Here is a 54,526-nt window from a genome sequence, read left to right as displayed (position 1 = left end):
ACTTCGTGGCGCTGCTCGCCCCGCAGATCGCCCGCCGGACCACCCGCACCGCCCAGATCCCGCTGCTGTGCTCGGCGCTGACGGGCGCGCTGGTCGTCATCGCCGCCGACCTGCTGGGCCGGCGGCTCTTCTCCCCCACCGAACTGCCGGTGGGCGTCCTCACGGCGGCGGTCGGCGCCCCGTACCTGATCTGGCTGATCATGCGCAGCCGCGGAGTAGGAGGCAGGTCGTGACCAGGCTGGCGGCGCGGGAGCTGACCCTCGCGTACGAGGAGCGGACCGTCGTCCACGAGCTGGACCTGGCGGTCCCGGACGGCCGGGTCACCGTCATCGTCGGCCCCAACGCGTGCGGCAAGTCCACGACGCTGCGGGCCCTCGGACGGCTCCTCAAGCCCGCGGGCGGCGCCGTCCTGCTCGACGGCCAGGAGCTCGCGAAGATCCCCACCAAGAAGATCGCCCAGTCCATCGGCCTGCTCCCGCAGACCCCCGTCGCGCCCGAGGCGATCACCGTCGGCGACCTCGTCGCCCGCGGCCGGCAGCCGCACCAGGCGTGGTGGAAGCAGTGGTCGGCGGAGGACGAGCGGGCCGTCGTCGACGCGATGGAGCGCACCGACGTCGCCGCCCTCGCCGAGCGCTCGGTGGACGAGCTGTCCGGCGGGCAGCGGCAGCGCGTGTGGATCGCGATGGCCCTCGCCCAGGAGACCGACCTCCTGCTGCTCGACGAGCCCACCACCTACCTGGACATCTCCCACCAGGTCGAGGTCCTGGACCTGGTCCGGCGCCTCAACCGCGTCCGAGGCCGCACCGTCGTCCTGGTCCTCCACGACCTCAACCAGGCCGCCCGCTACGCCGACCACTTGGTCGCGATGAAGGCGGGCCGCGTGGTCGCGGAGGGCCCGCCGTCCGAGATCGTCACGGCCGAGCTCGTACGCGAGGTCTTCGGCCTGGACTCGGTCGTCGTCCCGGACCCGGTGACGGGCTCCCCGCTGGTCGTCCCGGGGGCGCCGTGGAGCGGGACGGAGACGGAGAGCGGGACGGAGGGCGGGACGGGCAGCGGGACCAGGACGGAGAGCGGGACGGAGGACGGGACAGGCAGCGGGACCAGGACGGAGAGCGGGACCGGGGCGGAGCCCGCCGAGGCGGCTGCCGGGGCGCCGGACCCGGTCTAGGGCCTGTCGGCACGCTCCCGTCGTCGCCCGGAGGGCAGGCGGGAGGGTGCCGGCCTGTCGGCGGGCCCCGTCAGCGGCGGGAGCGCCACAGGAGGTACAGGCCCGAGGCGACGGCGGCCGCGCGGAGCGTCCAGGGCCAGGTGTCCGCCAGGGCCGCGCCCAGCGCCTCGTTCCCCGCCGCCACCGGGTCGCCCCAGCGGCCCGCGATCCGGCCCCACAGCCAGACCGCGCCCCCGGTGGCGGCCAGGCCCGGCAGGACCAGCGCGGCGGCCCGGCGCTCGCGGGAGAAGTAGGCCAACGCCCAGCCTCCGGCCACCGCCAGCAGCCAGCCGCCCGCCGCGCCCGCCAGCAGCAGCAGCGCGGCGGCCAGCGGGAGCGGGCTGCCCAGGCGGAAGGAGACGCGGCGCCGGAGACCCGATCCGGCCTCCCCGTCCCCCTCGGCCCCGGCCGCCCCGCGCCCCCCGGCCCGCTCGACCCCGTCGTGCGCGTCGACCCCGTCGTACCGGCCGTCCCCGTCGTACCGGTCGTCCCCCTCGTACCCGTCGTCCCCCTCGTCCCCGTCGTCCCCGTCGTCCTCCCCCGGCTTCGGCGGGCGCAGCAGCTCCGGGATCTCCACCCCGCCGTAGAAGCCGGGCACGCCCGTGACCCCGCCCGTCTCCGGGGACCCCATGCCGTCCGGGTCGTCCGGGCCGCCCATGCCTCCGGTGGCATCCGTACGCCACCAGTCCGCCGGGCGCGGCGCCGGAACGGCCGCGTCCGGTGCCGTGGGCGGCGCCTTGGACGGTGCCTTGGGCGGTGTGTTGGGCGGTACCTTGCGCGGTGTGCCGGCCGATGCCTTGGACGGTGCCTTGCGCGGTGTCTTGGGCGGTGCCGCGCCCGGCGACGCGCCCGGCCCGGTCCGGCCGTCACTCGGCGCGCCGCCCACCACCTCGTCCGGCGTACCCAGGTCGCGGAGGATGCCCGGCACCGGCTCCCCCTTCACCGCGCGGCGCCGTTCGATCTCGTCGCGCAGGCCCGTGACCAGCTCACGGCGCTCGGCCGGCGGCAGCCGCCGCTGCTGGGCCAGGTCGCCTACGCGGCTCAGATAGTCGAAGACCAACCGGTCGTTCTCGATCCCCACGGCACGACGGTAGCGCCTGCGCAGGGGCTAACGTGGTGCGGATGGGGATCGGTGAGCGGGACCGGGAGGCGCACGTGCCCGAGGCAACAGCAGTCGGCGCGGCGCCGCGCACCCTCGCGGAGGCGCTGCGCGCCGGGGGCGACGAGGGGCTCGCGGCGCTGCTGCGCGCCCGCCCGGACCTGCTCTCGCCGGTGCCGAACGACCTGACGCAACTGGCCACCCGGGCCGGCACCCGAGGTTCCGTCGTCCGCGCCCTCGAACGGCTCGACCGCTTCGCGCTCCAGACGGCGGAGGCGCTGGCCGTGGCGCCGGACCCCGCCCCGTACCCCGTGCTCCTCGCCCTGCTCACCGGCGACGGCGGCGACCCCGCGATCGAGGCGGCGCTGCCCCGCGCGGTCACCGAGCTGCGCGGACAGGCCCTGATCTGGGGCGACGACGAGCGGCTGCGGCTGGTGCGGACCGCCCGCGAACTGCTCGCCCCCTCGGCCCAGCACCCCTCCCCGACCGGGCTCGGCCCGACCGTCTCCGAGGCGACCGCCGGCATGTCGCCGGGGCGGCTCCAGGAGATCATCGCGACCGCCGGGCTGCCCGGCACGCACGACCCGGTGTCCGCCGTCGCCGCCCTCACCGGTCTCTTCACCGACCGCACGCGGATGGCGGCGCTGCTCGACACCGCGCCGCCGGACGCGCTCACCGTCCTCGACCGGCTCGTCTGGGGCCCGCCGTACGGCGAGGTGACGGCCAATCCGACCCCGCCGGTGCGCTGGCTCCGCGACCGGGGACTGCTGCTGCCGGTGTCCACCCGGACCGTGGTGCTGCCCCGGGAGGCCGCCCTGCACCTGCGCGGCGGGCGCGCGCACCGCGCGCCGGAGCCGGTGGCTCCGGTGGTGGCGACGGTCCGCGAGTACCGTCCCCAGGTCGTGGACAGCGCGGCGGCCGGCCAGGCGTACACGGCGCTGGCCACCGCCGAGGAGCTGCTGAAGTCCTGGGACCAGGGCGGCCCCCAGGTGCTGCGGGCCGGCGGGCTCGCCGTCCGCGACCTCAAGCGCACCGCCGCCGCCCTCGACACCACCGAACAGCTCGCCGCCTTCTGGCTGGAGCTGCTGTACGGGGCCGGGCTGCTCGCCTCCGACGGCGAGGCCGACGAGCGGTACGCGCCGACACCCGGCTACGACGACTGGCTCGACCTGCCGCCCGCCGAGCGCTGGGCCCGGCTCGTCGTCCCCTGGCTGTCCGCCACCCGCACCTCCGGCCTGGCCGGCACCCTCGACGGCAAGGGCCGCGCCCTGTCCGCCTTCGGCCCCGGGCTCGACCGCGCCGCCGCCCCCGAGGTGCGCCACCGGGTCCTCGGGCTGCTCGCGACCCTCCCGCCGGGCTCCGCCGCCGACCGCGCCTCGGTGCTGGCCCGGCTGCGCTGGGACCGGCCGCTGCGGGGCGGCACCGGCGGCCCCGGCACCGAGCCCGCGGCGACGGACGAGGGCGGCGGCACCCCCGCCGACCTGCGCGCCCGGATCGCCGGCTGGACCCTCGACGAGGCCGAACTCCTCGGCGTCACCGGCCGCGGCGCGCTCGCCTCGCCCGCCCGCGCGCTGCTCAACCTGCCGCTCGCCGAGGCCGCGCCCGAGAGCGCGCACCCCGGCGCCTGCGAACCGGCCGTCGCCGCCTCGCGGGCCGCGACGCTGCTGGCGCCGCTGCTGCCCGAGGCCGTCGACCACGTGCTGCTCCAGGCCGACCTGACGGCCGTCGCCCCGGGGCCGCTGCGCCGGCCGCTCGCGGACACCCTGTCGGTCCTCGCCGACGTCGAGTCCAAGGGCGGCGCGACCGTCTACCGCTTCACACCCGGCTCCGTGCGGCGCGCCCTCGACGCCGGGCGCACCGCCTCCGACCTGCACGACTTCCTGACCTCGCACTCCCGCACGCCGGTGCCGCAGCCGCTGTCGTACCTGATCGACGACGTGGCCCGGAAGCACGGGCACCTGCGGGTCGGGGCCGCCTCGGCGTACGTGCGCTGCGACGACGACACGGTGCTCGGCGAGATCCTCGCGGACCGGCGCTCCGCCCCGCTGCGGCTGCGGCGGCTCGCGCCGACCGTCCTCGCGGCGCAGGCCGATCCGGCGGCGCTGCTCGACGGGCTGCGGTCGCTGGGCTACGCCCCGGCGGCCGAGTCCGCCGAGGGCACGGTCCTGATCACCCGCGCCGACGCCTACCGCACCCCGCCGCGCACCGCCCCGGCCCCCGTCCCGGACGGCCCGCCCGCCCCGGACGCCACGCTGCTCACGGCGGCGGTCCGGGCGATCCGGGCGGGTGACCGGGCCGCGACGGTGGTCCGCAAGGACCCGGGCGCCCCGCTCGCGGCGGGCGAACTGCCCCGCACCTCGGCCGCCGAGACGCTGGCCACGGTGCAGGCGGCGGCGATGACCGGCTCGGCGGTGTGGATCGGCTACGTCAACGCGGAGGGCGCCGCCAGCCAGCGGGTCATCGCCCCGGTCCGCGTCGAGGGCGGCTTCGTGACCGGCTACGACCACACGGCCGACGAGGTCCGCACGTATCCGCTGCACCGGATCACGGGTGTGGCGGAGCTGGCGGAGGGCGAGGAGTAGGACCCCGGGGGCCCGGCTCTCAGGTCAACCGGCCGACGGCGCCCAGCAGTTCCGGGGTCAGCCCCGTCAGGGTCGCGCGGACCGTCCGGCCGGGGGCCGGCGGGATCGGCTCGACGGACGGGACGGCGAGCACCGGGCAGCCCGCCGCCTCCGCCGAGGCGACGCCCGTGGGGGTGTCCTCGACGGCCACGCAGTGCGCGGGGTCCACGCCGAGGGCGCGGGCCGCGGCGAGGTACGGATCCGGCTCGGGCTTGGTGCGGGGCGTGTCGTCGGCGGTGACGGAGACGGCGAACTCCGGTGCGCCGAGCGCCCCGAGGGCGTCCAGGACGAGGTCGGCGACGGTCCGGGGCGAGGCCGTGACCAGGGCGGTCGGCACGCCGTCGCGGGCGAGCGCGGCCAGCAGGGCGAGGGCGCCGGGGCGGGGCTCGACCCCGGCCCGTACCCGTGCGGCGAACTCCCGGTGCAGGGCGGCGGCGAGGGGGCCGGCGGCCGCGCCGTCCGGGCCCGCGAGCCAGGCGGCGGTGTGCTCGACGGGGCGGCCGAGGACCTCGGGCCGGTCGGTGTCGGTCAGCGGGCGGCCCGCGACCTGCTCCACCGCCTCCCACCACAGGCCCTCGGTGTCGACGAGCGTGCCGTCCATGTCGAACAGGACGGCGCGCGGGGGGAGTTCGGTGGTCACACTGATCACTTTCTCTGCTGCGTTACGGGGTCGGGAGCGGCCCGCGCCACCGGTCCAGTTGTCGCGCGGGCCGCGGTCTCAGGGGGTGGCGCGGGCGGCGACGAGCACCGGGCGGTCGCGCGGGGTGACCGTGACGGCGTCGCCGGCGGCGAGCGCGGCGGCCTCGTGGGTCGGCAGGTCCGCCTTGACCTCGGTGGCGTCGGCGAGCCGGACGGTGAGCCGGGTGGTGGCGCCGAGGAAGGAGGTGGCGAGGATCCGGGCCGAGCGGGCGCCTTCGGTGGTGACGGTGAGGTCCTCGGGGCGCACGAGCACGTCGACGTCCGTCGCCGAGGGCGCCTCGCCGTCGACGGGGAGGCGGCGGCCGAGCACCTCGACGACGGCGCCGTCCAGGCGGCCGGGGATCCGGCTCATGGTGCCGACGAACTCGGCGACGAAGGCGGTGGCGGGACGCCCGTACAGCTCGGCGGGGGCGGCGCACTGTTCGAGGCGGCCGGCCCGCATGACGGCGACCCGGTCGGCCATGGACAGCGCCTCCTCCTGGTCGTGCGTCACGAAGAGCGTGGTGATGCCGAGTTCGGACTGGATGCGGCGGATCTCCTCGCGCAGGGTCAGCCGCACCTTGGCGTCGAGCGCGGACAGCGGCTCGTCGAGCAGCAGGACGCGGGGGCGCAGGGCGAGGGCGCGGGCGAGGGCAACGCGCTGCTGCTGGCCGCCGGAGAGCTGGTGCGGGTAGCGCCCGCCCTTGTCGCCAAGGCCGACGAGGTCGAGGAGTTCGGCTGCCTGGGCCCGTCGTTCGGCCTTGCCGGCGCCGCGCATCCGGGGGCCGAAGGCGACGTTGTCGACGCAGTCGAGGTGGGGGAAGAGGCTGTACGACTGGAAGACCATGCCCGCGTCGCGCCGGTGGGCGGGGACGTGGGTGAGGTCCTGCCCGTCGACGAGGACGGCGCCGGAGTCGGGGGTCTCGAAGCCGGCGAGCATCCGCAGGGCGGTGGTCTTGCCGCAGCCGGAGGGGCCGAGCAGGGCGAGCAGTTCGCCGGGGCGGACGGTGAGGTCGAGCCCGTCGAGCGCGGTGGTGGGCCCGAACCGCCGTCGCAGGCCCCGGAATTCGACGGTGGCGGCGCCGGTGGCGGTGCTGGGGGTGGTCGTGGCGGTCATGGCGGTCATGGCGGTCATCCCTTGGCGGTACGGGGGCGGCGGCGGGTGCCGGGGGTCCGGCCGCCGGCTCCGGCGAGGGCCAGCAGCAGCACCCAGGTGACGAGGAGGCTGAGCACGGAGACGGCCACGGACATCTGGGCCTGGGAGCCGGAGATGTTGACGATCCAGACGGCGAAGGGCCGGAAGCCGAGGAGCTGGGCGACGGTGTACTCGCCGAGGACCAGGGCCAGGGTGAGGAAGGCGGCGTTCATCAGGGCGCCGCGCAGGTTGGGCAGCACGGCGGTGACGAGGGCCCGGACGGGGCCGGCGCCGCAGCTGCGGGCGGCCTCGACGAGGGTGCGGACGTCGACGGCGCGCAGCCCGGCGTCGAGGGCGCGGTAGGTGAAGGGCAGCGCCATCACGACGTACGCGAGGACCAGGACGACGGGGAAGTCCGGGTTCTGGAGGGCGACGAAGGTCTGGAAGAGGGGGGTCCGGGAGAGGTGTTCGGGGCCCCACTTCAGGACGGTGCCGAGGCCGGCGACGAAGGCGATCGGCGGGACGACCAGCGGCAGCGAGCAGACGGTCTCGACGAGCGGGCGCAGCCGGGGCGCGCCGAGCCGCAGGGCGACCAGGGCGGGCACCATGAGCAGCAGGACGACGGCGATGGTGACGGCGGCGAGGCCGAGGGAGAGCAGCAGGCTGGTGGTGAAGCCCTCGGTGCCGACGATCTTCGTGTAGGCGTCGAGGGTGAGGCCCTGGCCGGGGACGTCGACGGTGAAGACGACGGAGGCGGCGAGCGGCACGAGGAAGTACAGCCCGGCGAGGCCGAGGACCCAGGGGCGCCAGCGGGAGCGCGGGCTCCGGGGGCTCCGGGCGGCGGCGGGGGTCAGGCGAGCCATCGGGAGCTCCGGCGTTGCAGGGGCAGGTAGACGGCCATGACGAGTCCGGCGACGACGACCATGTCGAGGCTGAGGGCGAGCGCCACGTTCTCCTGGCCGACGAGGACGTTGCCGGAGAGGGCGTCGGAGATCTGGAGGGTGACGAGCGGGACGGCGCTGCCGACCATCGCGGCGGCCGTGGCGTACGCGGCGAAGGCGCTGCCGAAGAGCAGCGTGAACCCGCCGAGCAGGCTGGGCGCGAGGACGGGCAGGGCGACGTGCCGCCAGTACTGGAGGGCGGTGGCGCCGTTGCTGCGGGCGGCCTCGCGCCACTGGACGCGCAGTCCGTCGAGGGCGGGGGTGATGGTGAGGACCATGAGCGGGATGAGGAAGTAGAGGTAGACGAGGACGAGGCCCCAGAAGCTGTAGAGGCTCCAGCCGTGGTCGGCGAGGCCGAGGTGGCGGGTGAGGACGCCCGCGTTGCCGAGGGTGGCGACGAAGGCGAAGGCGAGCGGGACGCCGCCGAAGTTGGCGAGCACGCCGGAGGCGGTGAGCACGGCCTCGCGCAGGGCGCGGGAGCGGGAGGTCACGACGGCCTGGGCGAGCGGGAGTCCGAGCAGCGCGGCGAGGACGGCGGCGGTGGCGGAGAGCTTGACGCTGCCGAGCAGGGCGGTCAGGTAGGCGCCCTGGAGGGAGGTGGCGAGGTTCCCCGTGCCGTACGAGGCGGGGCCGCCGTCCGGGTCGTCGACGGTGAACGCGCCGCCGAGCATGGCGAGCGCGGGGACGCCGAAGGCGAGCGCGGTGAAGGCGAGCAGCGGGAGGACGGCGAGCCAGGCGGGGGCGCGGCGGCGGCGCGGCCGGGTCCCGGGGCCGGTGAGGGTGCCCGTCATCCGGAGACGGCCTTGCCCCAGCCCTGCGCGAGGGTCGTCTTGGCCTTGGCCTGCTGGGCCTCGGTCGGGAAGGAGGGGACGCCGGAGACGGCGGGCAGCTTGAGCGCGGCCTGGGTGTCGAGGGTGCCGGCCTTCTCCAGGGCGGGCATCAGGACGGGCCGGGCGAAGCCCTTGAGCCAGAGGTTCTGGCCCTCGGCGCTGTAGAGGTACTCCTGCCACAGGCGGGCGGCGGCCGGGTGCGGGGCGTCCTTGTTGACGGCCTGCGAGTAGTACATGGCGTAGCGGCCGTCGGTGGGGACGGCGACCTTCCAGTCGAGGCCCTTGGCCTTGAACTCCTCGGCGTAGCCGGCGTTGAGGTAGTCCCAGTCGATGCTGATGGGCGTCTCGCCCTTCTCGACGGTGGCCGGGGTGGACTCGACGGGGGTGTAGTTGCCGTTCTTCTTCAGCGCGGCGAAGAAGTCGAGGCCGGGCTGGATGTCGTCGAAGGAGCCGCCCTGGGCGAGGGCCGCCGCGTAGACGCCGCCGAAGGCCGAACCGGACTTGGTGGGGTTGCCGTTGAGGGCGACCTGGCCCTTGTACTCGGGCTTGAGGAGGTCCTTGAAGGTGGTGGGGCAGTTCTTGACCCGCTTGGCGTCGCAGCCGATGGAGACGTAGCCGCCGTAGTCGTTGTACCAGCGGGCCTTGGCGTCCTTCTGGCCCTCGGGGATGTCGTTCCAGGCGGTGACCTTGTACGGGGCGAGGAGGCCCTGCTGGGCGGCGCTGAGCGCGAAGGAGCTGCCGAGGTCGAGGACGTCGGGGGCGCGGTCCTGGCCCTTGCGGGAGGTGACGGCGTTGACCTCGTCCTGGCTGGAGGCGTCGGGGTTCTCGACCTCGATCGTGATCCCGTACTTCTGCTGGAAGCCGTCGATGAGGGCGCCGTAGTTGGCCCAGTCGCGGGGCAGCGCGATGGCGTGCAGCTTGCCCTCCTTCTTGGCCGCCTTCACCAGGGCGTCCATGCCGCCGAAGTCGGCGGCGGAGGTGGCGGTGGCGGCGCTCTTGCCGTCGGCGGTGGCGGCGGCGTTCTCGGGGGCGGCGCCGCAGGCGGTGAGGGCGAGGGCGGCGACGACGGCGAGGGCACCGCCGAGGGCGGCGTTTCTCGGACGGCTCGGCGGGGGCGTGGGGACGGGCACGGCTTCTCCAGGGGGAGCGTCGGTCCAGGGGGTGCGGGGGGCCGGGATCCGTGGGAACCCGGCGGGATTAACTTGTATGGACAAGTTGGCCCCAGTACGCCGGGTGTCCGTGACGTGAACATGAACGAGAAGGGAACGGCCGCCCGCCATTCCCTGCACATTGGCGACGCTTTTCGGCCACTGACACGCTCAACTAGGCTGCTGCCACTGCGCACTGAGGACGCCCTCGACGCGCGAAGGGGGAACCATGCCGACGCCACGCCACGAGCGGATCGCCGAGGAGCTGCGCCGGGCCATCGACCGCGAGGAGTACGCGGTCGGCGGCCGGCTGCCCACCGAGGCCGAGCTGGCCGCCCGCCACGACGCTTCCCGGGGCACCGTCCGCCAGGCGCTGGCCGCGCTCACCGCCGAGGGCCTGATCGGCTCCCGCCAGGGCGCCCGCCGGGTCGTGCTGGCCGGCCGCCGCAGCCAGAGCTTCGCCGAGCTGCGCAGCTTCGCCCAGTGGGCCCAGGCCATGGGCCGCACCGCGACCGGCCGGGTGATCACCCAGGAGCACCGCCCCGCCACCGCCGAGGACGCCGCCCGCCTCCACCTCCCCGAGGGCACCCCGCTGCTCAACGTGCTCCGCGTCCGGGGCCTCGACGGCGAACCCGTCCTCGTCGAGCGCAGCGTCTACGCCGACTGGATCTCCCCCACCGTCGCCGCCCTCGACCCGGAGTGCGCCTCGGTCACCCAGCGCCTGTACGAGGAGACGGGCCTGGTCTTCGCGCACGGCGAGCACGTCATCGACGCCGTCGCCGCCGGCGCCCGCGACGCCGCCCTCCTGACCGTCCGCCGCACCAGCCCCCTCCTCCGCGTCCGCCGCGTCACCACGACCCACGACGGCCGCCCGGTCGAATGGTCCGAGGACCGCTACCGCCCGGACGCGGTGAGCTTCACCGTCCACAACTCGATCGCGAACAACCCGCTGACGCGGACGACAGCGGGGTAGACCCCGTCTCCCGGCGGTCTCCCGCCCGATGCAGCCCGCCCGGGCGGGCCGCATCGGGCGGCGGTCCGCCCGCGCATCGGGCAGACTGGAGGATTGGCCGTTAACGGAACGGCCGGCAGCCGGAAGGACCTGATCGCGCGTGAATGGGCCCCTCATCGTCCAAAGCGACAAGACGCTCCTGCTGGAGGTCGACCACGAGCAGGCCGAGGCCTGCCGGCGGGTCATCGCGCCCTTCGCCGAGCTGGAGCGGGCGCCCGAGCACATCCACACCTACCGGGTCACCCCCCTCGGCCTGTGGAACGCGCGGGCCGCCGGGCACGACGCCGAGCAGGTCGTCGACGCGCTGGTCGAGTTCTCCCGGTACCCGGTGCCGCACGCCCTGCTCGTCGACATCGCCGAGACCATGGCCCGCTACGGGCGCCTCACCCTCTCCAAGCACCCCGTGCACGGCCTGGTGCTCACCACCACCGACCGGCCCGTCCTGGAGGAGGTGCTGCGCTCCAAGAAGGTGCAGCCGCTGGTCGGGGCGCGGCTCGACCCCGACACCGTCGCCGTGCACCCCTCCGAGCGCGGGCAGATCAAGCAGACCCTGCTCAAGCTGGGCTGGCCCGCCGAGGACCTCGCCGGGTACGTCGACGGCGAGGCCCACCGGATCGACCTCGCCGAGGACGGCTGGGCGCTCCGCCCGTACCAGCAGCAGGCCGTCGAGGGCTTCTGGCACGGCGGCTCCGGCGTCGTCGTGCTGCCCTGCGGCGCCGGGAAGACGCTGGTCGGGGCCGGTGCCATGGCCAAGGCCAAGGCGACCACCCTGATCCTGGTCACCAACACCGTCTCGGCCCGTCAGTGGAAGCACGAGCTGGTGAAGCGGACCTCGCTGACCGAGGACGAGATCGGCGAGTACAGCGGCACCCGCAAGGAGATCCGGCCGGTCACCATCGCCACGTACCAGGTGCTCACCACCCGCCGGAAGGGGATCTACCCCCACCTGGAGCTCTTCGACTCCCGCGACTGGGGCCTGATCGTCTACGACGAGGTGCACCTGCTGCCGGCCCCCGTCTTCAAGTTCACCGCCGACCTCCAGGCCCGCCGCCGGCTCGGCCTCACGGCCACGCTGGTGCGCGAGGACGGGCGCGAGTCCGACGTCTTCTCGCTCATCGGGCCCAAGCGCTTCGACGCGCCCTGGAAGGAGATCGAGGCGCAGGGCTACATCGCGCCCGCCGACTGCGTCGAGGTCCGCGTCGACCTGACCGACTCCGAGCGGCTCGCCTACGCGACGGCGGAGCCGGAGGAGAAGTACCGCTTCTGCGCCACGACGGCGACCAAGCGGAAGGTCACCGAGGCGCTGGTGAAGAAGTTCGCCGGGCAGCAGATCCTCGTCATCGGGCAGTACATCGACCAGCTCGACGAGCTCGGCGAGCACCTGAACGCCCCGGTGATCAAGGGCGAGACCTCCAACGCGCAGCGCGAGAAGCTCTTCGACGCCTTCCGCAACGGCGAGATCAGCGTCCTCGTCGTCTCCAAGGTCGCGAACTTCTCCATCGACCTCCCCGAGGCCACGGTCGCCATCCAGGTCTCGGGCACCTTCGGCTCCCGCCAGGAGGAGGCACAGCGGCTCGGCCGGGTGCTGCGCCCGAAGGCCGACGGGCACCAGGCGCACTTCTACTCCGTGGTCGCCCGCGACACGATCGACCAGGACTTCGCCGCGCACCGGCAGCGCTTCCTGGCCGAGCAGGGGTACGCGTACCGGATCCTCGACGCGAGCGAGCTGCTGGCGCCGTAGGGGCCCGGGGACACGGGGGACGCAGGGGCATAGGGGGCATAGGGGCATAGGGACACGGGAGAGGGCGGCCCCGGGAACGGGGCCGCCCTCTCTCATGATCCGCCGGCCCGCCGGGGCCGGACCGCTACCACCGCGGGACGCCGGCCCACAGCTGGTTGGCGCCCTTGTGGCAGGCCCACTGGTTCGCGGTCGCGCCCCACGTCGAGCTCCAGCCGCCGATCTCCAGGCACTTTCCGCTGTGGACGTTCACGAGGGCCATGGCGCCGGTCCCGTCGCCGGGGTAGTCGATCGCGTACCAGACCTGGTTGTCACCACCGGTGCAGTCCCACTGCCCGACGGCGGCGCCGTCGTTCGTGCGCCAGCCGGCGACCTCCAGGCACTTGCCCGAGTTCTTGTTGATCAGCCGCCAGCGGTTGTCGGGGAACTGCTGGTCGAAGTACCAGGTCTGGTGGAGCTGGTCGCTGCAGGGCCACTGGCTGGCGACCGCGCCGTTGTTCTTCGACTGCTGGTAGATCTCCAGGCACAGGCCGCTGGAGCCGTTGGCCACTCTCTGGACGTTCATCGCCGCCGCCGGCGTGGCCGCCATGCCGATGAGGAAGGTGAACGCCAGGGCGAGTCCGCCGATGAAAGAGCGTCGTAGTGATCGCATCATGTCCCCCGTTGCCGCGTTGCCGCGTTGCCGCGTTGCCGTACGTCGCGGGGAGCACGCGCGCCGAAGACGCGGCGCTGGAGCGCACCCCCCGTGGTCTCCTTGCGCGGTCATTAGATCATCTCGGCGCGGGGAGCGGAGAGTTGGCGCGCGGCGGCGGAGGGGCGGGGTGCCGCGTGGGGCCGGGGGCCGGGAGGCGCCGGAGGCGTCGGCTCAGCTCAGGTGGGCGGGGCGGGAGGCGCGGACGCCCGCCTCCTCGTCGTGCACCCCGAGGACGGCGACGGCGACGAGCGCGCCGCCGAAGGCGCGTATCGCGCGCAGCGGGGCGGAGGCCAGGCGGCGGACGCGGGGCAGGACGGGGGCGGTGGGCGCGGGGGTGAGGGTCGTGGCGGTCATGTATCCATGATGGAATCCGGACATTAGGAACACATCGGCCCTGGGGTGGAACCGGGATCCCCCACGAGTCGGACCCCGTCCCCTACGGGTCGGAGCCGGGCGAAGCCATTCGCCCCGGGGCGCCGCGGCGGCGTACACTCGCCAGCTTCCCCGCCTCCCCCGGGAGCGCCGCCGTCCGGTCGGAAACCGGCGGCCACCTCGACGTGTCCGCGTACCCGACCCGGAGGCTTCACCGTGTCCGTAACGTCCGCCACCGACTCCCCCGCCGCCGCCCCCGACGACCCGCTCGCCCGGGAGCGGACGCACCTCGCCGAGTCCCGCGCCGCGCTGCGCGCCATGCGCGAGGACGTCGAGTCGCTCGACATCAAGGACGTCACCGCGAACTGGGTCAACGCCGTCATCCTGACGCGCCAGATCGAGGACCGCGTCAAGGCCCTCGCCGACCTCGCCGACACCCCGCTCTTCTTCGGCCGCCTCGACTACCTGCACACCACGCAGGAGGGCCAGCGCTTCTACATCGGCCGCCGGCACGTCCACGACGCCGTCGGCGACCCGATGGTGATCGACTGGCGCGCGCCGGTCTCCCAGCCGTACTACCAGGCGTCCAGGAAGGACCCCCAGGACGTCGGGCTGCGCCGCCGCTTCGGCTACACCGGCGGCGAGCTCACCGCGTACGAGGACGAGCACCTGTCCGACCCGGCCGAGCTGGAACGCACCAGCCGGCTGCTCCAGGCGGAGATCGAGCGCCCGCGCGTCGGCCCGATGCGCGACATCGTCGCCACCATCCAGCCCGAGCAGGACGAGATCGTCCGCTCCGAGCTGTCCGGCACGGTCTGTGTGCAGGGCGGCCCCGGCACCGGAAAGACCGCCGTCGGCCTGCACCGGGTGGCCTATCTGCTGTACGCGCACCGGGAGCGGCTCGCCCGCACCGGCACCCTCGTCATCGGCCCGAACCGCTCCTTCCTCCACTACATCGAGCAGGTGCTGCCCACGCTCGGCGAGCTGGAGGTACGGCAGGCGACCGTGGACGACCTGGTCGCCCACGTCGAGGTGCGCGGCACGGACGAGGCGGCGACCGCCGTCGTCAAGGGCGACGCCCGGATGGCGGAGGTGCTGCGCCGCGCCGTCCGCTCGCACGTCGCGCTGCCCGCCGAGCCGCTGATGGTGGTGCGCGGCTCGCGCCGCTGGCGGGTGCCCGCGTACGAGCTGGAGGAGATGGTCCGGGAGCTGCTCGACCGGGACATCCGGTACGGCGCGGCCCGCGAGGCCCTGCCGCAGCGCATCGCGCACGCGGTCCTGGTGCGCATGGAGGAGGCCGGCGAGGCACCCGACGACCGGGTGCAGAACGCCGTCGCCCGCACCCCCGCCGTCAAGGCGGTCGTGAAGGAGTGCTGGCCGGAGGTCGACCCGGCGAAGCTGGTGCTGCGGCTGCTGGGCGACCCGGAGTTCCTCGCGGCGCACGCCGAGGGCGTCCTGACCGAGGAGGAGCAGAAGCTGCTGCTGTGGGCGAAGCCCGCGCGGAGCGTGAAGTCCGCGAAGTGGTCGGCGGCGGACGCGGTCCTGATCGACGAGGCGAAGGACCTGGTCGAGCGCACCCACTCGCTGGGCCACGTGGTCCTCGACGAGGCGCAGGACCTCTCCCCCATGCAGTACCGGGCGGTCGGGCGGCGCTGCACGACCGGCTCGGCGACGGTCCTCGGCGACCTGGCGCAGGGCACCACGCCGTGGGCCACCGGGAGCTGGGCGCAGGCCCTGGCGCACCTGGGCAAGCCGGAGGCGCACATCGAGGAGCTGACGGCCGGCTTCCGCGTGCCGCGCGAGGTCATCGCGTACGCCTCCCGGCTGCTCCCCCACATGTCGCCGGGGCTCGCCCCCGTCGAGTCCGTACGGGAGAACCCGGGCTCGCTGGAGTTCCGGCGGGCGGCCGGGCCGGAGGAGCTGGACGCGGACGTGGTCGCGGCGTGCGCGGCGGCGCTGGCCCACGAGGGCTCGATCGGCCTGATCGCGGCGGACGCCCGGATCGCGCCGCTGGCGGCGGCCCTGGAGGCGGCGGGCCTGGCCCACCTCTCCCCCGGCGAGGAGACCACGGCCGCCTCCCGCCTGACCCTGGTCCCGGCGTCGCTGGCGAAGGGCCTGGAGTACGACTACGTGGTCCTGGACGAGCCCGCCGCCGTGGTCGACGGCGAACCCGACGAGCGCACGGGCCTGCGCCGCCTGTACGTGGCGCTGACACGCGCGGTGTCGGGGCTGACGGTGGTCCACGCGGGGGAGCTGCCGGGGCAGCTGGGGTAGGGCGGGTTCCCGGCAGGCGGGGCTCCGGCGGGCGGGGCTCCGGCGGGCGGCCCGGCGGCGGGCGGCCCGGCGGCGGGCGGGGCCGAGTCGGGCTCCTTCGGGGTGAGCCGACGGCAGACCGGGCCGGGCCGGGCGCGAGCCCCCGCGGGCGGCCCGGCTACGCGAACTCCCCCAGCGCCTGCGTCCAGGTCCGGTGGGCGACGGCGGCGAGGACGGGGTTGCGGTGGCGGTAGTACGCCTCCGTCACCACGCCCCAGCCGAGCGCCCAGCCCCGCCCGCGCGCCCAGGTCGCGTCGTCGGCGCCGGCCGCCTCCCGGAACAGCGGGCGGGTGCCGGGGGTGAGCAGCGACCAGGCGCCGAGCAGGTCGCAGGCGGGGTCGCCGGTGCCGAGGCCGCCGAAGTCGATGACGGCGCTGAGGCGGCCGTCGCGGGTGAGGAGGTTGCCGGGCAGCAGGTCGCCGTGGACCCACACGGGCGGCCCGTCCCGCTGCGGCAGCGCCAGCACGGCCTCCCAGGCGGCGAGGGCGGCCGGGGCGTCCAGGGTGTCGTCGGCGGCGAGCTCGCGCACGGCGGGCTCCATGCCGCCCTCGGCCCACTCGGCGACGGACCCGCCCCGGAAGGAGCGGGGCGCGCCGGTCGCGTCGATGCCGCCGAGGGCGGCCACGAACCGCCCGAGCGCGACGGCCGCGTGCGCCGGGTCGGCGACGGGCGCCCGCACGGCGTCGTCGCCGTCCAGCCACTCGTACACGCCCCAGCGCTGCCCGTAGCCCTCCCCGGGCTCACCGAGCGCGACGGGCACCGGCACGGGCAGCGGCAGCCGCCCGGCGAGCGCGGGCAGCCACCGCTGCTCGTTCTCGACCTGCTCGACGGCCCACGCGGCCTTCGGCAGCCGCACGACGAGCCGGTCCCCGAGCCGGAACATCGCGTTGTCGGTCCCGGCCGACTCCACCACCCGCACCTCGGCCCCCGCCCACCGGGGGAACTGCGCGGCGACCAGCCGCCGGACGAGCGCGGCATCGACATCGGGGATCAGCGACATGCGCGCGAGGCTAGTGGGGCACAGGACGCCCGCGCCATGGAATTCGGCCGGACCGGACGCCCGCCGCCCCGACTGCCGCAGCGCCCGAAGCTCAGATGTCGATCAAGTTCTCGCGGTGTGCGCGGCTGAGGGTTGACCGGGGTTCCGTCGCTGCGTCTAATGGCGGCATCAGGGCCCTGACCAGGCAACTTGGTGGATCGGCGGCGTGCCCGTCCGGTCCGGGATCTCGTGGGGGAATCGTGCGTCGCTCTTCGGTGCTCGTCGGCAGGTCCGTGCTCGCTCTGCTGCTGGCGTTCGGCTCCTACGCCGTCCTCGGCGGGGGCTCCCGGCCGCTGGAGGGGAACGCCCTCGACGGGGCCGTGCACGGCGCCGGGTACGAGCACGCGCGGGTCGGTGACGCCTGGTGGGTCACGCTGCCCGCCGTGCGGAACCGGTCGGGCGCGCCCGTCGAGGTGCTCGGCGTCCAGGTGGTCGACCTGCCCCGGGGGCTGCGGGCCGAGCGGTACGCGGCGTTCGACGCCGACGAGACCGGGGCGCCCTTCCTGATGGTGCCGGACGGCAGCCCCGAGTTCCCGAGCGAGCGGTACGCGGACCACTCGGCGCGGCCGCTGCGGCTGGCGCCGGGCGAGCGGAGCCACGTCTACCCGGCCGTCAAGGTCCGGGTGACCGGCGAGGTGCGCGGGGAGCCTTCCTCCTGCCGGTTCGCCTATGCCCGGGGGGCCGACCGGTTCACCCAGGTCCTGCCCTGCGGGTTCACCCTCCGGCCGGAGGCCGAGGCGCCCGAGGTGCCCACCGTCTCGTAGCGGCGTCCGGCCGCGGGCCCCGGGGGTTCCCGAGGGCCCGCGGCCGGCTCGTCACGCCTCGTCCAGCGCCGTGTCCAGCGCCTCGCGCCAGGTGCGGACCGCCGGGGCGGAGACCGGGGCGGTCCAGCCGGCGGGGCGGGCGGCGCCGCCGATGTGGAAGGCGTCCAGGCCCGCCGCGCGGAGCGTCGGGAGGTGGTCGAGGCGGAGGCCGCCGCCGACCAGGATCTGGGGCTCGTAGCCGGGTTCGCCGGTGCGGGCCGCCTCCTCGGTCAGGGTGGTCAGGCCGTCGTCGACGCCCTTGGCCGAGCCCGCCGTCAGGTAGGTGTCGAGGCCCGGGAGGTCCGCGAGGCGCTTGCGCAGGGCGTCACGGTCGGGGGTGCGGTCGATCGCCCGGTGGAAGGTCCAGCGGCAGCCGTCCAGGACCGCGATCAGGCGCTCGACGGCGACCAGGTCGGGCTCGCCCGACGGGGTGAGGAAGCCCAGGACGAACTCGTCGGCGCCCGCCTCGCGGAGCTCCGTGGCGCGGGCCACCAGGGTGTCGAGCTGTCCGGGACCGCCGGCCGAGAAGCCGTCCGTGAGTCTGAGCATCACGCGCAGCGGGATGTCCACGGCGGCACGGATGGCCGCGAAGCCGGTCGTGGACGGGGTGAGCCCGTCCGCCGCCATGTCGGTGACCAGCTCCAGGCGGTCCGCTCCACCGGCCTGGGCCGCGACCGCGTCCTCCTCGTCGAGGGCGATCACCTCCAGCACTGCACGGTTGCTCATCGAGCCCATTCCTCCAGTGATCACACGGCTTATAGGTCTAGTCCAATGACCAGACTAGCCGTGGGAGTGGCCTCCCGCATCGTGCGCGGCCGAAGGAGACGCGGTCGGGGCGGCCGGGGAGGCGGCCGGCGCGGCCGGCTGGGCCGCTCCCGCGCGGACCGTGAACGCCGCCGTGCGGACCTTGCCCTCGTGCTGGAAGTCCAGGAACAGACGGTACGTGCCCGTGCTCGGCGCCGTCGCCGTGAAGGACACGTCGGGGCCGGGGCCGCCCTCGTTGGGGTGGACGTGCAGGTAGGCGAGGTCGCCGTCGCGCAGCGCGACCAGGTGGCCGTACGCCCCGAGGTAGGGCTCCAGGTCCGTCACCGGCTTGCCCGCCTTCGTGACGGTGAGACGGAGCTCACCCGCCTTGCCGGGGTCGAGGGTGCCGCCGAGCCGGACCTGGTAGCCGTCCACGTCGGCGGTCGGCGCGACCGGCGGCAGCGGCTGGGGCTTGAACGCGCCGGGCACCGAGAGGTCGGCGCCGAGCGTGACGCCCTTGGCGTCCTTCACCGCGGGCTTGAAGTCGGCGAAGGCCTTGTAGCCGCCGGCCGCCGGCAGGTCCGCCTGGACCGTCCAGGTGCCGTCGGCACCCTTCACCGGGTGCAGGTGGCGGAAGACCGTCAGGTCGCGCGAGGCGACGATGAAGTGCAGCTCCTTGCCGTGCTCGGTGGTGAACGCGGTGACCTTCCGGCCGTTCGCGTCCTTGATCGAGAACTTCAGGGTGCTCGCCCCGACCGGCGGGGTCGGGGTGTCCAGGGCCAGCGTGTAGCCGCCGTCGGAGATCTGGAGCCCGCCCGCGGCGGGGGCGCTCGCGGCGCCCGCCTCCTCCCCGTGGCCGGCGTGGCCCCCGGCCTCGGCCCCCGGCTTCGTGGGCGCGGCGGCGGCGTGCCCGCCGTGGCCCGGCGCCGGGTCGCCACCGACCGGGCCGACGCCCTTGCCCACCCCGTACGCGGTCCCGAAGGTCGCGGCGAGCGCGGCGGCAAAGGCGGTGATCTTCACTCCGGTGTTCATGGCTGCTCTCCCATGCGTACGGGGATGTCGTGAGCTCCGGCCCAGGCGCTGCGACAGCCCGCGAGTCTCACCTTCATGCACTTCACCATACCCCTAGGGGGTATCAAGTCAAGTCAAGGCCACGCTTGCTTCTGATACCCAAGGGGGGTATACATGGATACAGATCGATACCCCCCGAGGGTATTCGGATCGTTCACCGAAACACTGGAGGAAGACATGGGCTCCTGCTGCACCCCTGACAACAGCTGCTCGACCGGCACGGTCGAGATCACGACGGCCACCGCCGTCGCCGACACCACCGCCACCGTCTACGCCGTCTCCGGCATGACCTGCGGCCACTGCAAGACCGCCATCACCAACTCGGTCTCCGCCCTCGACGGCGTCATCTCCGTGGACGTCGACATCGCGGCCGGCCGGGTCACCGTCACCACCGGCGGCGAGCCCGACGACGCCGCGATCGCCGCGGCGGTCGACGACGCGGGCTACGAGCTGACCGGCCGCGCCTGACCGGCGACCCCCGTGTCGTAACCGGCCGCCGGGGCTCGCCCGCCACGCCCGGGCCCCGGCCCCCGAACTCGCTACACCGAGGAGCAGTTTCATGACAACGACCACTCCGGGCACCGCCCAGGTCGAGCTCGCCATCGGCGGCATGACCTGCGCCTCGTGCGCGGCCCGTATCGAGAAGAAGCTCAACCGCATGGACGGGGTCGAGGCCACCGTCAACTACGCGACCGAGAAGGCGAAGGTCACCTTCGACGCCGACATCGACGTCGCCGCGCTGATCGCCACCGTCGAGGCCACCGGCTACACCGCCAAGGAGCCCGAGCCCGAGCGCCCGGCCGCCTCCGCCGGCGGCCCCGAGGGCCCCACCGACGAGGAGATCGCCGACGCCGAGCTCCGCCCGCTCAAGCAGCGCCTGATCACCGCCGTCGCGCTCGCCGTGCCCACCATCGCGATGGCGATGGTCCCCGCCCTCCAGATCGAGTACTGGCAGTGGCTGAGCCTCACGCTCACCGCGCCGGTCGTCGTCTACGCCGCCTGGCCCTTCCACAAGGCCGCCTGGACCAACGCCAAGCACGGCGCCGCGACCATGGACACGCTGATCTCGGTCGGCACCATCGCCGCGTTCCTGTGGTCCCTGTGGGCGCTGTTCTTCGGCACCGCCGGCACCCCCGGCATGACCCACGCCTTCGAGTTCACCATCGCCCGCACCGACGGCGCCGGGAACATCTACCTGGAGGCCGCGGCCGGCGTCACCGCCTTCATCCTCGCCGGGCGCTACTTCGAGGCCCGCTCGAAGCGCAAGGCGGGCGCCGCGCTCAAGGCGCTGATGCAGCTCGGCGCCAAGGAGGTGACCGTCCTCAAGGACGGCCGGGAGATCACCGTCCCGACCGCCGAACTCCAGGTCGGCGACCGCTTCCTGGTCCGCCCCGGCGAGAAGATCGCCACCGACGGCACCGTCGTCGAGGGCTCCTCCGCCGTCGACGCCTCCATGCTCACCGGCGAGTCCGTGCCCGTCGAGGTCTCGGCCGGCGACTCCGTCACCGGCGCCACCCTGAACGCCGGCGGCCGGCTGGTCGTCGAGGCCACCCGGGTCGGCTCCGACACCCAGCTCGCCCGGATGGCCAAGCTGGTCGAGGACGCCCAGAACGGCAAGGCCGCCGCCCAGCGCCTCGCCGACAAGATCTCCGCCGTCTTCGTGCCGATCGTCATCGCGCTCGCCCTCGGCACCCTCGGCTTCTGGCTCGGCACCGGACAGGGCCTCACCGCCGCGTTCACCGCCGCCGTCGCCGTCCTGATCATCGCCTGCCCCTGCGCCCTCGGGCTCGCCACCCCGACCGCCCTCATGGTCGGCACCGGGCGCGGCGCCCAGCTCGGCATCCTGATCAAGGGCCCGGAGGTCCTGGAGACCACCCGCAAGGTCGACACCATCGTCCTGGACAAGACCGGCACCGTCACCACCGGCCGGATGACCCTCATCAAGGTCCACACCGCCGCCGGCACCGACGAGACCGACGTGCTGCGCCTCGCGGGCGCCCTGGAGCACTCCTCCGAGCACCCGATCGCCCAGGCCGTCGCCACCGGCGCCGCCGCCCGCGTCGGCACCCTGCCCACCCCCGAGGACTTCGCCAACATCCCCGGACTCGGCGTCCAGGGCATCGTGGACGGCCACGCCGTGCTCGTCGGCCGCGAGAAGCTGCTCGAAGAGTGGGCGATGGAGCTCAGCCCGTCCCTCAAGGCCGCCAAGGACGCGGCCGAGAAGGCCGGCAAGACCGCCATCGCGGTCGCCTGGGACGGCGAGGCCCGCGCGGTCCTGGAGGTCGCCGACGCGGTCAAGGAGACCAGCGCCGAGGCCATCCGCCGGCTCCGCGCCCTGGGTCTCACCCCGATCCTGCTCACCGGCGACAACCAGGCGGTCGCCGAGTCCGTCGCCGCCGAGGTCGGCATCGGCGAGGTCATCGCCGAGGTCATGCCGCAGGACAAGGTCGACGTCGTCAAGCGCCTCCAGGCGGAGGGCCGTTCGGTCGCCATGGTCGGCGACGGCGTCAACGACGCCGCCGCGCTCGCCCAGGCCGACCTCGGCCTCGCGATGGGCACCGGCACCGACGCCGCCATCGAGGCCGGCGACCTGACCCTCGTACGGGGCGACCTGCGGGCGGCGGCGGACGCGATCCGGCTCTCCCGCAAGACCCTCGGCACCATCCGCTCGAACCTCTTCTGGGCCTTCGCCTACAACGTGGCCGCCCTGCCGCTCGCCGCGGCCGGACTGCTCAACCCGATGATCGCCGGAGCGGCGATGGCCTTCTCCTCGGTCTTCGTGGTCGGCAACAGCCTCCGCCTGCGTGGTTTCCAAGCCGCCGACAAGTAGCCGTCGGCCCGTGATGTGACGAGGAGGCCGACGTGGCCGGTTACGGACAGCACAAGGAAGACATCATCAGACGCCTGAGGCGCATCGAGGGCCAGGTCCGGGGGGTGCAGCGGATGGTGGACGAGGACGTCTACTGCATCGACGTCCTCACCCAGGTCTCCGCCATCAACGCGGCGCTCCAGTCCTGCGCGGTGGCCCTCCTGGACGAGCACCTCAGCTGCTGCGTCACGGAGGCCATCGAGGCCGGCGGGGATCAGGCCAAGGTCAAGGTGGGAGAGGCCTCCAAGGCCATCGCCCGCCTGATCCGGACCTGACGCAGTCGGCGCCCGGACAAGTAAAGAGAGAGTCAACCGCCCTTGTGCGAAGGGCAGCCAGTGGACAGCCGGACGCTCAGCCGAAGACACAGGCCGAGCACCTGACGCAGGAGCACCAGCTCCGCCGAACCGGGGACTTCGAGGCCGCACACCTTCGCGCAGGGGCGGTTCCGTATCGGAGTAGTCATCCCGCCATCGTACCCCTGGGGGGTATACCTGAGCGGGTGAGGCGGCCCGTACGATGAGCCGCCCGTGACGGGAGGGGATGCACGTGCGCCGGCTGGGAGAGCTGGAGGCCGAGATCATGGACCGGCTGTGGGCCTGGCAGCGGCCCGCGACGGTCCGCGAGATCGTCGAGGACATCAATCTGGGGCGCCGGGTCGCCTACACCACGGTGATGACGGTCGCCGACATACTCCACCGCAAGGGCTGGCTGCGCCGCGAGAAAACGGGCCGGGCCTGGCTGTACGAGCCCGTCCGCAGCCGCGACGAGTACACCGCGGGCCTCATGCAGGACGCGCTCGGCGACAGCCAGGACCGGCCCGCCGCGCTGCTCCGCTTCGTCGAGACCATCTCCGACGAGGACATGGCCGCCCTCGACGCGGCCCTGCGCACGGCCCGGCGCGCCCACGGCGAGGACGGATGAACCACCACACCCTGCCCCCGCTCGGACTCGCCCTGTGTACCGGCCTGCTGGTGCCCTGGCTGCTGGTCCGGGCCCGCTGGGCGCAGCAGGTGCCCCGGCTCGCGCTCGCCGTCTGGGCCGCGAGCGGGGCGGTCTTCGCCGCCAGCCTGGCCGGGCTCGCCCTCCAGCTGATCCTGCCCGCCCGCACCGGACACCGGGTCAGCGACGTGGTGTTCGCCTTCCGCTTCCCGCCCGCCGAGAGCCTGCTCCACCTCGACGGGCGGGAGTACGTCGGCGGGGCGGTCGCCGCCGGGCTGTTGGGCGTCCCCCTCGTCGGCTTCGCCCGCGCCCTGCTGCGGGCCCGCCGGCTGCGGCGGCGGCACGCGGAGACGCTGCGGCTCGTCGGCCGCTACGACTCCGAGCTGCGGGCCACCGTCCTGGACCACGAACACCCCGCCGTCTACTGCCTGCCTGGCCGCTCCCGCCGGGTGGTGGTCTCCTCCGGCGCGCTGCGCACCCTCACCCCCGCGCAGCTCGCCGCCGCCCTCGCGCACGAGCGGGCCCACATCTCCGGGCGGCACCACATCCTGGTCGCCGCGACCGAGTCCTTCGTCGCCGCCTTCCCGCGCCTGCCGCTCGCCCGGCACGGCGCCACGGCGGTGCCGCTGCTGCTGGAGATGGCCGCCGACGACCGGGCGCTGCTGCGGTGTTCGCGCGACGCGCTGGCGACCGCGCTGTACGCGCTGGCCTCGGGCCGGGCGCCCCGCGAGGCGTTCGCGGCGGGCGGGCCCTCGGCGGCGCTGCGGATGCGCCGGATCCTCACCCCGCACAGCGCCGGGCACCCGGTGCTGCGCGGGCTGCTGACGATCGCCACGGCCGGACTCGCCGCGGCGCCACTGATCATCGCTTGCTGCTCGTTCCCCAATTAAATACTAAGTGAATTCGTAGATTTCACATCGGTCACGGCCGTCTGAATTCCCCGCTATTGTAGGTATGTTGGCGTTGAGCTCGGCACGTCGAAGGGTACGAACCAATGCAGCTGGGTCACGTGCGGGCGGCGGGTGCCGCGGACGCGACGACCATATCCAGGCTGCTTGCCGAGTCCATTCGGGGCAGCTATACGGAAATACTCGGAGAAATACCGACCGGCCGACTTGTCTCGTCACAATGCGCACTACCCCGTATCCGTGCCGAAATTGAAATTCCCGGCGGCGCGCCCGGCTGGCTCGGCTGGCTGGTGGCGGCCGGACCGGACGGCGCCCTGATCGGCGTCGCGGCCGGCGGAGTGCCGCTCCCCGGCGAGGGCGAGGTCTACGCGCTGGCCGTCGCCCCGGACGCCCGCAGGCGCGGCGTGGGCACCGCCCTGCTCACGGCGGCCGGCGAGCGGATGCGCGGCTACGGTGCCACCGAGCTGCGGGTCACGCTGCCGAGCGAGGACGACCCCTCGCTCCCCTTCCTCACCCGCCTCGGTTTCCTCCCCCTGGGCCCCACCCGCCTCAACCGCGCGCTCTGACACGGGAGCCGCCAGGCTCCGCGCCCGCCCCGGGCGCCGCTCCCGGGACCGCCCGGAATCGCTCAGCAGTCCCTGCTCCACGCGTTCGTGGCAGACACACGCCATCGCGTGTTCACGCCCCCGGATCCGCTGGAATCCGTCCTCCGTCCCCGGCCAGGATGGAGCACAGCGGCGCGGACCCGGCGGCACGGGAACTCGCCCGGACGGCATGGACCGAGCGAGCCTCTGGAGGAGCGATGCACACACCGAGCGGCACTTCCCTGCCCGCTGTGCCCGCAGCGCTCGCGCCGGTCCTGCCGTCCCGATACGGCCACTCCGGCACCCCGGTCGGGACGCTCGACGCGCTCGGCCCCCTGGAACTGCCCGCCCCCGGCGCCGGCATCCGGATCAAGTCCGACACCCTTCCCGGACTCGAAACGGTCTCCCCCGGCGACGAGGACTCGGTCTGGCTCCACGACGCGCTCCTCGGCCCGCACAGCGCCGACATCGTCCGGTACCTCAGCCTCGCCCGGTCCACCGGCGGCCCCGTCCTCGATCTCGGCTCCGGCGCCGGACGGCTCGCCGTCCCCTTCGCCCGGCACGGCTTCGCCGTGGAGGCCGTGGACCGGGACGGCCCCGCCCTGGAACGCCTCGAGTCCTGGGCCCGGCGCATCGGCCCGCAGGTCGCCGAGCTGATCGTGACCACCCGGGCCGACCTCACCGAGCTGCGGCTCGACGGCGACTACCGGCTGGCCCTGCTGGCCGGCGCGATGGTCTCCGCCGTGCCGCCCCGCGCCCGGCCCCGGCTGCTGCGCGAGATCGCCTCGCACCTGGGGGCGGGCGGAGCGCTCGCGCTCGACTACACGGCGCACCAGGTGCCGGGGCTGATCGCGGAGCCGCAGCGCACCTGGGCCTTCCAGGTGCCGCGGTTCGACGGGATCGACGAGTGGGTGGTGGCCCGGCAGGTCTTCGACCTGCGCGCGATGAGCGAGCGGATCACCTACTACTCGGCGCGCACCGGCAAGCTCTCCACCGAGCGGGTCGTGCTGACCACCGACAAGTGGATCGTGGACGGCGAGCACCTGGCCGCCGAGTTGCACTCGGCCGGACTGCACATCGAGGGCCGGCGGCGGCAGCGGATCGACGAGCGGACCGAGAGCGTCCTCCTGGTCTGCCGGACGGACGACTGACCGGCCGGCGCCGGGGGCGCGGCGCCGGGACCGACCCGGCGGGGGCACTGACGACAAGGACGGCCAAGAGGTACGATGCCCACAAAGGTTTGGGCCGACCAGGTGGCGGGCGGAGAAGATGGCAGTCGTGGAAGAGCTGACGGGCCGCGAGGCGGTGATCCAGCGCCTGCGCGACGTCGGGCTGCGGGTCACCGGACCGCGTCTTGAGGTGCTCACCGTGCTCGCCGCCGGCGGCCATCTGGACGTCGAGGCGATCACCGCGACCGCCCGCGAGCGGCTGGGCACGCTGACCAGCCAGGCCGTGTACGAGATGCTGCGCCACTTCCAGGAGACGGGCCTGGTCAGCAAGTTCGACCGGCCCGGCCTCCCGGCCGTCTTCGAGGTCTCGGGCCCCCCGCACCAGCACGCCCTGTGCGTGGAGTGCGGCCGGGTGGAGAACGTGGACGCGACCGCCCCCGCCCCGCCGCGCGGCAGCCTGCCGCGGTGGCGGATGAGCGACGCCGAGGTGGTCTTCAAGGGTGTTTGCCCCGACTGCGACGAAGAGCACCGTTCGCGCTGAAAGCGCTTGAACACCGTGCGTCGCGTTCGAATTTGTGGCAGGGTCGAGCGGGGCGTGTCAACGGGATCCGCGCGATCCGAGGGGAGTCTGCTGCGCCGTGTCCAAGAACGCCGCCGGAGCGCGAGCGGGAAGCGAACAGGCCCTCACTCTCTACCAGGCACTTCGCGCCACTCCGGCCGACCCCTTCGAGCTCGTCGCCCGCCGTCTCGACCTGTCCGAGGCCGAGCGTGAGCGGTGCCGGGACGAGCTCATCTCCCTCGGGCTGCTCGACCACGGGCACATCACCCCCGAGCGGCCCGCCCCCGTCGTCGTCGCCCCCGATGTCGCCCTGCTCCACCTGCTCCAGCACGAGCGGGACCGGCTGGAGAGCCGGCTGGCCGAGACCAGCCGGGCGCACACCACGCTGGAGACGCTCGCCGGACCGTTTCTGCGGGCGGGTCTCGAACCGGGCTCCGAGGTCGAGGTCGAGATCGTCGACGATCCCGAGCGGGTGCGCCGGGAGCTGGCGAACCTGACGGATACGGTCCGCCAGTCGGTCCATTCGATGCTGACCGGCTCGGTGCGCCGCGAGGAGATGGCGCTGGAACTGGAGTGGGACCGCAGCCGGGCGGCGCGCGGGGTGCGGGTTCAGGCCATGTACGGGCACCGGATGGGCCAGATCCCGGAGATGGTCCAGCATCTGGCCGCGCGCGCCGAGGTCGGCGTGGAGATCCGCCTCTCCTCCGTCGTCCCCATGAACATGGTGCTGGCCGACGACGACTTCGCCCTGCTGCCGACCGATCCGCACGACCCGGCCTCGGCCACGATCCTGGCCCGTGGACCGGGCCTGGTGCGTTCCTACCGCGCCCTGTACGAGTACTGCTGGCACGCCGCCACCCCGTACGGGCACGAGGAGGCGCCCACCGACCAGGGCGGCGGCCTCACCGAGCAGCAGCGGGCCGCGCTGCGGATGCTGGCCTCGGGGATCAAGGACGAGCAGGTGGCCCGGAACCTGGGCGTCTCGCTCCGCACGGTCAGCCGGCTGATCTCCGAGGTGATGCAGGAACTGGACGCGGCCAGCCGCTTCGAGGCCGGCGTGAAGGCCGTCCGGCTGGGCCTTCTCGACGGCGAGACGCACGAGTTCACGGCGTAGCCTGACGGTCCTGAAGGTCGAATGCGTGAGGCGAGGGGGAAGTTCGTCATGACCACGGCGGGCGACGGCATCGGGGACAAGGCGACCGAGACACTGGTGACCCTGTATCAGGAGCTGCGCAGGCGAGGCGTGTCGAACTTCAGCGCGGTGTCACGAGAATTAGGCCTCGGGCCCGAGGAGTACGAGCGATGTCGCACCGAACTGACCTCGCTCGGACTGATCGTCCCCACCACCAGCACCCACGCCACCATCGCCGACCTGCGGAACTCCGAGTGGCGGCCCGACACGGACGCGGTGGCGTCGGTCGACCCCGAGATCGCGCTGCTGCGCCTCCTCGACCGCGAACGGGCGCGGCTGCGGGAGCACCTGACCGAGGCGGACCAGGCGTACAGCACGCTCGAAACGCTCGCCGGAACCTTCCTGCGGCCCGGTTCGCTGACCAGCTCCCAGATCGCCGTCGAGGCCATCACCGACTACCGGCGGATCCAGCAGGCGCTGGAAGACATCATCGACGTCACCCAGGAGGCGTCCTGCTCGATGTACCCGACCGGCCCCGCCCTGCAGGTGCCCGAGCGGATCTTCGAGCGCGACCGCCGCAAGCTCGACAACGGGGTCCGGGTCCGCGCCATCTACCGCAGCAGCGATGCCAACCGGCCCGAGGCCGCGGCGGTCCTGAACCGCCGGGTCGAGCTGGGTGTCGAGGTCCGCACGGCGCCCCAGCTCCCCATGACCATGGTCATCGTCGACCAGCAGTACGCCATCGTCCCGCTCCACCCCGAGGCGCCCGGCCGGGGCGCGATCCTGGCCCGCGGGCCGCTCATCGTCGGCTCCTATCTGAGCCTGTACGAGCACTGCTGGCACACGGCCGTGCCGTACGGCGACGACGTGGTGCCCGAGCGGGGCGGCGACGGCATGTCGGAGCAGCAGCGCTCGGCGCTGCGGATGCTCGCCACCGGAATGAAGGACGAGAAGATCGCGCGGACTCTCGGCGTCTCCCTGCGCACGGTGAGCCGGATGCTCTCCGAACTCATGCAGGAACTGGGCGCCTCGTCGCGATTCGAAGCCGGGGTCAGAGCCGTCCGGCTGGGCTGGCTGGACTGACCCGAAAGCCGGCCCGTGAAGAGGACGCGTAAAGGCCCCGCGACCGTGGCAGCGATTGCGGGGCCTTTCGTATGGTGAAATCACATGCGCGGAGCAGGAATTCAGTTGACCGGCGGGGCCGGGGTACGCGTGGACATCGGCCAGTCGTCGGTGACACCGGCCTGCTGCTGCCCGGCGGGGGCGGAGTCGGGGGCGGCGGCCACGGCGGCGGCGCCGGATCCGACGGCTATACAGGCGACCAGCGCGAGGATGAACTGACGGACGGTCTTGCGAATTCCGGTGTTCTGCTGAGCGGACATGATTCCTCCAGGATTCAGAATGCGATTTTTGTTTTCTGGGGGCCCGTGCCGCCGGGCGTTCCCTGAAGACATCTCTATTCTGAACCGCCCCCGGAAGAGGATCCATAGATTGTCTGTGCGTGCACTCGCCATGGCGTGAGTGCGTCAATGCGTCACCGAATTAACGGAATTGGCCGATCCGGAGCGCCTCTAACCTTTGGTCGAACCAAAAGAGATGCTAGACTCGCACGACGGCCTTCTCGTTCCTCCAGGAGAGAGGGGCCGCCGGGGCAGGGGCGTGCCGCCGCCCTTGCCCCACCTCGCCCATCCGGTCGTACGCACCCGCCCGCGCGTCCTCGTAGACGTCGATCGTCCGCGCGGCGGAAGTGCGCCAGCTCATCCCCTGCGCGTGCCGGACCGCCGCCTCCCCCATCAGCCCCCGCGCCTGCGGGTGCGCCGCCAGCCAGCGCAGCCGGCGGGCGTACTCCACCGGGTCGTGCCCGCGCACCAGCAGCCCCGACACCCCGTCCCAGACCGCCGTCGGCAGCCCGCCGACCGCCGCCGCCAGCACCGGCGTGCCGCACGCCTGCGCCTCCAGCGCCACCAGTCCGAAGGACTCCGAACGCGAGGGCACCACCAGCACGTCCGCCGCCCGGTACCACTCCGCGAGCCGGTCCTGCGGCACCGGCGGACAGGCCTGGAGCACGTCCGCGACCCCCAGCTCCTCGGCCAGCCGCCACATCGAGCCCTCCCGGCCCGCCCCCGAGTGCCCGCCCACCACCGGCACCAGCAGCCTCGGGCGCAGCTCCGGCGCCATCGCGAGCAGCTCCGCGACGGCCCGCACCAGCACGTCCGGCCCCTTCAGCGGCTGGATCCGCCCCGCGTACAGCGGGATGAAGGCGTCCTTCGGCAGCCCGAGCCGCGCCCGCGCCGCCGCCCGCCCGGCGCCCGGCCCGAAGGTGCGCAGGTCCACACCCGGCCGCACGATCTCGGTGCGCGGCGGCGGCGCCCCGTACAGGGAACGCAGCGCCTCGGCCTCGTCGGCGGTGTTGGCGATCAGCCGGTCGGCGTCGCCCACCACCTGCCGCTCGCCGCGGATCCGCAGCTCGGGCTCGGGGCTGTCGCCCTCGGCGAGGTGCGCGTTCTTCACCAGGGCCAGGGTGTGCGCGGTGTGCACCAGCGGTATCCCCCAGCCGAAGGAGGCGATCCGGCCCGCCTGCCCGGACAGCCAGTAGTGCGAGTGGACCAGGTCGTAGCGGCGCTTCTGCTTGAGCAGGGCCAGCGAGAACGGGACCACCAGGTCCGGCATGGCCTCCTTGGGCAGCGGGCGGCGCGGCCCCGCGTGCAGGTGCCGGACCCGGACGCCGGGCGCCAGGTCCTCCAGGGCGGGCCGGCCCTCGCCTCGGCAGCGGGTGAACAGGTCCACCTCCACGCCCTGTTCCGCGAGGGCGCGGGAGAGTTCGACCATGTAGACGTTCATGCCGCCGGCGTCCCCGGTTCCGGGCTGGTGGAGCGGGGAGGTGTGGACGCTGAGCATGGCGACGCGCAGGGACACGTGGGGCTCCTGTGGGGAGGGCCACGTGGTCCCTGCGCGTCGCGCGCACGGTCACGCGGCGGGGATGGGGACTGCGTTGCTCGTGTTCACGTGCTGAGGTGCTGAGGTGCTGAGGTGCTGCGGTGCCGAGCTGTCCGGTCACCGGGTTCGAATTACTGAATTACTTAGCTGATTAGTAGTGGTGGGCGCAGGAATCCGACGCGAGTTCGTCAGAATCCGAAGACCGGTCCGGACGGCGGAGCCAGTCTCGTCCCCGGCAGCGGGGCGATCAGCGCCGACCAGTCCACCGGCCGGCCCGCCGTCACCTGGAGCGCCGACGCCAGCCGGTCCGCCCCCTCGGGCATCACCGGCCGGGCCCACGCCGACAGCGCCGAGGCCACCGCCAACTGGGCGGCGAGCGACGGCAGATGACGGCAGGAGTTGGTGGGGCGGCAGCGCTCGTGGGCGTTCACGTAGCCGAAGTCGGCGACCGAGCGGACCATCTCGTCGAGCACCGCCACCGCCCGGCGCGGGTCGAAGGCGTCGGGGCCGTACGCCTCGCGCAGGTCGTCCACGCCCCGGTGCAGCCGCCGTTCCAGGATGTCCCAGCCGGTGCCGCCGGGCATCGCCTGGGGGGCGAGTCCGTCGCACTCTTCGCGGACGGACGCGAACAGCCGGGCCAGCCAGCTGTTCCAGTTCTCGTCGAGCTCCAGGCGCGCCGCGGCCAGCCGGTCGCGCTGGAAGACGGTCCGCCGCCCGGTCGGGCGGGCCTGGAGGACATGCCGGCGCAGGGTGTCGGAGCCGTACTCGGTGAGCAGGTCCAGCGCCCACACGTTGCCCTCGCGGACGCCCTCCTCCACCACGTACGACTCGTTGACGTTGAACTCCTGCGGCAGCTTCACGTCCTGCGCGAGCAGCAGCACGGGCAGCAGCACCGCGTGGCAGAAGGCGTGCCCGAAGCCGCAGAAGTGGATGGTGCGGCGGGGCAGCGGGCCCTTGGTGTCGTAGCCGAACAGGTGCATCGCGGCGGCCTCGAAGCAGCCGTCGATGCGGTGGTCCGGGAAGCCCTCCACCGGCACCGGCAGGCCCCAGTCGGCGGGGTGGCCGACCGCGATGTCCGGCAGCCCGTCCTCCACCAGCGACTCGCACAGCGCGGCGAGCCTCGGCGGCAGTCCGGCCGCCGCCCAGTAGTCGGCGAGCGTCTCCCGGAACGGCTCCAGGGGCACGTACAGCCGGCGGCAGCGCTTGGCCAGCGCCGGGGTGTCGCACAGCGAGCAGCGCGGCGAGATCAGGTCGCCGCCGTCGTTGGGGCGGGCGCACTCGTGGCACATGCCGCCGTCGCTGGTGGCCCCGCAGTGCGGGCAGCTGCCGGTGACGTGCGCCCCGTACAGCCAGCGCTCGCAGGGCTCGCAGTAGGGCAGCAGCCGGGTGCGCGGGGCGATGACGCCCTGCGCGTACAGGCGGCTGAACAGCTCCTGCACCCAGCGGGCGTAGCCGCGGTCCTTGCGGGGCCGGACGATGTGGTCGAACTCGACGCCCGACCGCAGCCAGTCCGCGGTGATCGCCGCGCGGTAGCCCTCGGCGACCTCCTCGGGCTTGCGGTTGTGGCGCAGCGCTCTGACCTCGACCGAGCTCGCGTGGTCGGCGGTCCCGGTGGTGAACCGCACCGGCTCGCCCTCGGCCCGCAGATAGCGGGTGAGGACGTCCGCCGCGACATACGGACCGGCGAGGTGTCCGATGTGCAGTTCGCCATGGGTGGCCGGAGGGGTCGCGGTGATCCAGACAGGGGTGCTCATGGGACCTCCTTGACGCTGTGGTGCGGTGAGCTGCGGGAGCTCGGGTCAGCGGGGTTCGAAGTGGAAGGAGCGGATGAAGCAGTCGCGCGGCTGCTCGACGGCGTAGACGATGCACTCGAAGAGCGCCTGGGTGGTGAGCTTCTCGTCGGGCGCTATCCCGTCCGGGTTCAGGCCGTCCCATTCCGCGAAGCGCGGGTCGGAGGTCGAGAAGTCCGGCGGAAAGAGCGAGAACACCCGGACCCCGGAGGGCCGCAGGCGCCGGGAGAGGATGTCGGCGAATCCGGCCTGCGCGCTCTTCGCCGCCCAGAACGCCTCGTGGGCGGCGCCCGCCGAGGCGCCCTCGGCGTCCCGGACGGCGACCATGTTGACGATGTCGGGGCGCAGCGAGCCGCGCAGCAGCGGCAGGAAGTGCTTCACCATCAGGACGGTGCCGCCGGCCGTCGACTCGATCGTCTCGACGATCGCGTCGTCGCTGGCCGCCTCCAGGTCCATGCCGTCCAGCCAGCGCGCCCCGTTGTTGACCAACAGGTCGACGCGGTCGGTGCGTTCGCCGACTCGGGCGGCGAACTCCCGGATCTCGGCGGGCCGGCTGAGGTCACAGCCGAAGGCGTGAATACGGTCACGGGCGGAGCCCATGACTTCGGTACGGGTGCGCTCGGCGGCCTCGACGGTGCGGGCCGACACATAGACCTCGGCTCCGAGGTGCGCGAACCCGACGGCGAGCGCGCGGCCGAAATAGCGGGACGCCCCGGTCACGACGACACGCAGATTCTCGAATTTCATGTGTGTCTGCTCTCCCCACGGATACGCCACGGATACGCACGGACCACGGCTCGGTACACGGCGATCGCCGGTTGCCCTTCAGCGTGGCAGAGGTTTCCGGGGCACCACCCGCCCGGCGGGGTGCGCGTTCACGCCGTTGCGTGGATACGCCAGGGGAGCTCGATCCGGTCCAGGACGCGGGCCCGTTTGTGGTGCACGCCGACCCGGTCGGGGCCGGTGGAGACGGTGACGGTGCCGCCCGGGGTGCGCACCGTGCCGCCCGCGTCGCCGGGCACGACGGTGCCGTCGAGGGCCGCGGCGGCGGCGAGCGCGGCGGCGCCGGTGAGGGCGAGGCGGGGGTGCCAGCCGCCGACGGTGAGGGCCCGCACGGACAGCCCGTCGGGGGCGCGGCGGAAGGCGGCGATCTTGGGCAGCGGGGAGTGCGGGGCGTACCCGAGCAGCCGCGCGGCGGCGGCCCGCAGCTCCAGCAGCCGGTGCGCCAGGCGCTCCGGCGCCAGGTGCTCCGGCGCCAGGTGGCCTGCGTCGACGAAGACGTACGGGTTGCCGTAGCGCACGAGGGAGACGGGGATGCCGAGGAGCAGGTCGACGGGGCGCCCGGTGGGCAGGGTGCCGGGGGCGTCGGGCGCGCGCAGGAAGTGCAGGGTGTGCGCGCCGTCGCCGCCGGGCTCCTCGCTCACCCGGACGGTGTCGCCGGTGGTCAGGGCCCGTACGGTGACGGGCCCTGGCCGGCCCTCCGCGACGACGCAGGCGAGCAGCGAATGCCCGCACCCGGTACGGAAGTCGAAGCGCCCGTCGGGGAGGGCCTGCACGAACCGGTAGTCGAGGTCGGCGTCGCCGGGGCGGCCGGACGGCCCGTACAGGGCGATCTTGTTGAGCGCGGCGTACGGGGTCGGGGCGAGCGCCCGGCGCAGCGCGGCGAGCTCCCGCCCGAGGCCGAGGGCGCCGGGCGGGAGCTGGTCGAGCCGGACGACGAGGGTGGGCCCGGGGGCGTCCTCGGCGCGGACGACGGTGACGGGGACGGGGACGGGGACGGGGACGGGCCCGGCGGCTGCCGGTGGGTCAGGCCGCACAGCCCACCGGGATCCGCATCCCCTGGACGACCTCCGTCCACAGCTCGTGCACCGCCAGCCCCCACAGCGCCATCGCCGCGAGCTGGTTGGGCCGCTCCAGGTGCCGTTCGAGCAGCCGCTGGACGCGGTCGGCGCGGACCTTGCCGCCGAGGACGAGCCGGGCCGGGGAGAGCAGTTCGCGGACCGTGTCGAGCAGCGGCCCGCCGGGCGCGATCATCGCGGCCACGGGCAGCGTGAACGGCTGCTTGGGCCGGTTGAGGACGCCCGCCGGCAGCAGCTCGGCCCCCGCCTCGTACAGCGCGGGCTTGCCGTGCCGGGCGGCGGCGGGCAGGGACCGGGCGTGCGCGACGACACCGGGCTGGCAGAACGGCATCCGCGCCTCGACCGCCCACGCCATCGACAGGTGGTCGACCCGCCGCAGGTGGTAGGCGGGCAGCCGCCAGCGCGTCTCGAAGGCGCTGAGCGCGGTGACCCGGTCGCCGCCGGCGGCGTCGGCCGAGCGCAGCTCCTGCTCGATCCGGTCGGCGGCGGAGCCCTGGTCCGCGATGTGGGCGGCGTACGAGGAGGTGTACAGGTGCTCGCGCAGCAGCCGGGGCGCGGCGGACAGCGCGTCGGCGTAGGCGCCGGCCCAGTCGATGCCGGGCGGGGCGGTCAGCGCGGCGCGCATCCGGTCGTAGCCGCCGAAGAGCTCGTCGGCGCCGTCGCCGGTGAGCGCGACGGTGAAGCCGCTCTCCCGGACGGCGCGGAAGAGCGCGTACGTGGAGAGGGCGATCGGGTCCGCGTTCGGCTGTCCGAGGTGGCGGACGGTGCGGGTGAGCAGCGAGGGGATCTCGTCGGGGTCGACGACGACCTCGTGGTGCACGGTCCGGGCCCGGCGGGCGACGGAACGGGCGTACGCGGCCTCGGAGTCGGGCCACTTGCCCCGGTAGGTGAGGTGGAAGGTGTGCAGCGGCGGGGCGTCGGTCTCGCGGGCGTGCTCGGCGGCGAGCGCGGTGATCAGGCCCGAGTCGAGCCCGCCGCTGGTGACGGCGCAGACCGGCACGTCGGCGGTGGCGAGCCGGCGCACCTCGTGGCGCAGCACGTCCTGGGTGTCGCCGAGCGGGCGTGCGGCGTGCGGGGGGCGGCGGCGGACGACGGGGGCGTGGCCGGGCCGGACGAGGGCGGTGGCGCCGGGGGGCAGCACCTCGATGCCGTCGAGGGCGGTGCGGGAGGAGAAGGAGGTGCGGGTGGCGAGGACGGTGTCCAGGGCGTCCTCGCGCGGGGCGATCCGCACGCCCTCGAAGGCGAGCAGCGCGGGGATCTCGGAGGCGAAGCGGGTGGATCCGTCGTACGGGTCGTGGTGCAGGTGGATCGGCTTCATGCCCATGTCGTCGACGGCGAGGACGAGTTGGGCGCGGGCGGGGCGCAGGTCGAGGACCGCGACGGCGAACATGCCGTCGAGGTGCTCGGCGAAGGCGGGCCCGTACTCGGCGTAGAGCGCGGGCAGCAGGGTGCCGTCGCAGCGGTCGGGGAAGCGGTGGCCGCGCGCGGCGAGGTGGCGGCGCAGCTCGGTGTGGTTGTAGATCTCGCCGTTGAGCACGGCGAGGATGCCGGGCAGGTGGGGCAGCCGGTAGGGCTGCCGTCCGCCGCAGGGGTCGGTCACGGCGAGGCGGTCGCAGCCGAGCGACCAGCCCGGGCCGCTGAGGACTTGGTGCTCGTCGGGGCCGCCGTGCCGCTGCCGGGCCGAGACCGCCGCGAGTTCGGCGGGGTCGGGACGCGCCGCACCCGCGGCGATGGTGCCGAGGATCCTGCACATTGCCGGTCGCCTCCGGATCTCTCTGACTCTCTCTACCAGTCTCTGCCTACGTGGAACACCCAATGATTTGAATCTACCAACTTTTTGAATGGCGCGTAAGTGCCATGTCCTGTTCACGCCACGGCTTGGCCTTGCGACGCCCCCGCCGCACCAAGAGGCTGGCCTCATGGAGGACTTCGCGACGACCGACCCGATCGCCCGCAGCGCACCCGCATCCCTGCTGGTGGTGGCGGCGCACCCGGACGACATCGAGTTCTGCGTCAGCGGCACCGTCATGCAGTGGATCGAGCGCGGCACCCGCGTGACCTACTGCATCGTCACCGACGGCGGCGCGGGCGGTTACGACGAGGCGCTCCCCCGCCAGGCCATGGCGGACCTGCGCCGCGCGGAGCAGGTCCACTCGGCGAAACTCAGCGGCGTCGCCGACGTGCGCTTCCTCGGCTACCCCGACAGCTTCGTCGAGGCCACCGTCGACCTGCGCCGCGACCTGTGCCGGATCATCCGCGAGGTGCGCCCGCAGCGCGCGATCATCCCGTCCCCCGAGATCAACTGGGCCCGCGTGGCGGACCTCCACCCCGACCACCGCGCGGTCGGCGACGCCTGTCTGCGCGCGATATACCCCGAGGCCCGCAACCCCTTCGCCCACCCCGAGCTGCTGAAGAAGGAGGGCCTGGAGCCGTGGACGATCCACGAGCTCTGGCTGATGACGGGCCCGACCCCGAACCAGTACGTGGACGTCACCCCCGTCTTCGACCGCAAGGTCGAGGCCCTGCGCATCCACACCTCCCAGACGGCCCACTTCGACGACCTGTCGGGGCTGCTCCGCGACTGGCTCAGCGAACACGCGACGGCGGGCGGGCTGCCGGCGGGGCGGATGGCGGAGGCGTTCCAGATCGTGCACATCGACTGAGGCCCGGGGCGGGCACTCGGGCGGCTCGGGCACTCGGGCGGCTCGGGCACTCGGGCGGCTCAGGCGGCTCGGGCACTCGGGTTCGCTTGACCTTGACACGGTGACAAGCCCTTCACTGGCGCCCATGACCACCACCACGACCACCGCACGCGCCCGCGCCCTGGAGGGGCTCACCCACGCCGACCCGTCCGTCCGCCTCCGGGCGGCCCTCGCCGTCGGCTCCGACCCGGCGCCCGCCTCCGTCGGGCCGCTCGTCGAGCGCTGCGCGACCGAGCCCGACTTCTCCGTGCGCGAGATGCTGACCTGGGCACTCACCCGCCACACCCCCGCCGCGACGGTCCCGGCCCTCCTCCCCGAGCTCCGGTCCGCGCGGGGTCAGGCCCGGAGCCAGGCGCTGCACACCCTCTCCAAGATCGGTGACCGGGCGGCCTGGCCCGCGATCACGCCGGCCCTGCTCGCGGACCCCGACGACGAGGTCGCGCGGGCCGCCTGGCGGGCCGCCGTCGTCCTCGTACCGGAAGGTGCGGAGCCCGCCCTGGCCGTAGGGTTGACGGCACAGCTCGGGCGCGGGCCGCGCGAGACGCGGCTCAGCCTCAGCCGGGCGCTGATCGCGCTCGGGGAGGCCGCCCGGCCCGCCCTGGCCGCCGCGGCGGACCACCCCGACCCGGAGGCGCGGGCGCACGCGCTCGCCACCGAGGTGCTGCGGCGGGACCCGGAGACCGGGTTCGAGGGCGCCGTCGAGGAGGCGAAGCGGATCGTGGCCCTCGGCGGCGAGGACCGGGAAGGACGGTAGCGGTGCTGATCGGCGAGGTCGCGCGGCGGTCCGGGGTCAGCGCCCGGATGCTCCGGCACTACGAGTCGCTCGGCCTGATCCGCCCGACCGGGCGCAGCGGCACGGGCTACCGGGAGTACTCCGACGAGAACATCCGCCGCGTCTTCCACATCGAGAGCCTGCGCTCGCTCGGCCTCTCGCTGCGGGACGTCGGGCGGGCGCTGGACGACCCGGGCTTCGCGCCCGCCGAGCTCGTCGCCGGTCTCGTACGCCGCTCCCGCGAGCGCATCGCGGCGGAGACGGAGCTGCTGACCCGGCTGCGCCGGATCGACGCGGCGGAGCCGGCCGGGTGGGAGGAGGTCCTGCGGATCACGGCCCTGCTCCAGGGCCTGGGTTCGGCGAGCCCGGAGGTCCGGCAGCGCGCGGCGCTGTCGGCGCCGCCGCCCGCCGCGCCCCGGCCCGACGAGGCGGGCGTCCCGGTGGAGGCGCTGGCCGAGGCCGTCCTGGGCGAACCCGACCCGAGCGTCGCGGGGGCGCTGCGCTGGGCCCTGGCGCAGTCCGGCCCTGCGGCGGGCCCCCTGCTGGCGGCGGGCCTCGACGCGCCCGACCCCGAGGTACGGGTCCGGGCGGTCCGCTCCCTGGCCGAGCTCCCGGACGCCGCCTCCACCGCCCCGCTGCGGCAGGCGCTCGGCCACCCGGACCCGGCGGTGCGGGGCTACGCGGCGCTGGCGCTGGGCGCCCGGGGCGTACCGGAGGCGGTGCCGCACCTGGTGGGCCTGGTGGCGGAAGGACGCCACGACGTGGAGGCGGCGGAGGCACTGGGCGTGCTGGCGGCCGACGACCCGGCCGAGGCGGACCGCATCGCGACCGCCCTGACCACCCACCTGGCCGCCGCCACGTCCACCGCGTCCGCCGCGACCGGCGCCCCGGCCACGGCCTCCGCCGCCACGGCTGCCGCCCCGGTCCGCCGCCGGATCACCCAGGCGCTCGCGGAGGTCCCGGGCCCCGTCGCGACCCGGGCGCTCGCGGAGCTGACGGGCGACGAGGACCGGACGGTCGCGGCGACGGCGGCGTACGTGCTGGGGCTGCGGTCCGATCCGGGGCGGTGAAGGGGTGTCGGGCGCGCGTCCTCGGACCTGCCCACGCGGTCGCGGCAGGCCCTACCGCACCCGCCGCGCCGCCTCCCTCAGCAGCAGGCGCGCGGCGGCCGGGGCGGGTGGGCCCGAGGGGCGGAGGGCCAGGGAGGCGCCCGCGCGGCGGACCGCGTCGAGGCGCAGCCGCTGGACGCCGACGAGGGCGCGGACGAACGGGCGGTACGACGGCGCCACCAGGGTCGGCAGCGGGGCGGCGGCCGCGAGGTCGGCGGCGGCGCGGTCGGCCTGCTCCGCGACGAGCGCGGCGAGTCCGGGGCCGGGCCGGCCGAGGTCGGCGCCGTGGCGGGCGACCGCGTCGGCGGGGACGCCGGGGCGGCCCGCCCGTACGTCCTCCGCCAGGTCCTCCAGGAAGTCGACGCGCTGCATGGAGCGGATGAGCAGGTGGCAGCCCTCCGTGAACGCCGCCCGCGCCGGGGCGTCCTCGGGGGCCAGCAGCCCGGCCGTGAGCAGCAGCGCGGGCAGCGAGTACTCCCGTACGTACAGCCGCAGTTCCTCGTCGTCGGCGATGGTCCGCCAGGCGGCCTCGCGCGCGCAGCCCCGCAGGAAGTCGTCCACGTGGCCGCGCAGGGCGGGGTGGCGTTCGACGGTGTGCGCGAGGCAGCGGAGGACGGGCAGGTCCGAGTCCCCGTCGGCGAGGGCCTCGCGGACCAGGCGGTCCTACGCCGCGAGCGCGGCCGCCCGCTCCTCCGGCGCCCCGCGGTCTATTCGGTCGTCGGTGTCGTGCATGAACGCGACGGCGGCCATGACGTGCGGCCGCAGCCCGGCGGGGAGCAGCAGCCGCGCCGCCGCGTACTCGGCCGTCGCGAACCTCCGTACCGCCCGGCGCTGTTCCCCGTAGTCCCGCCGGAGCCGCGCGTCCCGCACCCCGGCCCGGTCGAGGGCCCGCTTCCCCATGTCACCCTCCGAAGATCGTCACCGACCGGCGAGCCTACGGGCCGGGGGCCGGCGGGCCGGAGGCAGCCCTGGAGGCCCGTCGGACGGGGGCGGCGGGACGGTGCGCCGGTCGTCCCGGATGCGCGTTCACGCTTCGACCATTGCAACGCTCGGCGGCATTACATTGCGTTGACCTCATCAACATTGCAACGATTTAAAGGCCGTGAGCTGCATAAATAGCACCACTACGCAACGAAGACGTTGCGCCCCACCCGAACGCAACGTAGCGTTTCTCATGTCAGAAACCCCCGGGGCAACGCCCGGGGTCACCGTCCCAGAGGAGCCGGAACCGTCATGCAGACCTTCGCCGCCACCGCCCCCATCACCGCCGTCCTCGACATCCCCGCCGGCCGCGTCCAGCTCATCGCCGCCGACCGCGCCGACGCCACCGTCGACGTCCGCCCCGCGAACCCCGCCAAGAGCCGCGACACCAAGGCCGCCGAGCGCGTCCAGGTCGCCTTCGCCGACGGCGTCCTGCGCATCGAGACCCCCGCGCCCGAGAACAAGCTGTTCGGCAGCTCCGGCGCCGTCGAGGTCACCGTCCAGCTCCCCGCGGGCTCCCGCGTCGAGGCCCGCGCCGCCGCCGGCGACCTGCGCGGCGTCGGCCGCCTCGGCGACGTGACCCTGGAGACCGCCCAGGGCCAGGTCAAGCTCGACGAGGCCGCCAGCGCCCGGGTCAGCGTCCAGGACGGCGACATCCTCGTCGGCCGCCTCGACGGACCCGCCGAACTCCGCACCATGCGCGGCGACATCAAGGTCGGCGGCGCGGTGCGCGGCGCGGTCGAGCTGCGCACCCAGAAGGGCGACATCGACGTCACCGCCGTCCGGGGCGCCTCCGCGACGCTCGACGCGGGCACCTCGTACGGCCGCGTCAGCAACGCCCTCGCCAACACCGCCGGCGCCGCCGCCGAACTCACGATCCGCGCCACCACCTCGTACGGCGACATCAGCGCCCGAAGCCTGTGAGGGGGCGTTGCCCCGACTGGTGGAGCGGCGAATCGGTTCGTCCGCCCCGCCCGGGTGACCCCTCGCGGGTCCGGCCCGGCGCGGCGGACCCGACGGCCCCAGCCTGGGCGGCACGCGGGCGGCCCGGACCACCCCGGGCTTCCGCCCCGCCCCACCCAGCCGCCAAGGAGAGTCCCCATGAGGACGTTCGCCCGTCTCGTCACCGCAGCCGCCTGCACGGCCGCCGCGGCCCTCACCCTCGTCCCCACCGCCCAGGCCGCCCCCTCCGCCGGGCCCACCGCGCAGGCCGCCGCCGGCTGCCGCTACTACTACACGAGCTACTTCCGGGGCCCGAACGGCGAGAAGACCGGCAGCGGCGAGTACGCCGAGGGAGACGTCGACCCCGAGGGCCGCGTCTGCCGCAACGGCTGGTGGGTGTACGCGGGCGAGCTCGACGGCTAGACCACCGGCCGGACCCGCGCCCGAACGGGGGCCGCGCGGGCGGGGGCCGCAGGGGAGGGCGGGCGCCCGGTGCCGGGCAGTTCGCACCACACCGTCTTCCCGTACGGCCCCTGCTCCACGCCCCACCGCAGCGCCAGCGCCTCCACGATCCCGAGCCCCCGCCCCGACTCGGCCCCCGGCCCGGACTCCTGGAGCACCGGCCACACCCTCGGATCCGGGTCGGTCACCGCGAGCCGCGTCCGCCCCTCGCGCGTGGCCTCCACCCGTACGGTGACGGGGGTGCCCTCGCCTACGTGCTGGATGACGTTCGTCAGCAACTCGCTGACGCAGAGCCGCAGATCGTCCCCCTCCACCATCCGGCGCACCTCCGGCACCGCCTTCGGGATCGCGATCAGCTCGACCGAGAACGGCAGCGTCACCCGCCGGCCGCCTTCCGCAGCACCTCGACGAGCTGGCGTGCGGTCGCCACGTCGCAGTTGCCGAGCGCGACGAGCGGGGGCCGGACGCTCCACCCCGCGAGCGTCACCGCGTCCACCCCCAGCGAGGGCAAGGTGATGCCGTGACCTGCGAGAGCGGTACGGAGGGCTTCGACGTCGGGCCTGATGTCGTCGGTCATGCGGGTTCCGCCTTTCGTTGCGTGCCGTGACGAACCCCTCACACGCTGCCGCGCCGCGCCCTACCGTGGAAGGGTTTCCCGCTCCACGACGCAAGGTGCGAAAGGCGGTCCTGAACGGTGGCTGCGCGCAAGGAGATCGACGGTTCGGCGAGCGTTCCGCAGTTCTACGGGAAGGAGCTCCGCTTCAAGAGGGAGCAGGCCGGCCTGACCTTGGAGGGCTTGGTCGAGGGCAGTTTCTTCGGAGTGACGTACCTGAGCGAGATCGAGCACGGGAAGCGGCGGATGCCGCTGGATCTGGCCCGGCACGTGGACCGGACGCTCGGGACTGATGGCTTCTTCGAGCGCCGCTGCGAGGACGTCCGCAAGGCGAAGCAGGGAGCCCATGCGGCGTACTTCGCTGCGATCGCGGAGGCGGAGAAGCGGGCGCTGGTCATCGAGGAGTGGTGCAACGTCCTCATCCCTGGCCTGCTCCAGACCGCCACGTACGCGAAGGCCGTCATCCGCTCGACGCATCCGCTGCACACCCCGGACGAGGTGCAGGCCAAGATCGACGCCCGACTCAAGCGGGCGACGCTCTTCGAGGACCCGAGGAAGCCCGAGTACTGGGTGATCCTCCACGAGTCACTGGTACGCAATCCCACGATCCCCGCTGTGGACATGGCAGAGCAGCTCGACCACATCGCAGCCCTCGCGCGGCGGGGCCGTGTCGTTCTTCAGATCCTTCCGTGGAACGCGGCGACCCAGCCCTTCACGGCCCTCACGCTCCTGTTCATGGAGTTCGAAGACGAGCCGCCACTGCTGTACACGGAAGGGCCGTACCACGGGCAGACGGTCGACGATCCGGCCATCGTGAGGCAGTACCGCAGGGCATACGATCAATTGAGGGCCGCCGCTTTGCCGCCGGAGGCGTCCCTCGCCCTGCTCGAAGAAGCGGCTGAGGACTACCGACATGGCCAGCAACGCCCTTGATCTGACCCTCGCCGTCTGGCGCAAGAGCAGCTACAGCAACGGGGACGGCGGCAACTGCGTCGAAGTGGCTGAAGGCTTCGCGCACTGGCGTAAGAGCAGCTACAGCAACACCACTGGCGGCAACTGCCTCGAAGTACGCGACGACTCCCCCGGCCTCGTCCCCGTCCGCGACTCCAAGCGCCCCCACGGCCCCGTGCTCGTCGTCTCCGCCGCCGCGTGGGCGCCCTTCGTCGCGGCGGTGAAGGCGCGCGGCTAGGCGGCGCCCTGGTCGTTGACGCCCCGTTACTTCGCGGCGCGGGACGGCGTTCGGGCGGGCTGATCTCGTGCTCCGCTCCCCGTGAGGGGGAGCCGGGAAGGGCGCGGAGTATTGTCCGGGGCATACGACGGGGGGTTGTTGACACGTGTTGACTCGGGGGATGCGGACGAGGGTCCGCGTTGATGCTCGACGCGCGGCGGCCAGGAGTTCCCGCGCTCGCGGGGCATCGTGACCGTGCCCGTACGTCCCCGTCTTCCCGGCGACGGCGTGACACCCCCTTCCCCGCCCGCTCGGCACCGCGGCGCACCGTGCCGCACCGGCACCACCGCCCGCTGTGCCGCGTCCCGACCGAAGGACCTCACGCACGCATGAGAACCGCACTCGCACGGCGCACCACCGCCCTGACTCCCCTCCTGGCCCCGGCCCTCGCCGCCGCCCTGCTGCTCCCGGCGGCCACCGTCCAGGCGGCGCCCGCCGGGCCCGAGCCGCTGCTCTACGGCGAACTCGCCCCGGAAGGCACCTTCACCACCGCCCCGCCCGCCAACACCTGGTGGTCCTCCACCGGCTCCGCCCCGGACTACTCGGGCGGCACCATGAAGACCTCCGTGGGCACCGACAAGCCCAACCAGTGGGACGCGATGCTGGGACGCGACGGCGTACGGCTGCGCGCGGGCGCGCTCTACACCCTCTCGTTCGACGCCCGGTCGTCCGCCCCGGCGAACATCCGGGCCACCGTCCAGCAGTCCAGCGGTTCCTACATCGCGCCCCTCAACCAGCCCGTCACCCTGGACACCACGAGCAAGCGCTACCAGTGGACCTTCCGCTCCACGATCGACACGACGACCGGCGTGGGGGGCCAGATCACCCTCCAGGTCGGCGCCCAGACCGCGCCCCGGACGTTCACCTTCGACAACGTGTCGCTGACGACCTCGACGGCGCGTGAAGGCTTCTTCGTCGACCCCGGGTCCAACGCCCGCACGTGGGTGGGCGCCAACCCGGGCGACGCCCGGGCCTCGAAGATCGGCACCCAGATAGCCGACCGGACCACGGTGAAGTGGTTCGGCGGCTGGAACACCGCCATAGAGGCGGACGTGGACGCGTACGTGGACAAGTCCACGGCCGCCGGCCAGCTCCCGACCCTCGTCGCCTACAACATCCCCGGCCGGGACTGCGGCGGCGCCTCCGGTGGCGGCGCGGCCGACGCGGCGGCGTACAAGACGTGGATGGACGGCTTCATCGCCGGCATCGGCAAGCGCCCCGCGATCGTCATCCTGGAGCCGGACGCCGTCGCCCAGGCGGATGTCGAGGAGAACTGCCTCACGCCGGAGCGCCGCGAGGCCCGTTTCGACATGCTCTGGTACGCCAACCAGCACCTCGACGCGCAGGGCCCGTACGTCAAGACGTACCTCGACGCGGGCAACGCGACCTGGACGCTGGGCAAGCAGCGCCAGGACGACCCGGCCGACCGGGGCATAGGACTGAGCGACATGGCCGACATGCTGGGACGCTCCGGCATCTACCTCGCCGACGGCGTGTCCGTGAACGTCGCCAACTACCACTCCACGGACATCTCCAACGACTACGGCCGCCGCCTCGCCGCGCGCGTCAAGGAGCGCCTGGGCGTCGACACGACCTGGGTCGTCGACACCTCCCGCAACGGCAACGGCGCCTACACGATCCCCGGCGACGAGAGCAGCGGCCAGGTCGCCTTCTGCAACCCGCCGCAGCGCAAGCTCGGTTCGGCCTCCCGCGTCGGTGAGGGGGGCGCCGCCTACTACTTGTGGATCAAGAACCCGGGCGACTCGGACGGCCGTCACGCCGACGACGCCCGCTGCCCGGCGAGCGGGCCGCAGTACAAGGCCGGCTCCTTCTCGCCGGAGTTCGCGGTCCGGCTGATCGACGGCAGCTGACCGGCCACACCACCGCCCACCGCCCACGGCCCCCGGACCGTGGGCGGTGCCCGGGGCACGGCCCCAGCGCCAAGTCCCGTACGCGGCCCGCCGGGCCCGGCACCGGCTTCGCCGGGGACCGATGAGTTCTCGTGGGAGTGCCGGTCTTACTTCATGACTGGCGCGCCCGCACCGGTGACCGCGAACGAGACCCGGCATCCGACACGGGCATCCGACACTCGACATCCGACATCCGACATTCGACATTCGACATTCGAAGGACTCCCCCCATGCGCACTCTCATCAGCTCCGCCTTCATCTCCCTCGACGGCGTCGTGGAGGCCCCCGGCGGCGAGCCCGGCTACCGGAACTCCGGCTGGACGTTCAAGCACACCGCGTTCCTGCCCGAGGCGTTCGAGATCAAGGAGCGCGAGCAGAAGGAGGCCGGGGCGGTGCTGCTGGGGCGGACGAGCTACGAGGCGTTCAGCCCCGTGTGGCCGGACATGGAGGACTTCGCGCGCTACAAGACGCTGCCGAAGTACGTCGTGTCCACCACCCTCGCCGAGGGCGACCTGGTCTCCAACTGGGGCGAGACCACCATCCTGCGCTCCCTCGACGAGGTCGCCGCGCTGAAGGAGACCGAGGGCGCGCCGATCATCGTGCACGGCAGCGCCACCCTGAACCGGGCGCTGTCCGACGCGGGGCTCGTCGACCGCTACCACCTGCTCGTCTTCCCGCTGCTGCTCGGCGCGGGCAAGCGGCTGTTCAGCGGCGCCGACAAGGACGTCCAGAAGCTGACGCTGGTCGAGAGCGAGACGTACGCGAACGGGCTCCAGAAGCAGGTCTTCGACGTGGTGCGGTGACCGCCCTCGCGGCCGTCGCGGCGCGGTCACCCGTCGTGAAATCCCCTTGCTCCCATGGGACTCAGGGACCTCAATGGACTCGGTATGTCACACACGCCTCTTCCGTAGTCCGTGTTCCGTCCCAGGGGGGACCTCTTGCACTCCGTCCATGCCGGGAAACCGGCGGGCCCACCGCGCGCGCTCACGCTGATCGCGCTGATCGTCGCGGTGATCGCGTCCGTGCTCGGACCGGTCGCCACCGCGTCCGCCGCCGCGCCGACGCCCGCACCCGCACCGTCGAAGGCCGCGCCCAAGGCCGGGCCCAAGGCCGCCGCGCCGAAAGCCACCGCCGCCCAGGACCGCGCCCTCGCCGCCCGGCAGATCGCCGAGGGCGGGCTCGCGGACACGTGTTCCGGGCCGATCGCGCCGAACACCGTCCACACCTGCGCCGCCTGGCCCACCGGGAACGCCACGTCCTACACGCTCGACGTGCCGCGCGCGAAGGACATCGTGTTCGCGCAGGTCGTGAGCACCAGGCAGCACAGCGCCTACCTCTCGCTGACCGCTCCCGACGGCACCGCCGTCACCTGTGACCGGCCCGACTACGTCGGCGCGCACCGCTGCCCGACCGCACAGGCGGGGACGTACACGTTGAAGGTGTGGGAGACCTCGGCCTCGGGCGGCGGGTTCTCCGTCTCGTACCAGGCACTCCTGTCCGACGCCTCGTGCGCCCCGGTGGCGGACGCCGACACCGCGCTCGCCCGGCCCGCAGTCCGGGCGGTGAGCCTCGCGGCCGGTTCGACGGGCACCTGCTACGCGCTGCCGACGGGCACCGGTGAGGTGCTGCGCCTGACGCACAGCGACTGGCGGGTCTCGCAGACCGTGTACGACGCGGAGGGCGCCCAGATCTGCTCGACGCGCGACGCGAACTACTCCGTGGACTGCGCGCTGTCCGGCACCGCGCCCTACCGCCTGCTGGCGGCCGAGCGCGCGGCGGCGGCCACCGACCTCACGCTCACGACGGCCCGCCTCTCGCACCCCAGCGGCTGCCCCGTCGTCGAGCCGCAGGCGTACGGGGCGGTGCCCGACGTGACCGGCACGGCCCGCTGCCGCGTGCTGCGGGTCCCGGCCGACGGCCCGTACCTCTTCGGCACCGTGGACGGCCAGGACGAGAACCCGGCCGCACTCGACGGCAGCCTCCACCGCGCCGACGGCACCCCGGTCTGCTCGCCGGAGCCCACCACCCCCTGCCGGCTGACCGCCGGTGACTACACCTGGGCCCGCAGCGCCGCCACCCTCGGCGACACCGACGCGTACGGCCTGTGGTTCCTGGCGACCGCGCAGGCCCAGGGCTGCACGCCGGTCAAGGACGACGGCTTCGCCTCCGGCCCGGCGACGGGCTCCTTCACGCGCGTCGGGCAGGCGCTGTGCCTGAGCCTGCCGACCGCCTCCGGCCGAGGTCTCTACCTCATCGACCGTGCCACCGCCGAGGACGCCGCCCACCCGACCGTGCGGGTCTACGACGCCAAGGGCGAGGCCCAGTGCGCCGACGAGGGCGCTCCGACGACCTGCAAGCTGACGGGCACCGCCCCGTTCCGCGCCGTGCTGACCACGAACGCCACCGGCGCGTACGCGCTGGCCGTCCAGCGCACGGCCGAGGGCGCGGGCTGCGTCCCCTGGGCCCAGTCCGGCTTCGGGAACACCTGGGGTGCCCAGACCACGCTCGCCACGGGCGAGACGGCGTGCCTGTCCCTCGCGGCCGGCGCGCACTCCACGGCCGAACTGCTCGACTACACCACCGAAGAGAACCAGGTGAGCGCGGCGCTGCGGATCCACGACGCGGCGGGCAACGAGGTCTGCACCACCAGCGGCGACTCGACGACGACCTGCCGCCTGACCGCGGGCGCCCCCTACACGGCGCTGCTCACGCGGACCCGCTTCGGCACCGACACGTACAAGCTGGTCCGCCGCGACATCTCCGCGACGGCCCGCTGCGCGGCGCCCGCGTCGCTGAAGACCGGCGGCCCCTCCACCCCGTACACCCTCCGCGGCGACCTCGACGCCACCTGCATGCGGGTGACGGCGGCGGCCACGGACAAGCTGTGGCTGTCGGTCCGGACGCCGGGCGCGGCCTACCGCACCGGCGCGGTCCTGGGCGTCATCGACGGCGACGGCGCGATGAAGTGCCGTACCTGGGGCACCGCCGGCGCCTGCCGGGTCTCCGGCGCCACCTCCTACCTCGTGTACGTGCTCGCCCTCGGGTACGACGAGACGCCGATCGCCTCGTACACGGACACCTGGCGCATCGGCACGGCCTCCGGCTGGGCGCCGGAGTGCACCGCGAACAAGGTGTCGGCGACCGGTTTCACCCCGCGCAGCGCAGTCCTGACCGAGTCGGCGACGGCGTACTGCGCGGTGCTCGACATGAAGCCGAAACAGCGATTCGACGTGTACGGCGTGGACAGCACGACGAACGGAGCGGATCCGACCGTCGCCCTGCTGGCGGACAACGCCTTCGGCAGGACGACGGACTTCTCGTACCAGTGCACCAGCTACGGCTCCTTCCACGTCAACTGCTCGACCAACGACTCCGCGCCCACCGGGCAGTACGCCTTCGTCGTGACCGCCGGACAGGCGCCCACGCCGTACGAGTTCACGATGCAGGGCGTCTGCGGCCGGAGCTGCGGCACTCCCCCACAGCCCGACGTGTCCGCGCTGAGCCGCACCAGCGGTCCGGCCGGTACCGCGCACGCGGTGGAGCTGTACGGCTCCGGGCTGACGCTGGGCACCGAACTCAGGCTCCGCAACGACTCCACGACCGGCGAGACCTGGCGCCACCAGGTGGTGTCGATCGCGCCGGACGGGACCTCCATGAAGGTGCTGCTCGGCACAGGCGACCTGCCGCCCGGCCGCTACGACCTGGTCGTGGGCGACGGGGGCTACACCTCCGGCACCCGCTCCCCCGGCTACCTCCCGAACGCCTTCACGGTGACGGAGGCCCCGGCCGCCGCGCCGCCCGGGCGGTTCGTGCCGGTCGCGCCGAAGCGTTTCCTCGACACGCGGAACGGCACCGGCGCGCCCAAGGCGAAGGTCGGCGCGGGCGGCACCGTGAAGCTGAAGGTCGCCGGGGTCAACGGCGTCCCGGAGACGGGTGTCTCGGCGGTCGTCATGAACGTCACCGCCGTCGCGCCGAGCGCCAGCGGCTTCCTCACCGTCTACCCGGACGGGCGTCCGGCGCCCTCGGCGTCGAGCCTCAACTACACGGCGAACCGCACCCTCTCCAACCTGGTGACGGTGGCCGTCCACAACGGCACCGTCGACCTGCGCAACAGCGCGGGCACGGTCGACGTCGTCGCCGACGTGGCGGGCTACTACACGACGGCGGAGGGCGCGGGCTCGGTGCTCACGTCGACCGACCCGACGCGCTTCCTCGACACCCGTAACGGCACCGGCGCGCCCAAGGCGCGGGTCGGCGCGGGCGGCACCGTGAAGCTGAAGGTCGCGGGGGTCCGGGGCGTCCCCGCCACGGGGGTCACCGCCGTCGTCGTGAACGTCACCGCCGTCGCCCCGACCGCGAACGGCTTCGTGACCGTCTACCCCGGCGGGCAGGCCGTCCCGACCGCGTCGAACATCAACTACTCGGCCGGGGAGACCCTCCCCAACCTGGTGGTCGTGCCGGTGGTGAACGGCTCGGTGGAGCTGCGCAACAGCACGGGCGCGGTCGACCTGCTCGCGGACGTGACGGGGTACTTCTCCGCCACGGGCGCGGCGTTCACCGCCGCCGAGCCGGTCCGGCTGCTCGACACGCGCAGCGGTCTCGGCGCGCGGGCCGGGGCCGTCGGCCCCGGCGGCGTGGTGAGTATGCGGGTCTCCGGCGTGGCCGGGGTCCCGAGCGAGGGCGTCACCGCGGTCGTCCTGAACGTGACGGCCGCGGCCCCGACGGCCGGCAGCTACCTGACCGTGTCCCCGCACGGCAGGCCGCGCCCGGCGGTGTCCAACCTCAACTACCCGGCGGGCCGCACGATCTCCAACCTGGTGGTCGTCCCGGTCGTCGACGGGCGGATCACCTTCACCAACCACACGGGCGGCGTGCAGGTCATCGCCGACCTGAACGGCTGGTACAGCGGCTGACGGTGTACGTCGCCGTCTCCGGGGAGGGCCGGACCGCTTCCGCGGTCCGGCCCTTCGGCGTTCCCGGGCTCTCACCGCAGTTTCTCCGCGACCCCCGGCGTCGGCCAGCGCGGTGTCCCCGCCCGTCGCGGGTCGGTGATCCGTGGCGTCATGGAACGCCAAACTAAACCGATCGGTTCATCTCGTCAAACCAAACGGTTCAGTCTTGACACTGAACTGAATGGTGTAGTTCATTCTTGGCATGACCTCCACCGAGCGCACCGTCACCCGCATCGCCCGCCCCTTCCACACCTACGAGGGCGCCGGCTTCCCCGTCCGCCGCCCCTTCCCCACCGCCGAACTCCCCTTCGTCGACCCCTTCCTGATGGTCGACCAGGTCGGACCCGTCGAGCTCGGCCCCGGCGAGGCCAAGGGCGCGCCCCCGCACCCGCACCGCGGCTTCGAGACGATCCAGTACGTCCTCGACGGCGACATCGCCAACGCCGACTCCCGAGGCCACCGCGCCGTCGTCCGGAGCGGCGGGGTGCAGTGGCTGACCGCCGGGTCCGGGATCGTCCACGAGGCCCTGCCCACCGAGGAGTTCCTCGCCTCCGGCGGGCGCCAGCACATGCTCCAGATCTGGCTGAACCTCCCCGCCCAGCTCAAGTCCCTGCCGCCCCGCAGCCAGAACGCCGAAGCCGCCGAGCTCCCCGCCGTCCCCCTCCCCGACGGCTCCTCGCTCACCGTCCTCGCGGGCACCACCCACGGAGCCACCGGCCCGTTCGCCACGCACACCCCCGCCCTCGTCGTCCACGCGCGCCTCGCGGCGGGCGGGCGCGCCGAGTTCAGCGCGCCCGCCGGGCACAACGCGATGGTGTACGTGCTGACCGGCGCCGCCTCCGTCGGCGGCGAGGACCTTCCCGACGGGCACCTCGCGCTGCTCGCCCGCGACGGCGAGCACTTCACCGTCCGGGCCCCCGGCACGGCGGCCGAGGTGCTGGTCCTCGCGGGCGAGCCGATCGGCGAACCGGTCGCCCGCAGCGGCCCGTTCGTGATGAACACCGCCGCCGAACTCCGCCGGGCCGAGAAGGACTTCGCCCAGGGGCTGATGGGGCGGATGCCGGCATGAGGCGCACCGGGACCGTCCTCGCCGGGGCGGGGCGGCGGGCCGACGTGTCAACCCCCGCGCCCGCCCCTGCCCCCACGACCGCGCGTACGCCCCTTCGTCTCCCCCTCCGCCACGCCCTCGTCCCCGCGCTCTTCGTCGCCCCCGCCTCCATGGGGATCTCCGGGCCGAGCCTCGTCCTGCCCGAAGCCGCCCGCGCGCTCGGCGTCTCCGCCGGGGCGGCGGCCTGGCTCATGACCGTGACCGGGATCGGCATGGCCCTCGGCACGCCCCTGCTCACCGCCACCGCCGGACGGCGCGGGCCCGGCGGGACCGCCAGGGCCGGGGCCGTCCTCCTCGCCCTCGGCGCGGCGCTCGTCCTGCTCGCCGGGGGCGCCGGACCCGCCGGGCTACCGCTCTCCCTCGCCGGGCGGGCCGTCGAAGCGGTCGGGGCCGCCGGAGTCACCGTCACCGCCTTCCGGCTCGCCGCCCTCGACCGCTCCGGCCGGGCCGCCGGGATCGTCGCGATCGGCAGCGCCGCCGGCGGCACCCTCGGGCTCTTCGCGGGCGCCGCCGCCGGCCACGCCGCGGGCTGGCGGGCCGCGCTCGTGCTGCCGCTGCTGAGCCTCCTCGCCCTGCCCGCCGTCCTGCGCCGCACCGGCCACACCGCTCCGGCCGCTCCCCGCACGGCCCCCGCCCGCCCCCTCGCCCTCCTCCGCGCCCCGGCCCTCCCGGCCGCCGCCGGGCTCATGCTCGCGCTCTCCACCGTCAACTTCGCCCTGCTGTACGGCGCCCCGCGCCGCGTCGCCGCGCTCACCGGCTGGACCCCGGTGCACACCGGGGCGGTCGCCGGGCTCGCCGCGCTCGCCGGGGCGCTGCTCTCCTGGCGGCTGGTCCGGCTCGCGCCCCGGCTCGGGGCGCGCCGCACCCGGGCGCTGCTCGCCGCCGCCTCCGCCGCCGCGCTCCCCCTCGCCGCCCTCACCCCGTGGCCCGCCGCCGTCCTGCTCGGCTCGGGGCTGAGCGCGCTCGCGACGGCGGGCGGCCAGGGCGCCCTGCTCCCCGCCGCGCTGCGGGGCCTCGCCGAGGACCGGCACGGCGCCGCGGTCGGGCTCTTCAACCTGGCCTTCCTGTCGGGTGTGGCCCTCGGCCCGGCCCTGGCGGCGACGGCCCTCGGCTGATCGCGCCACCTCCCGGAGGTCCGAACCGAACCGTTCAGTTCACCCCCTTCCTATACTGGTCACGAAACCGCCGCTCCCTCCCCGAAGGACCCGCATGGGCGCCCAGACCCTCCCGGACGACGTGCTCGACGCGTACGGCATCCCCGTCCTGCCCGACCCCGCCTCCGCGACCGCCCGCAAGCGCCAGGCGATCATCGACGCCGCCCTCGCGGAGTTCCTGGCCGAGGGGTACGCGGCGGCGTCCATGGACGCGATCACCCAGCGGTCCGGCGTCTCCAAGGCGACCGTCTACAAGCACTTCGGCAGCAAGGAGCGCCTGTTCCTCGCCGTCATCGGCGGGGTGCTGGTCCGCACGTACGCCGGGGTCGAGCCCGTCGTCGCCGCCGGGCTGGCCGAGGTGCCCGAGCCGCGCGCCGCGCTCGTCCGGCTGGCCGGTGACTGGGCCCGCGCGCTGCTGCGGCCCGACCTCATGGCGCTGCGGCGGCTGGTGATCGGCGAGATCGACCGCTTCCCGCAGCTCGGGCAGCTCTGGTACCGGCTCACGTACGACATGTACAACGGCCCCCTGGTCGAGGCGGTGACCGCGCTCGGCGCGCGCGGCGCCCTCGACGTGCCCGACCCGGAGCTGGCCGTGCGGCAGTTCGTCGCGGTCACGGTCGGCGTGCCCCAGCTCGTGCACACCTTCGCGCCCGGGACGGAGATCGACGAGGACGCGCTGGACCGGCAGATCGCCTCGGGCGTCGACCTCTTCCTGGCCCGGTACGGGCGCGCCTGAGGGGACGTTCCCCGGGCAGTACGATCGGGACCGTCGTCAGCTTTACGTCAGGGATGAAGGAGAAATGGCATGGCGCAGGTCACGCTCAAGGGCAACCCCGTACAGGTCAACGGCAGCCTGCCCGCCGCGGGCTCCGAGGCCCCGCAGTTCAGCCTGGTCGGCGAGGGCCTCGCGGACCTCTCGCTGAAGGACTTCGCCGGCAAGCGCAAGGTCCTCAACATCTTCCCGAGCGTGGACACCCCGACCTGCGCCAGCTCGGTGCGCGCGTTCAACAGCAAGGCGGCGGAGCTCGACAACACCGTCGTGCTCTGCATCTCGGCCGACCTGCCGTTCGCGCAGTCCCGCTTCTGCGGCGCCGAGGGCCTGGAGAACGTGAAGAGCCTCTCCACCCTGCGCGGCCGTGAGTTCCACACCAACTACGGCGTGGACATCGCCGACGGCCCGCTGGCCGGCCTGACCGCGCGCGCCGTCGTCGTCCTCGACGAGAACGACAAGGTCCTGCACACCGAGCTGGTCGGCGAGATCGCGGACGAGCCGAACTACGAGGCCGCGCTCGCGGTGCTCTGATCCGTACGGGTCCCGAGGGGGCCGTCACGACACCCGTCGTGGCGGCCCCCTCGCGTGTGCGGACCGCCCCGCAGGGTGGACCGGCGGCGGAGCGCGGTCAGACGCCGCGCCCGGCCTCCTCCGCGATGATCCCCAGCCAGGCGCGATGGGTGTACGGGGCGGGCGGGTCGATCTCCAGCCCCAGCAGGGACAGCCCGTACGCGTAGTCGGCCTCGTCCAGCCGCAGCGCCAGCAGCTCGTACGCCTCGCCGCACAGCCGGGCGGCCAGCGCCGGGGCCGTGTTCTCCAGGTAGTCGCGGAGGGCCTCCTCGTGGTCCGCGAACTCCAGGCCGTGGTCCTGCGAGAACCAGCCGCCCAGCAGCTGCCCGAGCTCCGGGAACCGGGCCTGCCACTCCCAGCGGGTCAGCGGCGGCCCGGGCGGCGGCATGTCGCCCTCCGCCAGACAGCGCCGCAGGTGCCCGGCGACGGTGAGCAGCCACGCCTGGACCGCGGCCCCTTCGAGCCCCGGGTCGGGCAGCGGGTACACCTCGCCCAGCCGCAGCAGCAGCGGGCCCGGAGGGTTGCGGGCGTACTCGCGGAGCTGGCTCTCGGCGATCCCGACCGCCCACGGCCTGCTGTGCCAGGTGTGGCGGAGGTACGCGGTCAGCGCGGCGCCCGGCTTCTCCTCGGTGTCGTCGGCGGGCAGACCGGCGTACGCGCGGAGGACCTGGTCCATCTCCCCGTACCGGGGGTCGTGCTGGAGCGGGGTCAGCGGCATGGGGGGCGGTCTCCTGTCACGGGTGGATCGGGAAGGTGGCGTGCACGGTGAACCCGAGCGGATGGTCCGGGTCCCGCTTCAGGATCACCCGGGCGGCCCGCACGTCCACCGGCCCGTGACCGGCCAGCATCTCCCCCTGGAGCAGCACCTGTCCGACCGGCTCGGGGCGGGACGGCCAGTACGCCTCGATGGTGAGCCGGGCCCGGTCCGGCCGGGTCAGCCACCGGTGCACGGCCTGCTCGTTCTGCGTGACGACGGCCTGGGTGGCCCACTGCGCGGTCTCCCGGTCCGGGTAGGAGGCGGAACGTGTCAGCACGGGGAGTGCTCCTCTCGGCCGGCGGT

Annotated in this window: 54 protein-coding genes and 1 pseudogene (2 of these 55 running past the window's edge); 31 read left to right on the top strand and 24 right to left on the bottom strand. The window is 74.2% G+C overall.

The annotated features are described in order from the left end of the window. Together ACZ6J5_RS01095 and ACZ6J5_RS01090 are read left to right on the top strand one after the other, a co-directional pair. On the top strand, positions 1–233 hold the 3' end of the coding sequence (locus tag ACZ6J5_RS01095) for a FecCD family ABC transporter permease (RefSeq protein WP_469386386.1). Its footprint begins 877 nt before the window's first position; the window shows 233 of its 1,110 coding nt (coding positions 878–1,110); its start codon lies beyond the left edge, outside the window; its stop codon occupies positions 231–233. Then, entirely contained in the window at positions 230–1,168 is a 939-nt protein-coding gene (locus ACZ6J5_RS01090) for an ABC transporter ATP-binding protein (RefSeq protein ID WP_469386384.1), read from the top strand. The genes ACZ6J5_RS01095 and ACZ6J5_RS01090 overlap by 4 nt, the downstream gene beginning before the upstream one ends. Before the next feature lie 70 nt (positions 1,169–1,238). Here ACZ6J5_RS01090 and ACZ6J5_RS01085 read toward each other — a convergent pair whose 3' ends face one another. Beyond that, positions 1,239–2,288: a hypothetical protein gene (locus tag ACZ6J5_RS01085; RefSeq protein ID WP_469386382.1), complete on the bottom strand. Its 1,050-nt coding sequence runs from the start codon at positions 2,286–2,288 to the stop codon at positions 1,239–1,241. Positions 2,289–2,329: 41 nt separating this feature from the next. On the opposite strand from ACZ6J5_RS01085, the gene ACZ6J5_RS01080 reads away from it, so the two are divergent. Next, the gene (locus ACZ6J5_RS01080; protein ID WP_469386380.1) at positions 2,330–4,888 is read left to right on the top strand and encodes a helicase-associated domain-containing protein; all 2,559 of its coding nucleotides are present in this window, start codon (positions 2,330–2,332) and stop codon (positions 4,886–4,888) included. Between the two features lie 34 nt (positions 4,889–4,922). On the opposite strand, the pseudogene ACZ6J5_RS01075 reads toward ACZ6J5_RS01080, so the two are convergent. The 5 genes and pseudogenes from ACZ6J5_RS01075 to ACZ6J5_RS01055 all read right to left on the bottom strand — a co-directional run. Then, positions 4,923–5,528: pseudogene (locus ACZ6J5_RS01075) on the bottom strand (HAD family hydrolase); the annotation flags it as partial. A 117-nt stretch (positions 5,529–5,645) separates the two neighbouring features. Continuing rightward, entirely contained in the window at positions 5,646–6,722 is a 1,077-nt protein-coding gene (locus ACZ6J5_RS01070) for an ABC transporter ATP-binding protein (RefSeq protein ID WP_469387398.1), read from the bottom strand. A gap of 14 nt (positions 6,723–6,736) precedes the next feature. Further along, positions 6,737–7,603, bottom strand: a complete 867-nt coding sequence (locus ACZ6J5_RS01065) for an ABC transporter permease (protein ID WP_469386378.1) — start codon at positions 7,601–7,603, stop codon at positions 6,737–6,739. Next, complete coding sequence (locus tag ACZ6J5_RS01060) at positions 7,591–8,472, bottom strand: ABC transporter permease (RefSeq protein ID WP_469386376.1); 882 nt, start codon at positions 8,470–8,472, stop codon at positions 7,591–7,593. Before ACZ6J5_RS01060 ends, ACZ6J5_RS01065 begins: the two co-directional genes overlap by 13 nt. After that, positions 8,469–9,641, bottom strand: a complete 1,173-nt coding sequence (locus tag ACZ6J5_RS01055; RefSeq protein WP_469386374.1) for an ABC transporter substrate-binding protein — start codon at positions 9,639–9,641, stop codon at positions 8,469–8,471. Before ACZ6J5_RS01055 ends, ACZ6J5_RS01060 begins: the two co-directional genes overlap by 4 nt. A 247-nt stretch (positions 9,642–9,888) precedes the next feature. On the opposite strand from ACZ6J5_RS01055, the gene ACZ6J5_RS01050 reads away from it, so the two are divergent. Then, positions 9,889–10,632, top strand: a complete 744-nt coding sequence (locus ACZ6J5_RS01050) for a GntR family transcriptional regulator (RefSeq protein ID WP_469386372.1) — start codon at positions 9,889–9,891, stop codon at positions 10,630–10,632. 139 nt (positions 10,633–10,771) lie between these two features. Continuing rightward, complete coding sequence (locus tag ACZ6J5_RS01045) at positions 10,772–12,412, top strand: DNA repair helicase XPB (RefSeq protein ID WP_469386371.1); 1,641 nt, start codon at positions 10,772–10,774, stop codon at positions 12,410–12,412. A gap of 124 nt (positions 12,413–12,536) precedes the next feature. Here the strand turns inward: ACZ6J5_RS01045 and ACZ6J5_RS01040 are convergent, their stop codons facing one another. Continuing rightward, a complete protein-coding gene (locus tag ACZ6J5_RS01040; RefSeq protein WP_469386369.1) occupies positions 12,537–13,061 on the bottom strand; it encodes an RICIN domain-containing protein in 525 nt (174 codons plus the stop codon). A gap of 213 nt (positions 13,062–13,274) precedes the next feature. Beyond that, complete coding sequence (locus tag ACZ6J5_RS01035) at positions 13,275–13,457, bottom strand: hypothetical protein (protein WP_469386367.1); 183 nt, start codon at positions 13,455–13,457, stop codon at positions 13,275–13,277. Between the two features lie 234 nt (positions 13,458–13,691). Here ACZ6J5_RS01035 and ACZ6J5_RS01030 point away from each other — a divergent pair, with 234 nt between their 5' ends. Further along, complete coding sequence (locus tag ACZ6J5_RS01030; protein ID WP_469386365.1) at positions 13,692–15,749, top strand: HelD family protein; 2,058 nt, start codon at positions 13,692–13,694, stop codon at positions 15,747–15,749. Between the two features lie 157 nt (positions 15,750–15,906). Here the strand turns inward: ACZ6J5_RS01030 and ACZ6J5_RS01025 are convergent, their stop codons facing one another. After that, entirely contained in the window at positions 15,907–16,788 is an 882-nt protein-coding gene (locus ACZ6J5_RS01025; protein ID WP_469386363.1) for an aminoglycoside phosphotransferase family protein, read from the bottom strand. A 239-nt stretch (positions 16,789–17,027) separates the two neighbouring features. On the opposite strand from ACZ6J5_RS01025, the gene ACZ6J5_RS01020 reads away from it, so the two are divergent. Beyond that, the gene (locus ACZ6J5_RS01020) at positions 17,028–17,591 is read left to right on the top strand and encodes a hypothetical protein (protein WP_469386361.1); all 564 of its coding nucleotides are present in this window, start codon (positions 17,028–17,030) and stop codon (positions 17,589–17,591) included. Positions 17,592–17,642: 51 nt separating this feature from the next. On the opposite strand, the gene ACZ6J5_RS01015 is transcribed toward ACZ6J5_RS01020, so the two are convergent. Both ACZ6J5_RS01015 and ACZ6J5_RS01010 read right to left on the bottom strand, forming a co-directional pair. Next, positions 17,643–18,356, bottom strand: a complete 714-nt coding sequence (locus ACZ6J5_RS01015; protein WP_469386359.1) for a copper homeostasis protein CutC — start codon at positions 18,354–18,356, stop codon at positions 17,643–17,645. Positions 18,357–18,410: 54 nt separating this feature from the next. Next, complete coding sequence (locus ACZ6J5_RS01010) at positions 18,411–19,406, bottom strand: hypothetical protein (protein ID WP_469386357.1); 996 nt, start codon at positions 19,404–19,406, stop codon at positions 18,411–18,413. Between the two features lie 216 nt (positions 19,407–19,622). Between ACZ6J5_RS01010 and ACZ6J5_RS01005 the strand changes: the two genes are divergently transcribed. From ACZ6J5_RS01005 to ACZ6J5_RS00960, 10 genes are all read left to right on the top strand, one after another. Beyond that, positions 19,623–19,913 (top strand): cation transporter, encoded by a 291-nt coding sequence (locus ACZ6J5_RS01005; RefSeq protein ID WP_362478490.1) that lies wholly within the window; start codon positions 19,623–19,625, stop codon positions 19,911–19,913. Between the two features lie 91 nt (positions 19,914–20,004). After that, a complete protein-coding gene (locus ACZ6J5_RS01000; RefSeq protein WP_469386354.1) occupies positions 20,005–22,275 on the top strand; it encodes a heavy metal translocating P-type ATPase in 2,271 nt (756 codons plus the stop codon). 32 nt (positions 22,276–22,307) lie between these two features. Continuing rightward, positions 22,308–22,589 (top strand): metal-sensitive transcriptional regulator, encoded by a 282-nt coding sequence (locus ACZ6J5_RS00995; RefSeq protein WP_046906527.1) that lies wholly within the window; start codon positions 22,308–22,310, stop codon positions 22,587–22,589. 271 nt (positions 22,590–22,860) lie between these two features. Continuing rightward, on the top strand, positions 22,861–23,235 hold the full coding sequence (locus ACZ6J5_RS00990; protein ID WP_469386352.1) for a BlaI/MecI/CopY family transcriptional regulator: 375 nt from the start codon (positions 22,861–22,863) through the stop codon (positions 23,233–23,235). Further along, on the top strand, positions 23,232–24,143 hold the full coding sequence (locus ACZ6J5_RS00985) for a M56 family metallopeptidase (protein ID WP_469386350.1): 912 nt from the start codon (positions 23,232–23,234) through the stop codon (positions 24,141–24,143). Before ACZ6J5_RS00990 ends, ACZ6J5_RS00985 begins: the two co-directional genes overlap by 4 nt. A gap of 308 nt (positions 24,144–24,451) precedes the next feature. Continuing rightward, positions 24,452–24,727, top strand: coding sequence for a GNAT family N-acetyltransferase (locus ACZ6J5_RS00980; protein ID WP_469386348.1), 276 nt, complete (start codon positions 24,452–24,454; stop codon positions 24,725–24,727). A 269-nt stretch (positions 24,728–24,996) separates the two neighbouring features. After that, positions 24,997–25,896 carry an SAM-dependent methyltransferase gene (locus tag ACZ6J5_RS00975; RefSeq protein ID WP_469386346.1) on the top strand — a complete coding sequence of 300 codons (900 nt, stop codon included), beginning with the start codon at positions 24,997–24,999 and terminating at the stop codon, positions 25,894–25,896. 118 nt (positions 25,897–26,014) lie between these two features. Next, positions 26,015–26,455: a Fur family transcriptional regulator gene (locus ACZ6J5_RS00970; protein WP_469386344.1), complete on the top strand. Its 441-nt coding sequence runs from the start codon at positions 26,015–26,017 to the stop codon at positions 26,453–26,455. Positions 26,456–26,552: 97 nt separating this feature from the next. After that, positions 26,553–27,587 carry a LuxR C-terminal-related transcriptional regulator gene (locus ACZ6J5_RS00965; protein WP_469386343.1) on the top strand — a complete coding sequence of 345 codons (1,035 nt, stop codon included), beginning with the start codon at positions 26,553–26,555 and terminating at the stop codon, positions 27,585–27,587. A 48-nt stretch (positions 27,588–27,635) separates the two neighbouring features. After that, positions 27,636–28,688 carry a helix-turn-helix transcriptional regulator gene (locus ACZ6J5_RS00960; RefSeq protein WP_469386341.1) on the top strand — a complete coding sequence of 351 codons (1,053 nt, stop codon included), beginning with the start codon at positions 27,636–27,638 and terminating at the stop codon, positions 28,686–28,688. Positions 28,689–28,789: 101 nt separating this feature from the next. Here ACZ6J5_RS00960 and ACZ6J5_RS00955 read toward each other — a convergent pair whose 3' ends face one another. The 6 genes from ACZ6J5_RS00955 to asnB all read right to left on the bottom strand — a co-directional run bounded on the left by ACZ6J5_RS00955 (position 28,790) and on the right by asnB (position 35,944). Further along, a complete protein-coding gene (locus ACZ6J5_RS00955) occupies positions 28,790–28,987 on the bottom strand; it encodes a hypothetical protein (protein ID WP_469386339.1) in 198 nt (65 codons plus the stop codon). Positions 28,988–29,204: 217 nt separating this feature from the next. Further along, on the bottom strand, positions 29,205–30,503 hold the full coding sequence (gene mshA / locus ACZ6J5_RS00950) for a D-inositol-3-phosphate glycosyltransferase (protein ID WP_469387396.1): 1,299 nt from the start codon (positions 30,501–30,503) through the stop codon (positions 29,205–29,207). Positions 30,504–30,730: 227 nt separating this feature from the next. Further along, complete coding sequence (locus ACZ6J5_RS00945; RefSeq protein WP_469386337.1) at positions 30,731–32,296, bottom strand: class I tRNA ligase family protein; 1,566 nt, start codon at positions 32,294–32,296, stop codon at positions 30,731–30,733. A gap of 45 nt (positions 32,297–32,341) precedes the next feature. After that, a complete protein-coding gene (locus ACZ6J5_RS00940) occupies positions 32,342–33,079 on the bottom strand; it encodes an SDR family oxidoreductase (RefSeq protein ID WP_469386336.1) in 738 nt (245 codons plus the stop codon). Between the two features lie 128 nt (positions 33,080–33,207). Next, positions 33,208–34,149, bottom strand: a complete 942-nt coding sequence (locus ACZ6J5_RS00935) for a PrpF domain-containing protein (RefSeq protein ID WP_469386334.1) — start codon at positions 34,147–34,149, stop codon at positions 33,208–33,210. Then, positions 34,139–35,944 (bottom strand): asparagine synthase (glutamine-hydrolyzing), encoded by a 1,806-nt coding sequence (asnB, locus tag ACZ6J5_RS00930; RefSeq protein WP_469386332.1) that lies wholly within the window; start codon positions 35,942–35,944, stop codon positions 34,139–34,141. The genes ACZ6J5_RS00935 and asnB overlap by 11 nt, the downstream gene beginning before the upstream one ends. A gap of 166 nt (positions 35,945–36,110) precedes the next feature. On the opposite strand from asnB, the gene ACZ6J5_RS00925 reads away from it, so the two are divergent. The 3 genes from ACZ6J5_RS00925 to ACZ6J5_RS00915 all read left to right on the top strand — a co-directional run bounded on the left by ACZ6J5_RS00925 (position 36,111) and on the right by ACZ6J5_RS00915 (position 38,735). Then, the gene (locus ACZ6J5_RS00925) at positions 36,111–36,854 is read left to right on the top strand and encodes a PIG-L deacetylase family protein (protein WP_469386330.1); all 744 of its coding nucleotides are present in this window, start codon (positions 36,111–36,113) and stop codon (positions 36,852–36,854) included. A 124-nt stretch (positions 36,855–36,978) separates the two neighbouring features. Further along, on the top strand, positions 36,979–37,647 hold the full coding sequence (locus ACZ6J5_RS00920) for a HEAT repeat domain-containing protein (protein WP_469386328.1): 669 nt from the start codon (positions 36,979–36,981) through the stop codon (positions 37,645–37,647). Between the two features lie 2 nt (positions 37,648–37,649). After that, positions 37,650–38,735, top strand: a complete 1,086-nt coding sequence (locus tag ACZ6J5_RS00915; protein WP_469386326.1) for a HEAT repeat domain-containing protein — start codon at positions 37,650–37,652, stop codon at positions 38,733–38,735. Positions 38,736–38,786: 51 nt separating this feature from the next. Here the strand turns inward: ACZ6J5_RS00915 and ACZ6J5_RS00910 are convergent, their stop codons facing one another. Then, positions 38,787–39,431 (bottom strand): squalene/phytoene synthase family protein, encoded by a 645-nt coding sequence (locus ACZ6J5_RS00910; RefSeq protein WP_469387394.1) that lies wholly within the window; start codon positions 39,429–39,431, stop codon positions 38,787–38,789. Between the two features lie 6 nt (positions 39,432–39,437). Next, the gene (locus ACZ6J5_RS00905) at positions 39,438–39,674 is read right to left on the bottom strand and encodes a hypothetical protein (protein WP_469386324.1); all 237 of its coding nucleotides are present in this window, start codon (positions 39,672–39,674) and stop codon (positions 39,438–39,440) included. A gap of 333 nt (positions 39,675–40,007) precedes the next feature. Here ACZ6J5_RS00905 and ACZ6J5_RS00900 point away from each other — a divergent pair, with 333 nt between their 5' ends. Both ACZ6J5_RS00900 and ACZ6J5_RS00895 read left to right on the top strand, forming a co-directional pair. Further along, positions 40,008–40,679 carry a DUF4097 family beta strand repeat-containing protein gene (locus tag ACZ6J5_RS00900; RefSeq protein WP_469386322.1) on the top strand — a complete coding sequence of 224 codons (672 nt, stop codon included), beginning with the start codon at positions 40,008–40,010 and terminating at the stop codon, positions 40,677–40,679. A gap of 177 nt (positions 40,680–40,856) precedes the next feature. After that, complete coding sequence (locus ACZ6J5_RS00895) at positions 40,857–41,120, top strand: hypothetical protein (RefSeq protein ID WP_469386320.1); 264 nt, start codon at positions 40,857–40,859, stop codon at positions 41,118–41,120. Here ACZ6J5_RS00895 and ACZ6J5_RS00890 read toward each other — a convergent pair. Together ACZ6J5_RS00890 and ACZ6J5_RS00885 are read right to left on the bottom strand one after the other, a co-directional pair. Next, entirely contained in the window at positions 41,117–41,539 is a 423-nt protein-coding gene (locus ACZ6J5_RS00890) for an ATP-binding protein (RefSeq protein ID WP_469386318.1), read from the bottom strand. The two genes, ACZ6J5_RS00895 and ACZ6J5_RS00890, sit on opposite strands and share 4 nt — an antisense overlap. Next, complete coding sequence (locus tag ACZ6J5_RS00885) at positions 41,536–41,736, bottom strand: hypothetical protein (protein ID WP_469386316.1); 201 nt, start codon at positions 41,734–41,736, stop codon at positions 41,536–41,538. The genes ACZ6J5_RS00890 and ACZ6J5_RS00885 overlap by 4 nt, the downstream gene beginning before the upstream one ends. 117 nt (positions 41,737–41,853) lie before the next feature. Here ACZ6J5_RS00885 and ACZ6J5_RS00880 point away from each other — a divergent pair, with 117 nt between their 5' ends. The 9 genes from ACZ6J5_RS00880 to tpx all read left to right on the top strand — a co-directional run bounded on the left by ACZ6J5_RS00880 (position 41,854) and on the right by tpx (position 53,427). Continuing rightward, positions 41,854–42,705 carry a helix-turn-helix domain-containing protein gene (locus tag ACZ6J5_RS00880; RefSeq protein WP_469386314.1) on the top strand — a complete coding sequence of 284 codons (852 nt, stop codon included), beginning with the start codon at positions 41,854–41,856 and terminating at the stop codon, positions 42,703–42,705. After that, entirely contained in the window at positions 42,686–42,961 is a 276-nt protein-coding gene (locus ACZ6J5_RS00875; RefSeq protein WP_469386312.1) for a DUF397 domain-containing protein, read from the top strand. The genes ACZ6J5_RS00880 and ACZ6J5_RS00875 overlap by 20 nt, the downstream gene beginning before the upstream one ends. 368 nt (positions 42,962–43,329) lie before the next feature. Further along, a complete protein-coding gene (locus ACZ6J5_RS00870; RefSeq protein ID WP_469386310.1) occupies positions 43,330–44,871 on the top strand; it encodes a glycoside hydrolase family 6 protein in 1,542 nt (513 codons plus the stop codon). A 269-nt stretch (positions 44,872–45,140) separates the two neighbouring features. Next, positions 45,141–45,713, top strand: a complete 573-nt coding sequence (locus tag ACZ6J5_RS00865; RefSeq protein WP_469386308.1) for a dihydrofolate reductase family protein — start codon at positions 45,141–45,143, stop codon at positions 45,711–45,713. A gap of 135 nt (positions 45,714–45,848) precedes the next feature. Next, the gene (locus tag ACZ6J5_RS00860) at positions 45,849–49,823 is read left to right on the top strand and encodes a hypothetical protein (protein WP_469386306.1); all 3,975 of its coding nucleotides are present in this window, start codon (positions 45,849–45,851) and stop codon (positions 49,821–49,823) included. 241 nt (positions 49,824–50,064) lie between these two features. Then, positions 50,065–50,931 (top strand): pirin family protein, encoded by an 867-nt coding sequence (locus ACZ6J5_RS00855; protein WP_469386304.1) that lies wholly within the window; start codon positions 50,065–50,067, stop codon positions 50,929–50,931. After that, positions 50,928–52,085 carry an MFS transporter gene (locus ACZ6J5_RS00850; protein WP_469386302.1) on the top strand — a complete coding sequence of 386 codons (1,158 nt, stop codon included), beginning with the start codon at positions 50,928–50,930 and terminating at the stop codon, positions 52,083–52,085. Before ACZ6J5_RS00855 ends, ACZ6J5_RS00850 begins: the two co-directional genes overlap by 4 nt. Before the next feature lie 94 nt (positions 52,086–52,179). Then, the gene (locus ACZ6J5_RS00845) at positions 52,180–52,860 is read left to right on the top strand and encodes a TetR/AcrR family transcriptional regulator (protein ID WP_469386300.1); all 681 of its coding nucleotides are present in this window, start codon (positions 52,180–52,182) and stop codon (positions 52,858–52,860) included. Positions 52,861–52,929: 69 nt separating this feature from the next. Then, positions 52,930–53,427, top strand: coding sequence for a thiol peroxidase (gene tpx, locus ACZ6J5_RS00840; RefSeq protein ID WP_469386298.1), 498 nt, complete (start codon positions 52,930–52,932; stop codon positions 53,425–53,427). A gap of 97 nt (positions 53,428–53,524) precedes the next feature. Here tpx and ACZ6J5_RS00835 read toward each other — a convergent pair whose 3' ends face one another. The 3 genes in view from ACZ6J5_RS00835 to ACZ6J5_RS00825 are tightly spaced (at most 16 nt apart) and all read right to left on the bottom strand, a layout consistent with a single transcriptional unit that may run on beyond the window. Beyond that, a complete protein-coding gene (locus ACZ6J5_RS00835) occupies positions 53,525–54,184 on the bottom strand; it encodes a contact-dependent growth inhibition system immunity protein (RefSeq protein ID WP_469386296.1) in 660 nt (219 codons plus the stop codon). Between the two features lie 16 nt (positions 54,185–54,200). Then, a complete protein-coding gene (locus ACZ6J5_RS00830; RefSeq protein ID WP_469386294.1) occupies positions 54,201–54,500 on the bottom strand; it encodes an RNase A-like domain-containing protein in 300 nt (99 codons plus the stop codon). Beyond that, a protein-coding gene (locus ACZ6J5_RS00825; RefSeq protein ID WP_469386292.1) for a hypothetical protein crosses the window boundary here: on the bottom strand, positions 54,494–54,526 show its 3' portion. The gene runs 714 nt beyond the window's last position; only the last 33 of its 747 coding nucleotides appear in the window; its start codon lies beyond the right edge, outside the window — the gene reads right to left on this strand; its stop codon occupies positions 54,494–54,496. The genes ACZ6J5_RS00830 and ACZ6J5_RS00825 overlap by 7 nt, the downstream gene beginning before the upstream one ends.

The sequence above is a fragment of the Streptomyces sp. NPDC042100 genome (assembly GCF_055582325.1).
The sequence above is the reverse complement of the archived record's forward strand: the minus strand, read 5'-3'. Positions and strand labels throughout refer to the sequence as shown.

What these genes read in the sequence shown, in the direction of transcription:
- ACZ6J5_RS00955 (WP_469386339.1), bottom strand. Translation starts at nt 28,987, where the DNA reads ATGTCCGCTCAGCAGAACACCGGAATTCGCAAGACCGTCCGTCAGTTC.
- ACZ6J5_RS01005 (WP_362478490.1), top strand. Translation starts at nt 19,623, where the DNA reads ATGGGCTCCTGCTGCACCCCTGACAACAGCTGCTCGACCGGCACGGTC.
- ACZ6J5_RS00900 (WP_469386322.1), top strand. Translation starts at nt 40,008, where the DNA reads ATGCAGACCTTCGCCGCCACCGCCCCCATCACCGCCGTCCTCGACATC.
- ACZ6J5_RS00985 (WP_469386350.1), top strand. Translation starts at nt 23,232, where the DNA reads ATGAACCACCACACCCTGCCCCCGCTCGGACTCGCCCTGTGTACCGGC.
- ACZ6J5_RS00905 (WP_469386324.1), bottom strand. Translation starts at nt 39,674, where the DNA reads ATGGGGAAGCGGGCCCTCGACCGGGCCGGGGTGCGGGACGCGCGGCTC.
- mshA (WP_469387396.1), bottom strand. Translation starts at nt 30,503, where the DNA reads ATGCTCAGCGTCCACACCTCCCCGCTCCACCAGCCCGGAACCGGGGAC.
- ACZ6J5_RS01050 (WP_469386372.1), top strand. Translation starts at nt 9,889, where the DNA reads ATGCCGACGCCACGCCACGAGCGGATCGCCGAGGAGCTGCGCCGGGCC.
- ACZ6J5_RS00920 (WP_469386328.1), top strand. Translation starts at nt 36,979, where the DNA reads ATGACCACCACCACGACCACCGCACGCGCCCGCGCCCTGGAGGGGCTC.
- ACZ6J5_RS01080 (WP_469386380.1), top strand. Translation starts at nt 2,330, where the DNA reads ATGGGGATCGGTGAGCGGGACCGGGAGGCGCACGTGCCCGAGGCAACA.
- ACZ6J5_RS00960 (WP_469386341.1), top strand. Translation starts at nt 27,636, where the DNA reads ATGACCACGGCGGGCGACGGCATCGGGGACAAGGCGACCGAGACACTG.
- ACZ6J5_RS00865 (WP_469386308.1), top strand. Translation starts at nt 45,141, where the DNA reads ATGCGCACTCTCATCAGCTCCGCCTTCATCTCCCTCGACGGCGTCGTG.
- ACZ6J5_RS01035 (WP_469386367.1), bottom strand. Translation starts at nt 13,457, where the DNA reads ATGACCGCCACGACCCTCACCCCCGCGCCCACCGCCCCCGTCCTGCCC.
- ACZ6J5_RS01010 (WP_469386357.1), bottom strand. Translation starts at nt 19,406, where the DNA reads ATGAACACCGGAGTGAAGATCACCGCCTTTGCCGCCGCGCTCGCCGCG.
- ACZ6J5_RS01060 (WP_469386376.1), bottom strand. Translation starts at nt 8,472, where the DNA reads ATGACGGGCACCCTCACCGGCCCCGGGACCCGGCCGCGCCGCCGCCGC.
- ACZ6J5_RS01040 (WP_469386369.1), bottom strand. Translation starts at nt 13,061, where the DNA reads ATGCGATCACTACGACGCTCTTTCATCGGCGGACTCGCCCTGGCGTTC.
- ACZ6J5_RS01000 (WP_469386354.1), top strand. Translation starts at nt 20,005, where the DNA reads ATGACAACGACCACTCCGGGCACCGCCCAGGTCGAGCTCGCCATCGGC.
- ACZ6J5_RS00945 (WP_469386337.1), bottom strand. Translation starts at nt 32,296, where the DNA reads ATGAGCACCCCTGTCTGGATCACCGCGACCCCTCCGGCCACCCATGGC.
- ACZ6J5_RS00970 (WP_469386344.1), top strand. Translation starts at nt 26,015, where the DNA reads ATGGCAGTCGTGGAAGAGCTGACGGGCCGCGAGGCGGTGATCCAGCGC.
- ACZ6J5_RS00940 (WP_469386336.1), bottom strand. Translation starts at nt 33,079, where the DNA reads ATGAAATTCGAGAATCTGCGTGTCGTCGTGACCGGGGCGTCCCGCTAT.
- ACZ6J5_RS01025 (WP_469386363.1), bottom strand. Translation starts at nt 16,788, where the DNA reads ATGTCGCTGATCCCCGATGTCGATGCCGCGCTCGTCCGGCGGCTGGTC.
- ACZ6J5_RS00870 (WP_469386310.1), top strand. Translation starts at nt 43,330, where the DNA reads ATGAGAACCGCACTCGCACGGCGCACCACCGCCCTGACTCCCCTCCTG.
- ACZ6J5_RS01065 (WP_469386378.1), bottom strand. Translation starts at nt 7,603, where the DNA reads ATGGCTCGCCTGACCCCCGCCGCCGCCCGGAGCCCCCGGAGCCCGCGC.
- ACZ6J5_RS00850 (WP_469386302.1), top strand. Translation starts at nt 50,928, where the DNA reads ATGAGGCGCACCGGGACCGTCCTCGCCGGGGCGGGGCGGCGGGCCGAC.
- ACZ6J5_RS00835 (WP_469386296.1), bottom strand. Translation starts at nt 54,184, where the DNA reads ATGCCGCTGACCCCGCTCCAGCACGACCCCCGGTACGGGGAGATGGAC.
- ACZ6J5_RS01070 (WP_469387398.1), bottom strand. Translation starts at nt 6,722, where the DNA reads ATGACCGCCACGACCACCCCCAGCACCGCCACCGGCGCCGCCACCGTC.
- ACZ6J5_RS00895 (WP_469386320.1), top strand. Translation starts at nt 40,857, where the DNA reads ATGAGGACGTTCGCCCGTCTCGTCACCGCAGCCGCCTGCACGGCCGCC.
- ACZ6J5_RS00855 (WP_469386304.1), top strand. Translation starts at nt 50,065, where the DNA reads ATGACCTCCACCGAGCGCACCGTCACCCGCATCGCCCGCCCCTTCCAC.
- asnB (WP_469386332.1), bottom strand. Translation starts at nt 35,944, where the DNA reads ATGTGCAGGATCCTCGGCACCATCGCCGCGGGTGCGGCGCGTCCCGAC.
- ACZ6J5_RS00845 (WP_469386300.1), top strand. Translation starts at nt 52,180, where the DNA reads ATGGGCGCCCAGACCCTCCCGGACGACGTGCTCGACGCGTACGGCATC.
- ACZ6J5_RS00885 (WP_469386316.1), bottom strand. Translation starts at nt 41,736, where the DNA reads ATGACCGACGACATCAGGCCCGACGTCGAAGCCCTCCGTACCGCTCTC.
- ACZ6J5_RS00925 (WP_469386330.1), top strand. Translation starts at nt 36,111, where the DNA reads ATGGAGGACTTCGCGACGACCGACCCGATCGCCCGCAGCGCACCCGCA.
- tpx (WP_469386298.1), top strand. Translation starts at nt 52,930, where the DNA reads ATGGCGCAGGTCACGCTCAAGGGCAACCCCGTACAGGTCAACGGCAGC.
- ACZ6J5_RS01015 (WP_469386359.1), bottom strand. Translation starts at nt 18,356, where the DNA reads ATGAGCAACCGTGCAGTGCTGGAGGTGATCGCCCTCGACGAGGAGGAC.
- ACZ6J5_RS00875 (WP_469386312.1), top strand. Translation starts at nt 42,686, where the DNA reads ATGGCCAGCAACGCCCTTGATCTGACCCTCGCCGTCTGGCGCAAGAGC.